Origin of the sequence: Oceanobacillus sp. FSL W8-0428 (genome assembly GCF_038004405.1) — a bacterium.
Classification (GTDB): domain Bacteria; phylum Bacillota; class Bacilli; order Bacillales; family Amphibacillaceae; genus Oceanobacillus; species Oceanobacillus sojae.
Window position 1 is genome coordinate 1384112 of record NZ_JBBORB010000001.1, and the last position, 57671, is coordinate 1441782.

Annotated in this window: 55 protein-coding genes, 2 tRNA genes, 1 other RNA gene, 4 pseudogenes and 2 other annotated features (2 of these 64 running past the window's edge); of the genes and pseudogenes, 51 read left to right on the top strand and 11 right to left on the bottom strand. The window is 38.2% G+C overall.

Translation table 11 applies throughout. The annotated features are described in order from the left end of the window. From dnaA to gyrA, 7 genes are all read left to right on the top strand, one after another. Positions 1-944: the 3' portion of a chromosomal replication initiator protein DnaA gene (dnaA, locus tag MKY30_RS06105; protein ID WP_147212581.1), read on the top strand. 400 nt of this gene lie to the left of the window's left edge; only the last 944 of its 1344 coding nucleotides appear in the window; the start codon falls outside the window, past its left edge; the stop codon is at positions 942-944. A 245-nt stretch (positions 945-1189) separates the two neighbouring features. After that, positions 1190-2326 carry a DNA polymerase III subunit beta gene (gene dnaN, locus MKY30_RS06110; protein WP_147212580.1) on the top strand — a complete coding sequence of 379 codons (1137 nt, stop codon included), beginning with the start codon at positions 1190-1192 and terminating at the stop codon, positions 2324-2326. Positions 2327-2907: 581 nt separating this feature from the next. Continuing rightward, positions 2908-3129, top strand: a complete 222-nt coding sequence (yaaA, locus tag MKY30_RS06115; RefSeq protein WP_147212579.1) for a S4 domain-containing protein YaaA — start codon at positions 2908-2910, stop codon at positions 3127-3129. 3 nt (positions 3130-3132) lie between these two features. Continuing rightward, complete coding sequence (gene recF, locus MKY30_RS06120) at positions 3133-4257, top strand: DNA replication/repair protein RecF (protein ID WP_341083124.1); 1125 nt, start codon at positions 3133-3135, stop codon at positions 4255-4257. Between the two features lie 79 nt (positions 4258-4336). Beyond that, a complete protein-coding gene (gene remB / locus MKY30_RS06125; RefSeq protein ID WP_147212577.1) occupies positions 4337-4609 on the top strand; it encodes an extracellular matrix regulator RemB in 273 nt (90 codons plus the stop codon). A gap of 263 nt (positions 4610-4872) precedes the next feature. Next, positions 4873-6798 carry a DNA topoisomerase (ATP-hydrolyzing) subunit B gene (gene gyrB / locus MKY30_RS06130; protein WP_147212608.1) on the top strand — a complete coding sequence of 642 codons (1926 nt, stop codon included), beginning with the start codon at positions 4873-4875 and terminating at the stop codon, positions 6796-6798. A 445-nt stretch (positions 6799-7243) separates the two neighbouring features. Further along, entirely contained in the window at positions 7244-9760 is a 2517-nt protein-coding gene (gene gyrA, locus MKY30_RS06135; protein WP_147212576.1) for a DNA gyrase subunit A, read from the top strand. Positions 9761-9854: 94 nt separating this feature from the next. Here the strand turns inward: gyrA and MKY30_RS06140 are convergent, their stop codons facing one another. Then, positions 9855-10808 (bottom strand): YaaC family protein, encoded by a 954-nt coding sequence (locus MKY30_RS06140; protein ID WP_341083126.1) that lies wholly within the window; start codon positions 10806-10808, stop codon positions 9855-9857. Between the two features lie 252 nt (positions 10809-11060). On the opposite strand from MKY30_RS06140, the gene guaB reads away from it, so the two are divergent. The 4 genes from guaB (at position 11061) to MKY30_RS06160 (ending at position 15980) form a co-directional block, all read left to right on the top strand. Next, on the top strand, positions 11061-12533 hold the full coding sequence (gene guaB / locus MKY30_RS06145) for an IMP dehydrogenase (protein ID WP_147212574.1): 1473 nt from the start codon (positions 11061-11063) through the stop codon (positions 12531-12533). A 271-nt stretch (positions 12534-12804) separates the two neighbouring features. Beyond that, positions 12805-14142: a serine hydrolase gene (locus tag MKY30_RS06150; protein ID WP_147212573.1), complete on the top strand. Its 1338-nt coding sequence runs from the start codon at positions 12805-12807 to the stop codon at positions 14140-14142. Positions 14143-14209: 67 nt separating this feature from the next. Next, positions 14210-14440 (top strand) — a binding site (T-box leader). A 66-nt stretch (positions 14441-14506) separates the two neighbouring features. Next, positions 14507-15784: a serine--tRNA ligase gene (serS, locus tag MKY30_RS06155; protein ID WP_147212607.1), complete on the top strand. Its 1278-nt coding sequence runs from the start codon at positions 14507-14509 to the stop codon at positions 15782-15784. 103 nt (positions 15785-15887) lie between these two features. Beyond that, positions 15888-15980, top strand: a tRNA-Ser gene (locus MKY30_RS06160). An 80-nt stretch (positions 15981-16060) separates the two neighbouring features. On the opposite strand, the gene MKY30_RS06165 is transcribed toward MKY30_RS06160, so the two are convergent. Next, the gene (locus MKY30_RS06165) at positions 16061-16807 is read right to left on the bottom strand and encodes a GTP pyrophosphokinase (protein WP_147212805.1); all 747 of its coding nucleotides are present in this window, start codon (positions 16805-16807) and stop codon (positions 16061-16063) included. A 152-nt stretch (positions 16808-16959) separates the two neighbouring features. Then, positions 16960-17168: a binding site (T-box leader), on the top strand. An 87-nt stretch (positions 17169-17255) separates the two neighbouring features. Here MKY30_RS06165 and proC point away from each other — a divergent pair. The 3 genes from proC (at position 17256) to MKY30_RS06180 (ending at position 18579) form a co-directional block, all read left to right on the top strand. Next, entirely contained in the window at positions 17256-18074 is an 819-nt protein-coding gene (gene proC, locus MKY30_RS06170) for a pyrroline-5-carboxylate reductase (RefSeq protein WP_341083130.1), read from the top strand. Positions 18075-18098: 24 nt separating this feature from the next. Beyond that, positions 18099-18386: a TIGR04104 family putative zinc finger protein gene (locus MKY30_RS06175; protein ID WP_147212803.1), complete on the top strand. Its 288-nt coding sequence runs from the start codon at positions 18099-18101 to the stop codon at positions 18384-18386. 120 nt (positions 18387-18506) lie between these two features. Continuing rightward, positions 18507-18579 (top strand) — tRNA-Arg (locus MKY30_RS06180). Positions 18580-18828: 249 nt separating this feature from the next. Here the strand turns inward: MKY30_RS06180 and MKY30_RS06185 are convergent. After that, positions 18829-20022, bottom strand: a pseudogene (locus MKY30_RS06185) (ISL3 family transposase). Positions 20023-20325: 303 nt separating this feature from the next. Here MKY30_RS06185 and MKY30_RS06190 point away from each other — a divergent pair. Next, positions 20326-20508: a hypothetical protein gene (locus MKY30_RS06190; RefSeq protein ID WP_156988831.1), complete on the top strand. Its 183-nt coding sequence runs from the start codon at positions 20326-20328 to the stop codon at positions 20506-20508. A 146-nt stretch (positions 20509-20654) separates the two neighbouring features. Here the strand turns inward: MKY30_RS06190 and pflA are convergent, their stop codons facing one another. Together pflA and pflB are read right to left on the bottom strand one after the other, a co-directional pair. Further along, positions 20655-21395, bottom strand: a complete 741-nt coding sequence (gene pflA, locus MKY30_RS06195; RefSeq protein WP_156988829.1) for a pyruvate formate-lyase-activating protein — start codon at positions 21393-21395, stop codon at positions 20655-20657. A gap of 95 nt (positions 21396-21490) precedes the next feature. Beyond that, entirely contained in the window at positions 21491-23746 is a 2256-nt protein-coding gene (gene pflB / locus MKY30_RS06200; RefSeq protein ID WP_147212268.1) for a formate C-acetyltransferase, read from the bottom strand. Positions 23747-24056: 310 nt separating this feature from the next. Between pflB and MKY30_RS06205 the strand changes: the two are divergent. Beyond that, positions 24057-24908: pseudogene (locus MKY30_RS06205) on the top strand (RNA-guided endonuclease InsQ/TnpB family protein). Positions 24909-25076: 168 nt separating this feature from the next. Continuing rightward, positions 25077-25994: a DMT family transporter gene (locus MKY30_RS06210; RefSeq protein WP_147212267.1), complete on the top strand. Its 918-nt coding sequence runs from the start codon at positions 25077-25079 to the stop codon at positions 25992-25994. Positions 25995-26078: 84 nt separating this feature from the next. On the opposite strand, the pseudogene MKY30_RS06215 reads toward MKY30_RS06210, so the two are convergent. Then, positions 26079-26336 (bottom strand): annotated as a pseudogene (locus MKY30_RS06215) (ImmA/IrrE family metallo-endopeptidase); the annotation flags it as partial. Between the two features lie 225 nt (positions 26337-26561). Continuing rightward, a complete protein-coding gene (locus MKY30_RS06220; protein ID WP_147212265.1) occupies positions 26562-26936 on the bottom strand; it encodes a helix-turn-helix domain-containing protein in 375 nt (124 codons plus the stop codon). A gap of 155 nt (positions 26937-27091) precedes the next feature. Between MKY30_RS06220 and MKY30_RS06225 the strand changes: the two genes are divergently transcribed. The 6 genes from MKY30_RS06225 (at position 27092) to MKY30_RS06250 (ending at position 32709) form a co-directional block, all read left to right on the top strand. After that, positions 27092-27325, top strand: a complete 234-nt coding sequence (locus MKY30_RS06225) for a helix-turn-helix domain-containing protein (RefSeq protein ID WP_147212264.1) — start codon at positions 27092-27094, stop codon at positions 27323-27325. Between the two features lie 578 nt (positions 27326-27903). Beyond that, positions 27904-29136, top strand: coding sequence for a dicarboxylate/amino acid:cation symporter (locus MKY30_RS06230; RefSeq protein WP_147212263.1), 1233 nt, complete (start codon positions 27904-27906; stop codon positions 29134-29136). A gap of 229 nt (positions 29137-29365) precedes the next feature. Further along, positions 29366-31081, top strand: coding sequence for an acetate--CoA ligase (gene acsA / locus MKY30_RS06235; protein ID WP_156988822.1), 1716 nt, complete (start codon positions 29366-29368; stop codon positions 31079-31081). 343 nt (positions 31082-31424) lie between these two features. Beyond that, positions 31425-31562 carry a lipoprotein gene (locus MKY30_RS06240; RefSeq protein WP_246145255.1) on the top strand — a complete coding sequence of 46 codons (138 nt, stop codon included), beginning with the start codon at positions 31425-31427 and terminating at the stop codon, positions 31560-31562. Between the two features lie 31 nt (positions 31563-31593). Then, entirely contained in the window at positions 31594-32025 is a 432-nt protein-coding gene (locus MKY30_RS06245) for an NDxxF motif lipoprotein (protein WP_341083133.1), read from the top strand. A gap of 168 nt (positions 32026-32193) precedes the next feature. Next, positions 32194-32709 carry a type 1 glutamine amidotransferase domain-containing protein gene (locus MKY30_RS06250; RefSeq protein WP_147212261.1) on the top strand — a complete coding sequence of 172 codons (516 nt, stop codon included), beginning with the start codon at positions 32194-32196 and terminating at the stop codon, positions 32707-32709. A 50-nt stretch (positions 32710-32759) separates the two neighbouring features. Here the strand turns inward: MKY30_RS06250 and MKY30_RS06255 are convergent, their stop codons facing one another. Both MKY30_RS06255 and MKY30_RS06260 read right to left on the bottom strand, forming a co-directional pair. Next, a complete protein-coding gene (locus tag MKY30_RS06255; protein ID WP_341083134.1) occupies positions 32760-34052 on the bottom strand; it encodes a glycoside hydrolase family 18 protein in 1293 nt (430 codons plus the stop codon). 63 nt (positions 34053-34115) lie between these two features. Continuing rightward, complete coding sequence (locus tag MKY30_RS06260; protein ID WP_147212259.1) at positions 34116-34643, bottom strand: isochorismatase family cysteine hydrolase; 528 nt, start codon at positions 34641-34643, stop codon at positions 34116-34118. A gap of 91 nt (positions 34644-34734) precedes the next feature. On the opposite strand from MKY30_RS06260, the gene tadA reads away from it, so the two are divergent. From tadA to MKY30_RS06275, 3 genes are all read left to right on the top strand, one after another. Then, positions 34735-35238 (top strand): tRNA adenosine(34) deaminase TadA, encoded by a 504-nt coding sequence (gene tadA / locus MKY30_RS06265; RefSeq protein ID WP_198048769.1) that lies wholly within the window; start codon positions 34735-34737, stop codon positions 35236-35238. A 65-nt stretch (positions 35239-35303) separates the two neighbouring features. Then, positions 35304-35569: signal recognition particle sRNA large type (gene ffs, locus MKY30_RS06270), an RNA gene on the top strand. 187 nt (positions 35570-35756) lie between these two features. Next, a complete protein-coding gene (locus MKY30_RS06275; protein WP_341083135.1) occupies positions 35757-36782 on the top strand; it encodes an NADH:flavin oxidoreductase/NADH oxidase in 1026 nt (341 codons plus the stop codon). A gap of 426 nt (positions 36783-37208) precedes the next feature. Here the strand turns inward: MKY30_RS06275 and MKY30_RS06280 are convergent, their stop codons facing one another. After that, positions 37209-37298 carry a putative holin-like toxin gene (locus MKY30_RS06280; RefSeq protein ID WP_222595752.1) on the bottom strand — a complete coding sequence of 30 codons (90 nt, stop codon included), beginning with the start codon at positions 37296-37298 and terminating at the stop codon, positions 37209-37211. Positions 37299-37566: 268 nt separating this feature from the next. Between MKY30_RS06280 and dnaX the strand changes: the two genes are divergently transcribed. From dnaX to rsmI, 17 genes and pseudogenes are all read left to right on the top strand, one after another. Further along, complete coding sequence (dnaX, locus tag MKY30_RS06285) at positions 37567-39276, top strand: DNA polymerase III subunit gamma/tau (protein WP_341083136.1); 1710 nt, start codon at positions 37567-37569, stop codon at positions 39274-39276. Positions 39277-39303: 27 nt separating this feature from the next. Next, on the top strand, positions 39304-39618 hold the full coding sequence (locus MKY30_RS06290) for a YbaB/EbfC family nucleoid-associated protein (RefSeq protein WP_147212256.1): 315 nt from the start codon (positions 39304-39306) through the stop codon (positions 39616-39618). A gap of 95 nt (positions 39619-39713) precedes the next feature. Continuing rightward, positions 39714-40310 (top strand): recombination mediator RecR, encoded by a 597-nt coding sequence (gene recR, locus MKY30_RS06295; protein WP_147212255.1) that lies wholly within the window; start codon positions 39714-39716, stop codon positions 40308-40310. An 85-nt stretch (positions 40311-40395) separates the two neighbouring features. Further along, complete coding sequence (locus MKY30_RS06300) at positions 40396-40608, top strand: YaaL family protein (RefSeq protein WP_147212254.1); 213 nt, start codon at positions 40396-40398, stop codon at positions 40606-40608. 207 nt (positions 40609-40815) lie between these two features. Next, positions 40816-41079 carry a pro-sigmaK processing inhibitor BofA family protein gene (locus MKY30_RS06305; protein WP_147212253.1) on the top strand — a complete coding sequence of 88 codons (264 nt, stop codon included), beginning with the start codon at positions 40816-40818 and terminating at the stop codon, positions 41077-41079. A 115-nt stretch (positions 41080-41194) separates the two neighbouring features. After that, on the top strand, positions 41195-41392 hold the full coding sequence (locus MKY30_RS06310) for a sigma factor G inhibitor Gin (protein ID WP_077602824.1): 198 nt from the start codon (positions 41195-41197) through the stop codon (positions 41390-41392). A 98-nt stretch (positions 41393-41490) separates the two neighbouring features. Beyond that, complete coding sequence (locus MKY30_RS06315; RefSeq protein WP_186813717.1) at positions 41491-41631, top strand: hypothetical protein; 141 nt, start codon at positions 41491-41493, stop codon at positions 41629-41631. Between the two features lie 269 nt (positions 41632-41900). Next, the gene (locus MKY30_RS06320; protein WP_341083138.1) at positions 41901-43322 is read left to right on the top strand and encodes an aminotransferase class I/II-fold pyridoxal phosphate-dependent enzyme; all 1422 of its coding nucleotides are present in this window, start codon (positions 41901-41903) and stop codon (positions 43320-43322) included. Continuing rightward, positions 43322-44007 (top strand): annotated as a pseudogene (gene tmk, locus MKY30_RS06325) (dTMP kinase). The gene MKY30_RS06320 and the pseudogene tmk overlap by 1 nt, the downstream one beginning before the upstream one ends. Beyond that, the gene (locus MKY30_RS06330; protein ID WP_040977662.1) at positions 43976-44305 is read left to right on the top strand and encodes a cyclic-di-AMP receptor; all 330 of its coding nucleotides are present in this window, start codon (positions 43976-43978) and stop codon (positions 44303-44305) included. The pseudogene tmk and the gene MKY30_RS06330 overlap by 32 nt, the downstream one beginning before the upstream one ends. A gap of 35 nt (positions 44306-44340) precedes the next feature. Then, positions 44341-44772 (top strand): YaaR family protein, encoded by a 432-nt coding sequence (locus tag MKY30_RS06335; RefSeq protein ID WP_147212251.1) that lies wholly within the window; start codon positions 44341-44343, stop codon positions 44770-44772. A gap of 89 nt (positions 44773-44861) precedes the next feature. After that, positions 44862-45851 (top strand): DNA polymerase III subunit delta', encoded by a 990-nt coding sequence (holB, locus tag MKY30_RS06340; RefSeq protein ID WP_156988835.1) that lies wholly within the window; start codon positions 44862-44864, stop codon positions 45849-45851. A gap of 4 nt (positions 45852-45855) precedes the next feature. Next, on the top strand, positions 45856-46680 hold the full coding sequence (locus tag MKY30_RS06345; protein ID WP_147212250.1) for a PSP1 domain-containing protein: 825 nt from the start codon (positions 45856-45858) through the stop codon (positions 46678-46680). Positions 46681-46692: 12 nt separating this feature from the next. After that, entirely contained in the window at positions 46693-47055 is a 363-nt protein-coding gene (yabA, locus tag MKY30_RS06350) for a DNA replication initiation control protein YabA (protein ID WP_147212249.1), read from the top strand. Positions 47056-47391: 336 nt separating this feature from the next. After that, a complete protein-coding gene (locus MKY30_RS06355; protein ID WP_341083147.1) occupies positions 47392-48132 on the top strand; it encodes a tRNA1(Val) (adenine(37)-N6)-methyltransferase in 741 nt (246 codons plus the stop codon). Next, positions 48125-48400: a GIY-YIG nuclease family protein gene (locus tag MKY30_RS06360; RefSeq protein ID WP_147212247.1), complete on the top strand. Its 276-nt coding sequence runs from the start codon at positions 48125-48127 to the stop codon at positions 48398-48400. Before MKY30_RS06355 ends, MKY30_RS06360 begins: the two co-directional genes overlap by 8 nt. Continuing rightward, complete coding sequence (rsmI, locus tag MKY30_RS06365; protein WP_341083148.1) at positions 48397-49278, top strand: 16S rRNA (cytidine(1402)-2'-O)-methyltransferase; 882 nt, start codon at positions 48397-48399, stop codon at positions 49276-49278. The genes MKY30_RS06360 and rsmI overlap by 4 nt, the downstream gene beginning before the upstream one ends. Positions 49279-49376: 98 nt before the next feature. Here the strand turns inward: rsmI and MKY30_RS06370 are convergent, their stop codons facing one another. Continuing rightward, positions 49377-49652: an AbrB/MazE/SpoVT family DNA-binding domain-containing protein gene (locus tag MKY30_RS06370; protein WP_077602833.1), complete on the bottom strand. Its 276-nt coding sequence runs from the start codon at positions 49650-49652 to the stop codon at positions 49377-49379. A 579-nt stretch (positions 49653-50231) separates the two neighbouring features. On the opposite strand from MKY30_RS06370, the gene metG reads away from it, so the two are divergent. The 8 genes from metG to ispE form a co-directional block, all read left to right on the top strand. Then, entirely contained in the window at positions 50232-52247 is a 2016-nt protein-coding gene (gene metG / locus MKY30_RS06375) for a methionine--tRNA ligase (protein ID WP_147212245.1), read from the top strand. A 351-nt stretch (positions 52248-52598) separates the two neighbouring features. Next, complete coding sequence (locus MKY30_RS06380) at positions 52599-53366, top strand: TatD family hydrolase (protein ID WP_147212244.1); 768 nt, start codon at positions 52599-52601, stop codon at positions 53364-53366. A gap of 36 nt (positions 53367-53402) precedes the next feature. After that, the gene (rnmV, locus tag MKY30_RS06385) at positions 53403-53969 is read left to right on the top strand and encodes a ribonuclease M5 (RefSeq protein ID WP_341083153.1); all 567 of its coding nucleotides are present in this window, start codon (positions 53403-53405) and stop codon (positions 53967-53969) included. Continuing rightward, on the top strand, positions 53962-54846 hold the full coding sequence (gene rsmA / locus MKY30_RS06390; protein ID WP_341083154.1) for a 16S rRNA (adenine(1518)-N(6)/adenine(1519)-N(6))-dimethyltransferase RsmA: 885 nt from the start codon (positions 53962-53964) through the stop codon (positions 54844-54846). Before rnmV ends, rsmA begins: the two co-directional genes overlap by 8 nt. Before the next feature lie 206 nt (positions 54847-55052). Continuing rightward, positions 55053-55928 (top strand): sporulation peptidase YabG, encoded by an 876-nt coding sequence (gene yabG / locus MKY30_RS06395; protein ID WP_341083156.1) that lies wholly within the window; start codon positions 55053-55055, stop codon positions 55926-55928. A gap of 310 nt (positions 55929-56238) precedes the next feature. After that, the gene (gene veg / locus MKY30_RS06400; RefSeq protein WP_147212240.1) at positions 56239-56502 is read left to right on the top strand and encodes a biofilm formation stimulator Veg; all 264 of its coding nucleotides are present in this window, start codon (positions 56239-56241) and stop codon (positions 56500-56502) included. Positions 56503-56651: 149 nt separating this feature from the next. Continuing rightward, the gene (locus tag MKY30_RS06405) at positions 56652-56828 is read left to right on the top strand and encodes a small, acid-soluble spore protein, alpha/beta type (RefSeq protein WP_077602839.1); all 177 of its coding nucleotides are present in this window, start codon (positions 56652-56654) and stop codon (positions 56826-56828) included. 382 nt (positions 56829-57210) lie between these two features. Beyond that, positions 57211-57671 carry the 5' portion of a 4-(cytidine 5'-diphospho)-2-C-methyl-D-erythritol kinase gene (gene ispE, locus MKY30_RS06410; RefSeq protein ID WP_147212239.1) on the top strand. Its footprint extends 397 nt past the window's final position, so 461 of the gene's 858 nt are visible here — the first part of the coding sequence; it begins with the start codon at positions 57211-57213; the stop codon falls past the right edge of the window.

The window sequence follows — 57671 nt, forward strand, 5'->3', positions numbered from 1 at the left end:
CTGTTGCCGAAGCTCCTGCCAAAGCATACAATCCATTATTCATTTACGGAGGAGTTGGTTTAGGGAAAACACATTTAATGCATGCAATCGGTCATTATGTAAGAGAGCATAATAAAAATGCCAAAGTGGTTTACCTGACCTCTGAAAAATTTACGAATGAATTTATTAATGCCATTATGGATAACAAATCGAATCATTTCCGCAATAAATACCGCAATATTGATGTCCTTCTTATTGATGATATTCAATTTATTGCTGGAAAAGAATCAACTCAGGAGGAATTTTTCCATACTTTTAATGCGCTGCATGAGGAAAGTAAGCAAATTATTATTTCCAGTGACCGGCCGCCAAAAGAAATTCCTACATTAGAGGATCGCTTGCGTTCACGCTTTGAATGGGGACTGATTACGGATATTACACCTCCTGATTTAGAAACGAGAATTGCTATTTTAAATAAAAAAGCAAAAGCAGAGGGATTAGATATTCCAAATGAAGTCATGCTGTATATTGCTAATCAGATTAATACAAATATCCGTGAGCTGGAGGGTGCGCTGATTCGTGTTGTTGCTTACTCTTCTTTAGTAAACCAGGACATCGATGCTTCTTTAGCGGCAAATGCTTTGAAGGATATTATTCCTAGTAATAAGCCAAAAGAAATTACTATTCCAGCTATCCAAGAGGTTGTAGCGGATAGATATCATATCCGGCTGGAGGATTTTCCTGCTAAAAAGCGTACCAAGTCTATTGCATTCCCAAGGCAGATTGCTATGTATTTATCAAGAGAGCTGACGGATGCTTCTTTGCCTAAAATTGGCCAGGAATTTGGCGGGAGAGACCATACAACAGTGATTCACGCACACGAAAAAATTTCAAAGCTGCTTGAAACGGATACAGAATTAGATCGGGATATTGAAGAATTAAAAGAAAAGCTTAAATCCTTATAAGCTGCACGGCTGTGTATGTTGTGTAAAGATGGAACAACATATAAACAGGTTATACACATGTGGAAAACTTTGATATTTTTAACTTGATTCTACTTATCCACAGTAACCACAGCCCTTATTACTATTATTACTGTTTTTTATATTATAATTAATAAATATATAGAACCCTTTTTCATGAATTTAGGAACGAATTTAAGAAACAGCTGCTGCAAAGCTTTTCTTTAAAAATCAAGGAGGATAAATACATGCGTTTTACAATACAAAGAGATAAATTGATTGCTGGTGTTCAGGATGTAATGAAAGCAATCTCTGCCAGAACTGTTATTCCGATATTAACTGGAATGAAAATTGAAGTGAAGCAACATGGAGTCACTTTAACGGGTAGTGATTCTGATATTTCGATTGAATCTTATATTCCAGCTGAAGATGAAGACAAAGTATATATTGAAAATATTGAAGAAGGAAGTATTGTGTTGCAGGCTAAATACTTTCCTGAAATTGTCCGGAAGCTTCCTGAATCACAGGTTGATATTGTAGTTGACGATCAATTTAATGTAAAAATTACTTCAGGGAAATCAGAGTTTAATTTAAATGGCCAAAGTGCGGATGAATATCCGATGCTTCCTAAGCTGCAAACAGAAAACAGCTTTGAAATGCCAATTGATTTATTAAAAAGCATGATTAAGCAAACTGTTTTTGCTGTATCTACGATGGAAACAAGACCGATTCTAACCGGAGTAAATATTAAGTTAGAAGATCAAAAGCTTGTATTTACTGCAACAGACAGCCATCGTCTGGCAAAAAGAGATGTGCCGGTAACAGGTACAAATGTGACTATTGAACAGGTAGTTGTACCTGGAAAAAGCTTGAACGAACTATATAAAATTTTAAATGATTCTGAGGAAACTGTGGAAATCAGTGTAACGAACAACCAGATTCTTTTCCGTACGAAGCATTTGAATTTCTTATCCAGATTATTAGATGGAAATTATCCCGAAACCTCGAGATTAATTCCAGATCATAGTAAAACTACTATTCAAATTAAAACAACACCACTTTTAAGATCAATTGAACGTGCTTCTTTATTGGCAAAAGAAGAAAGAAATAATGTTGTTAAGTTTACAAGCAATGATAATGCTTTGATTGAGATCTCAAGTAATTCTCCGGAAATTGGAAATGTAGAAGAAGAAGTAACTGCTGATAAGATTGATGGGGAAAATCTAAAAATATCCTTCAGTTCAAAATATATGATCGATGCATTAAAGGCGATTGAATATGACGAAGTAGTGATCGAATTTACTGGAGCTATGCGTCCATTTGTCATTCGTCCAGTAGAAAACGATTCTATTCTTCAACTGATTTTACCAGTAAGAACATACTAGGAGATATTTATCTTTTTACGCACAACGCGTAAAAAATGTATCAAGTTCAGGGGATAAGTAAAAGTTATACTTTGTAAACTAAAAGGCTCTTTTAATAAAAAAGGGCTTTTTAGTTTTTTTAGAGTAAAAGAAGCAGATAAAACATATTTAATTTTAAAAGCAGGTAAGGGAAATCAACTTAACGGGGACAGAAAGCTCCATTGAAGAATGATCGAGCATACAGCCTTTTAGGAAAATCGCAGTATTCAGCTTTAAAATCCAAAATTTAGAGCGGATACGACTGAAAAATGGCCAGTTTCAACACAGATATATTTAAATCCATCCCTATATTATTTTATTTTTTACAATCCCTTTTAAAAAACAACATAAAACGCGCTCTAAGAAGAGAAGAGAGAAATAAGAATGCCCCCATTAAAAAAGTCTAAAAAACGCTAAGACATATCTTTTTGTAATTATTTGAGGCCTTTCCTTCCTTTTTTAATCAATTTTTAGTAAAATAGAAAATAGAAGAAATAATATACGTGTCTGTTTTCACTTTTTTATAAGGCAGACAAAACAAATAGAAAGTATTTGGTGATATCATGCATGAGCAGATAAAAATAGATACGGAATATATTACGCTTGGCCAATGTGTCAAGCTGCTTAATTTTTTGGATTCTGGTGGAATGGTCAAAGCATATCTTCAAGATATAGGTGCTGTGGTAAATGGAGAACGTGAACATCGCCGCGGAAGAAAATTATATCCGGAAGATGTCCTTGAAATAGATGAGATAGGATCCTTTGTCATTTTCAAAGAGGAATAAAGAATGCATATTGAACAATTGAAATTAACCAATTACCGCAATTATGAAGCGTTGGATATTACATTTGATGATAAGGTTAATGTCATCATTGGAGAAAATGCTCAAGGAAAAACCAATCTGATGGAAGCTATTTATGTGCTCTCATTTACCCGTTCTCATCGGACGATGCGGGAAAAAGAGCTCATACGCTGGGATTCAGATTATGCTACAATAGAGGGCAGGATTACGAAAAGGAATCAGTCCATCCCCCTGCAAATCTCCATTTCATCTAAAGGAAAAAAAGCAAAAATAAATCATTTGGAGCAGCACCGGTTAAGTGACTATATTGGTGCGGTTAATGTGGTTATGTTTGCGCCGGAGGATTTGACCATTGTAAAAGGAGCTCCGCAGATTCGCCGTCGTTTTATGGATATGGAATTAGGTCAAATCCAGCCAACCTATATCTACCATTTATCTCAATATCAAAAAATACTGAAGCAAAGAAACCATTTATTAAAGCAGCTGCAACGTCAGAGCAGTGCTGATGAAACTATGTTGGATGTATTGACTGACCAACTGGTTGAGCATGCTTCTTTTTTGCTGGAGAGACGATTTGTTTACCTTGATCTGCTGAGGAAATGGGCAGGACCTATTCACGAAGGGATCAGTCGTAATCTAGAAAACTTAGAAATTCAATATGATGCGACAATAAAGGTATCAGAAGGCGCAAATAAGGAAAAAATAACTACTAACTATGAAAATTCCTTTAAGGAGGTCCGTAAAAAAGAAATTGAACGCGGTACAACATTGATTGGTCCGCACAGAGATGACCTTATTTTTTTCGTGAATGGCAAAGATGTCCAAACGTATGGCTCGCAAGGACAGCAAAGAACGACTGCATTGTCCGTTAAATTGGCTGAGATAGAACTGATCTATCAGGAGGTGGGTGAATATCCGATTCTTTTACTTGATGATGTATTAAGTGAACTGGATGATTACCGCCAGTCTCACCTTTTAAATACGATTCAGGGAAAAGTACAGACATTTGTTTCAACAACGAATGTAGATGGTATTCATCATGAAACTTTGAAAAATGCAGAGTTATTTTATGTTCAAGAAGGTATCGCAACAAATAATAAAGAGTCGTAATCTGCTGCTTTTTTTAAGGTAAATGAGCAGCGTAAGAATGGAAGAAGTCTGATTAAACGAAGAAAGGAAGCGATTGATCGTGTTCATCCACATTGGCAATGATAATGTTATCCGGTCCCGGGAGGTCATTGCGATAATTGATTACGATTTATATGCAAATGCATCAGGAATGTATCAGATGATACAGGAATGGAAGCAGAAGGATAGAGTTTCCGGTCCCGAAAAAAAGGCAAAATCCATTATGATTACAGAAAATCGTATTTTTTTCAGTACCTTATCGGTGGCTACTTTAAGAAAGCGGTCAGGTATTTTAACAACAATCAGTAATTTAGAAGATTATTATGAAGAATGAGTCTGAAAAGCGCAGCCGTATCTGTAAATCAGCTTATTAAAAAATTAGAGCCGGAGATAGCTGTTTTTCTATAAATAATTATCTCTGCACAGACAAACTAATAATATTCTAAACAGCAAAAAATCAAGAGATTCCAGCTGCACAATAATGCAGAATACTCTCTTTTTAAATATAAAAAGAAACTTCATTCAGTGGGAGTTTTACAGACGGTTATCCGTGATAAATTGATGAAGCGTAATTCATATAGAAATGAGTGTGAGAAGATGTCAATGGAAGACAAAGTAACAGAAAACCAAGCCTATGATGCTGACCAGATACAAGTACTCGAAGGTCTTGAAGCCGTTCGTAAAAGACCAGGAATGTACATCGGTTCCACCAGTGAAAAAGGATTACACCACCTTGTTTGGGAGATTGTCGATAACAGTATCGATGAAGCACTGGCAGGTTATTGTGATCATATTGAAGTCATTATCGAAGAAGATAACAGTATTACTGTAAAAGATAATGGCCGGGGAATTCCTGTTGGTATCCAAAAGAAAACAGGCCGCCCAGCTTTAGAAGTTATTATGACAGTGCTTCACGCCGGCGGTAAATTTGGCGGCGGCGGATATAAAGTTTCCGGTGGACTTCATGGTGTAGGTGCGTCTGTTGTAAATGCTCTTTCCAGTAAATTAGAGGTAACTGTTCACCTCGATGGAAAAATTCATTACCTTTCTTTTCATAAAGGGGTTCCTGATGGAGAAATTGAGATTATCGGTGATACAGATATTACAGGAACAGTAACACACTTTATACCAGATCCAGAAATTTTCACAGAAACTACCGAGTACGATTATGGAACATTAGAACAACGTCTGAGAGAGCTTGCTTTCTTAAACAAAGGATTGCGTATATCCATTGAAGATAAGCGTACGGAGAAAGAGCCGGCAACGTATTATTATGAGGGCGGAATCAGTTCTTATGTAGAATTCATTAATAAAAATAAAGAAGTATTGCACGAACCATTCTATGCTGAAGGTGAAGATCAGGGAATAGCTGTTGAAATTGCTATCCAATATAACGATGGGTTTGCAACCAGCTTATATTCTTTTGCTAATAATATTCATACCTATGAGGGTGGAACACATGAAGTTGGTTTCCGTTCAGGGTTGACGCGTGCAATCAATGATTATGCGAAAAAGAACAGCTTATTGAAAGATAATGAATCGAACCTGTCTGGAGAGGACGTCCGGGAAGGTTTGACAGCAATTGTTTCCGTGAAGCATCCAGATCCACAATTTGAAGGGCAGACGAAAACAAAACTGGGAAACAGCGAAGTACGTGCAATTACAGATGGCGTATTTTCAGAGACCTTCTCTAAATTTCTTTATGAAAATCCAACGATTGCTAAAATTATTGTTGAAAAAGGGTTAATGGCGTCCAGAGCACGTTTGGCTGCTAAAAAAGCAAGAGAGCTGACACGTCGTAAAAGTGCGCTTGATGTAACAAGTCTGCCAGGAAAATTAGCTGATTGTTCTTCAAAAGACGCATCAAAAAGTGAGCTGTACATTGTAGAGGGTGACTCTGCCGGCGGTTCTGCAAAATCAGGAAGAGACCGTCACTACCAGGCAATTCTTCCTTTACGGGGGAAAATCTTAAATGTCGAAAAAGCACGTCTGGATCGAATTTTATCAAATAATGAAGTACGTGCCATGATTACGGCGTTAGGAACTGGTATTGCTGAAGATTTTGATATATCTAAGGCACGCTATCATAAGGTTGTTATTATGACAGATGCTGATGTGGATGGAGCTCATATCAGAACGTTATTATTAACGTTTTTCTACCGATATATGCGTCCATTAATTGAGCATGGCTATATTTATATTGCACAGCCGCCGCTTTATCAAATCAAGCAGGGCAAAGCGGTCCATTATGTTTATTCCGATAAAGGTCTGGATGCACTCCTTGCTGAGCTTCCAAAAGCACCAAAACCAGGTATTCAGCGCTATAAAGGACTGGGAGAAATGAACGCGGACCAGCTTTGGGATACAACAATGAACCCAGACTCACGTACACTGCTGCAGGTTGAGCTTAACGATGCAATTGATGCAGACCAGGTTTTTGATATGTTAATGGGCGATAAAGTAGAACCACGACGCAACTTTATCGAAGAAAACGCCCAGTACGTACAAAACTTAGATATTTAATTGTTACATCATTTTGATAAAGGCAATTAAGCGGATAGAAAATCTCTATTCCTTTGTGTCAGGTGTTAAAAATATAATAGTTATATAAGTTTAATTATTAATATACATGCTTCCGTTTTCTTTATTAATAAGAATGAATAGTGATAGTACTCTACAACTAGCGGAAGAAATACACGTAGACTCCCGTGGGAAAGCGCAAATGTCTTCGGTGGGGCGAGTAATCGCAGTCCCAGTAGGAAGACCCCGCAGAAAAAGCGATCTTCTTTTTCGCGGAGGCTGAGCGCAAGCCCACAGGAAAGCGTAGTGTATTTCTGGAGCGGCCATTCTAAAGGCTATTCTTAGACTCCATGTATATTCAAAAAGCTCAAATATTATAATCCAGCTTATCCAATGGAAAGATTCGAGGAAATCACTGAAATAATAGTGATTGGGAGGTTATTAGACTATGGCAGAGGAAAATCGTCCGAGTGTCCAGGAAATAAATATAAGTAAAGAGATGCGCACATCCTTCTTGGATTATGCGATGAGCGTAATTGTAGCAAGGGCATTACCAGATGTCCGAGATGGAATGAAGCCCGTACATCGCCGTATTCTTTATGCAATGAATGATCTGGGAATGCACTCTGACAAAGCATTTAAAAAATCGGCACGTATCGTTGGAGAGGTTATTGGTAAGTACCATCCACATGGTGATTCGGCTGTTTATGAAACAATGGTAAGAATGGCGCAGGATTTCAGTTATCGATATATGCTCGTGGACGGGCATGGGAACTTCGGTTCTGTCGATGGTGATTCGGCAGCGGCAATGCGTTATACAGAAGCACGTATGTCTAAGATTTCCATGGAGCTTCTTCGTGACATTAATAAAGACACAATTGACTATCAGGATAACTATGACGGCGCTGAACGTGAACCAATCGTGTTCCCGGCTCGATTCCCTAATTTACTTGTTAATGGAACATCAGGGATTGCTGTCGGGATGGCAACGAATATTCCGCCGCATCATTTGGGAGAAACAATTGATGCTGTACTTGCAGTAAGTAAAAATCCGGATATAACAGTAGATGAAATTATGGAAAGCTATCTTCCAGGTCCAGACTTCCCTACAGCTGGTCAAATCTTAGGAAGAAGCGGTATCCGCAAAGCCTATGAAACAGGAAAAGGATCTATTACGATCCGTGCAAAAAGCAATATTGAGCAGGGGAAAAATGATAAAGAAACAATTATTGTGACAGAGCTTCCTTATCAGGTGAACAAAGCTAAGCTTATTGAGAAAATAGCTGAACTTGTCCGTGATAAAAAAATTGATGGTATCACAGATCTTCGTGATGAATCTGACCGTAATGGGATGAGGATTGTAATCGAGCTCAGAAGAGATGCAAATGCGAATGTTGTATTGAATAATTTATATAAGCATACTTCTTTGCAGACAACTTTTGGTATTAATATGCTTGCCCTTGTTGACGGGCGTCCAAAAGTATTAACTATTAAACAATGCTTAGAATATTATTTAGAGCATCAAAAAGAAATTATCAAGCGCCGTACAGCTTTTGAGTTAAATAAAGCAGAAGCACGCGCACATATTTTAGAAGGCTTGCGTATTGCACTTGATCACTTGGATGAGGTTATTTCCTTAATCCGTAACTCCAAAACGGCCGATATAGCAAGAGAAGGCTTAATCGAACGTTTCCAACTGTCTGAAAAACAAGCTCAGGCAATTCTTGATATGCGTCTGCAGCGTTTAACAGGCTTGGAACGTGAAAAGATTGAAGAAGAATATAAAGAGCTGCAGGCATTAATTGCTGAATTAAAAGCAATTTTAGCTGACGAAGAAAAAGTATTAGAAATCATTCGTGAAGAGCTGATTGAAATCAAAGAGAAGTTCCGTGATGACCGCCGTACAGAAATTGTTGCCGGCGGAGCAGGTTTCTTTGAGGATGAAGATCTTATCCCGGAAGAAAATATTGTTATCACGCTGACACATCAGGGTTATATTAAACGATTACCGGCGTCTACGTACCGTACACAGCGCCGCGGCGGCCGTGGTATCCAGGGAATGGGCACGAACGAGGATGACTTTGTAGAGCATCTTGTATCAACTTCAACACATGATACAGTTCTATTCTTTACGAACAAAGGGAAGGTTTATAAAACCAAAGGATACGAAGTTCCTGAGTTTAGCCGTACTGCCAAAGGAATCCCAATCATTAATTTGCTTCAGGTGGAAAAAGGGGAATGGGTCAATGCAGTTATTTCTGTATCTGAGTTTGATGAAGACCACTTCTTGTTCTTTACAACGAAGTATGGGGTTGCGAAACGTACCTCCCTTGAAAAATTTAAAAATATCCGCAAAGGCGGCCTCATTGCTGTAAATCTGCGGGAAGAGGACGAATTAATTTCTGTCCGTATGACCGATGGCGAAAAAGAAATTATGATTGCTACGAAAAATGGCTATTTAATCCGTTTTGAGGAAGAGCAGATGCGTCCAATGGGAAGAACAGCAGCAGGAGTAAAAGGAATTTCCCTGCGCGAGGACGATGAAGTAGTTTCGATGGAAATCATGGAAGAAGGTTCTAAAATTCTCCATGTAACAAGTAAAGGATTTGGAAAGCAGACACCAGAAGATGAATATCGCCGTATTAACCGTGGCGGTAAAGGTGTATTTACCTGTAAGCTTGATGAAAAAACAGGACATGTTGTTGCTGTGAAGGCTATCCATGGTGATGAAGATTTAATGGTTATCACTGTTGGCGGTGTGCTTATTCGTATTCAAGTATCCGATATTTCTCAAACTGGCAGAAATACTAAAGGAGTGCACTTGATTCGTCTGCAGGATGATGAAGAAGTTGCAACTGTAGCCCGAATTGAGAAAGAAGAAGAGGTAGTGGAAGAAGAAGCAGAACAAGCTGAGCAAACGGAAGTGTCTGAGAAGAATAACGAAGCGGATGATAACAACGAGTAACAGATAAGATTTTTTAGTTCGTATTGTTATCCAATGATAATATTAAGAAAATCAGCTGCCTGGCTATGGGAAATACAGCTTGGCGGCTGATTTTTTATTTAGTTTCACCCTGAAAATTTTGCAATAAACACTGGCTGATAAGGGCTGGTGTTTTTTGCTGTGTTATTTTTAAAAATTGTTGAATCAGCGGATATTCCCGATCTGTCTTCATTTGGATAAGCTCTCCCCACCATTCTGTTTCATACCTGCAAATCATGCTTAAATTAAACAGAAGCAGATAATGCACCAGGATCTCAGAATAAGGGAAATAATCTGCTCTTGCTGCCGGAAAATAAATACATTCATTATACAGATGATAACGGAAAGGTCCATTCCAATCTGTGACGGATCCTGTCAGATAAAGCTCTAATCCTCCTTCTTTCTGCTGAATATCCTCGATTGGGGGAAGAAAGGGACGAATTCGCTCTACAAATGTAGTTTCTTTTAAATGAAATCCATCTAAAATACTGTCTGGAAAGTAAAGCTGTTTACTTCCTTTTTCTCCAATAATAACCATCGGATTTTCTTTGTTAAAATTCCAGATAGTACTTAATTCTGGAATAGAACGCAGCAGCAGCTGCATCGAAACACGATTTAAAGGGAAGGGATGGTGAGAAAATAAATAACGGCTGACATATGGAAATAAACCCTGCTGCTGAATTTTGACTTCATCCTCAATAAAACGATAATCTTTGCGTTTTCTTTTCCGGGCTGTCAAACCGTGTGCAAGTACAGCTGTTGTTTCAGGATAATCAGGGCGTTTTGTTAACAGCCAGCCTTTTAAAAGATGCATCATCCCATAAAAAGACAAAACAGGCTGAACCAGAATATTGCTGCTTTGGCTGGATTCCATAAAACTGATTCCATTATTTATATAGTGTATAAACGAGGAACTATTTTGATAGCTTTTTGTTTTCGTATCATCCTGAGATTGATAACTTTTTTCTAAATATTTTTGCGCATTTTCTTCTGCAGTTAAAAACGAGTAGATATCTTCATAAGGAATCATCACTCCAGCTCCATAACTATTTAAATATTTTGAATCTATCCTCTATTTGTACTTATATGTAGGGTGCTTGAAAAAGCTTAAAAGATAGAGTAATGTAAGTAAAAATAGATATTTGCTACTACTTTCACAAAGGCGGTATTTTTTAAGCAGTTTCTCCGATATCGTATGAAGATATACCTTGAAAACTGTATAGCATCTGCAAAATGAAGTGAAACTATGTTGTAAATTCAATGATTGGAGGATGAGCTAGCAATGAGAGAAGACAAATTTGCAAAAGAAGGTTTAACGTTTGATGATGTACTACTTGTTCCGGCTGAATCAGAGGTTTTACCAAATCAGGTGGATTTAAGTGTTGATTTAACATCAAACTTAAAGTTGAAATCACCTTTTATCAGTGCTGGAATGGATACAGTAACAGAAGCAGAAATGGCAATTGCTATGGCAAGACAGGGCGGATTTGGTGTTATTCATAAGAATATGTCTATTGAACAGCAGGCAGAGGAAGTAGACCGTGTAAAACGCTCTGAAAGTGGAGTTATCACGAACCCTTTCTTCTTGACTCCTGAGCATCAGGTATACGATGCGGAGCATTTAATGGGGAAATACCGCATTTCAGGAGTTCCAATTGTTAATAATATTGAGGAACAAAAGCTTGTCGGTATTTTAACCAATCGTGATTTACGCTTTATTGAGGATTATTCAATTCTGATTTCAGAAGTGATGACAACTGAGGAATTGGTAACAGCGCCAGTTGGCACAACATTGGATGAAGCAGAAAAGCTTCTGCAGAAATATAAAATTGAAAAGCTGCCTCTCGTTGACGATCAAGGGATTCTAAAAGGGCTGATTACGATTAAAGATATTGAAAAGGTCATTGAATTTCCGAATGCAGCAAAGGATTCACAAGGACGGTTAATTGTAGCGGCTGCTGTCGGTGTTACTGGCGATGCGATGAAGCGGATTGAAAAATTAGTTGATGCTGGAGTAGATGGTATTGTTATTGATACTGCACATGGCCACTCTAAAGGTGTTCTTGATCAATTAAAATATATTCGTGAGGCCTATCCCGATTTAGCGATTATTGCAGGAAACGTAGCAACAGAAGATGGGACAAGGGCTTTAATTGAAGCAGGAGCTTCTGTTGTAAAAGTAGGTATTGGACCAGGATCAATCTGTACAACTCGTGTTGTTGCAGGTGTTGGTGTACCGCAAATCACCGCTGTTTATGATTGTGCCCGGGCAGCAAAGGAGTATGGTGTTCCTGTCATTGCAGACGGCGGCATTAAATACTCTGGTGACATTGTAAAAGCTTTAGCAGCAGGTGCACATGCAGTAATGCTGGGAAGTATTTTTGCAGGGACATCGGAAAGTCCGGGGGAAACAGAAATTTTCCAGGGACGCCAATATAAAGTATATCGTGGTATGGGATCTGTCGGAGCGATGCAGGCGGGATCCAAAGATCGTTATTTCCAAAGTGATTCAGAGAATAAGAAACTCGTGCCAGAAGGTATTGAAGGACGTATTGCTTATAAAGGATCACTTGGAGATACCTTCCATCAGCTGGCAGGCGGTCTGCGCTCTGGTATGGGTTATTGTGGTACAAAAACATTAGAGAGCCTAAGAAATGACTCTCGATTTATCCGCATTACAGGTGCCGGATTAAAGGAAAGTCATCCACATGATGTACAAATTACGAAAGAAGCTCCAAACTATTTTGTGCAGTAATGAAATGAATTTTATATGATGACAAATTTGTGTCATACGGTCGTAAAAAAAATAGATAGAGGATGTTGCTCTATCTATTTTTTTATGAATTTTTATGGTAAAATGTGAAGCGTGCTTAGCAGAATACATAGAACTTATCACAGTGCTGCGCTTTTGGGTGAAACAGGTAATTTACAAGCCCTATTTAGTGGAAAAAGAGCGAAAAAAATGTCACTGAATGAAGTTTCGTTTTATGTAAACAAGCTATATTATTAAACGGAGGTACGGAAATGTGAGAAAGTCTATGAATAAATTATTTCTTTTGGTGGCTGCAGCAGCGCTTGTCTTAACATCTTTAGGAACACCAGCCATGTCTGTTTATGCAGATGAATTAGAATTAGAGGCAGAATCGGTTATTTTAGTGGATGCAGAAACGGGTAAAATTTTATATGCGAAAGACCCGGACGTGGCATTGCCTCCTGCTAGCATGACGAAAATAATGACAGAATATCTTGTTTGGGAAGCAATTGAAAATGGGGATATTTCTTGGGATACAACAACACAGATTAGTGATTATGCATATAGTATATCCGCAAATGGCGATTTTTCAGGTGTTGGATTAACACAGCAAAAAGACTATACAGTAAAAGAATTATATGAAGCAATGGCAATCAACTCAGATAATGCTACATCCATTGCATTGGCTGAATTAATTGCAGGATCTGAAAGTGAATTTGTTAAATTGATGAATGAGAAGGGCGAAGAATTAGGTCTTCAGGAATATAAATTTGTCAATTCAACGGGATTAGATAACGAGAGTTTAGGAGATAATTATCCTGAAGGGACCAGCCCTAATGATACAAACTTATTATCATCCCGTGCAGCTGCAATTCTGGCGACAGCTTTGGTGAATGACTACCCGGAAGCTTTGGAAATATCAAGTATACCGAGTACAGAATTTGATGGACAGGAAATTGACAACTGGAATTACATGCTCGATCATGATTCAGTGAACTTAGAACAATACTATTATGAAGGTGTAGACGGCTTGAAAACAGGTCATACTGATCTTGCCGGTTATGCTTTTACAGGAACAGCAGAACGTGATGGAAAACGGCTTATCACGGTTGTTATGAAAACACCGAGTATGGAAAAACGCTTTGAAGAAACGGCAAAGCTGTTAGATTATGGATTTGACCAGTTTGAAACAAAAGAATTGTTTCCTGCAGGATATCAAGAAGAAGGCGAAGAAACAATTCCTGTCGCAAAAGGAAAAGACAAAGAAGTAAATATTGGTATTAATAATGCTATTCAGGTTCCTGTGAAATCAGGTGAGGAAGAGCTTTATCATTTAGAATATACGTTAGATGAAGATAAATTAAATAGTAACGGTGAGCTGGAAGCTCCAATAGAAGCGGATGAAGTAATTGGAACAGTTAACGTTGTCTATGATGGGGAAGAAGAAGATTATGGCTATATTTCAGATGAAGCAAGCCAGGAAAGTTACGAATTAGTTGCTATGGACTCTGTTGAAAAGGCTAATTGGTTTATGCTCACTTTACAATCTATAGGTGATTTCTTCGTAAATATGTTCCAGGGAGCATACAACTGGGTTAAAGGACTTTTTTAATTAATTTCTCCAGAAACCTTGCAACCTGATATGAAATAGCTTATGATATACAATAATTCAAAAAAAACATAATGTGTTGATAGGAACTAGTAGCTGTTTTTCTATCTGTAGAGAGCTAATGGCTGGTGTAAATTAGCGTTAGAATACAGTGAATCCATCCTGGAGCATGCTTATCGAAGTGAGTCAGTCATTGTAAGTAAGCACGGAGATACGACGTTATTCGTATACAAAGCCGAAAGAGTCCATTTGGATTTTTTAACTAGGGTGGCAACGCGGGAAATATACTCTCGTCCCTTTCTATATAAGGGACGGGAGTTTTTTAATGGTTTAAAGAGGAAGTCAAATATACAAGGAGGTAACAATGATGTTAGATATGAAGTATGTACGAAATAACTTTGATGAGGTAAAGAGAAGGCTCGCGCACCGTGGAGAAGATCTCAGTGAATTAGATAAATTTGGTGAGCTGGATGTAAGAAGACGTGAATTAATCGCAGAGACGGAACAGTTAAAGGCAAAGCGTAATGAAGTGTCTAAGGAGATTTCTGTTCTAAAGCGTGAAAAGAAGGATGCTGAAGCAGCTATTGCTTCCATGCGTGAAGTTGGAGATGAAATATCTAAGCTTGATAAAGAATTAAAAGAAATTGAAGAAACCTTAGACCAGATCATGCTTTCTATTCCTAATCTGCCGCATGCGAGCGTTCCTGTCGGAGAAGATGAAGATGATAACGTAGAAGCACGTAAATGGGGCACTGTTCCAGAATTTTCATTTGAAGCACAGCCGCACTGGGATGTTGCTACAAATTTAGATATTTTAGACTTTGAGCGCGCTGCAAAGGTAACAGGAAGCCGTTTTGTTTTCTATAAAGGGTTAGGAGCGAGATTAGAGCGTGCATTATTGAACTTTATGATGGATCTGCATGCGGATAAGCATGGATATCAGGAAATGCTTCCTCCATATATTGTGAACCGGATGAGCATGACCGGCACCGGACAGCTTCCTAAGTTTGAAGAGGACGCATTTAAGCTGGAGGGCTGGGATTATTTTCTGGTACCGACAGCTGAAGTTCCTGTAACGAACTATCATCGTGATGAAATTTTAACAGTAGATGATCTGCCGAAAAAATATGTCGCATTCAGTGCCAGCTTCCGTTCTGAAGCAGGTTCTGCCGGAAGAGATACACGCGGTTTAATCCGTCAGCATCAATTTAATAAAGTCGAGCTCGTGAATTTTGTAAAACCGGAAGATTCTTATGAAACATTAGAAAAGCTGACTGGTGAAGCAGAGAAGGTGTTACAGCTGTTAGAATTACCTTACCGCGTAATGAGTATGTGTACAGGTGATTTAGGCTTTACAGCAGCGAAAAAATACGATATTGAAGTATGGATCCCAAGCCAGGATACGTATCGTGAGATCTCTTCCTGCTCTAATTTTGAAGATTTCCAGGCGCGCCGTGCCGGTATCAGATTCCGCCGTGAAGCAAACGGGAAACCTGAATTTGTTCATACTTTAAATGGTTCTGGTCTTGCATTAGGACGTACAGTAGCAGCAATTTTAGAGAATTATCAACAGGAAGATGGAAGTGTTGTTGTACCGGAAGTACTACGTGCCTATATGGGCGGCGTAGAAGTGATTGGCAAGTAATATTCAAGTGAAAGACACTCTAATTTCGGAGTGACTTTCACTTTTTTTTTGAAAAATGTTGACAAGTAATATTGGTGGGTGGTATAGTAGTTTTTGTGTTCACGGAGGTATACCCAAGTCTGGCTGAAGGGATCGGTCTTGAAAACCGACAGGCGGGTCAAACCGCGCGGGGGTTCGAATCCCTCTACCTCCTCCATTTATAACAAAAATAAATAATGATAAATAAAAACCCGTGGCTTTCGAGCTGCGGGTTTTCTGATATATTCCTACATAGATTTACTCTTTATCTCTTCTCTCCATCAATGATTCCAATAACTGCTTTGGCAGCGGAAAGCGTTTGTTATCCAGCGGCAGAAAGTTGAGCTTGCTCTCTGCATGTTTATCTTCTTTAGCCTCGTTCATTTCCGAATGAAGAAACTCCATCTTCTCATCTAGCTGATTTGCAATATTTGCGCTGGTTGTTAATTCTGCCACCAGGTGTTCCGGTACTTCTCCATCATATTTATAATAAATTTTATGCTCTAAGCTCGCCCAGAAATCCATGGCAACAGTGCGAATCTGTATTTCGATAAATACCTCTTCCTGACGGTCAGAGAAAAAGACAGGAATCGATAAAATCAAATGAAGGCTTTTGTATCCATTTGGTTTTGGATTCTTAATATAATCTTTTATTTCAATAACTTTTATATCCTGCTGACCTTGTATCATTTCACTGATTTTATAAATATCAGAGATAAAGGAGCAGACAATACGGATCCCTGCAATATCCTTGATATAGTTCTTAATCGACCCTTGCGTAATTGGAATATTTTTGCGCTGGCATTTTTGTAAAATACTTTCAGGTGATTTAATGCGTGATTTTAAATGTTCAATCGGATTGTAATCATGAATATGCTCAAATTCTTCCTGAAGGATGTTAAGCTTTGTATTTATTTCATCCAGTCCAAATTTGTAGCTGAGCATAAAACGTGTAAGTTCTTTTCGTACAGCTGTTAACTGGTTTATTTGTTTTGATTCATCCATTGATAAAATTCCTTTCTGGCTTTCATTCAGATACAATATAAGTATAGCAAAAATTGTTTTTTATATCAGATTATAAGGTGTCTTATTTTGTCCTTGCAGATGTACTCTTGACAAAAGCGTGACAAGCCCTTATAGTACAATTCAACATAATAAAAAATACGTTGAACGGACCAGTAATTTATGTGCATTTACGAAAGAGAGGAAATCCTGTGGCTGTGAGATTTCTGTAAATGCCTTTATGAACCTATCCGTGAGTAAGTTGGCGGATGCTGACTGCAGCATGCTGCATTATCAAAGAGAGTGGATAAGCTTTTATCAAAAAAGGTGGTACCGCGGAAATAATACTGATTCCGTCCTTTATATAGGATGTGTAATCAGTTTTTTTATTGTCAGCAAGGTACAGATGATATATATCAAATGAATCAAGATAACTACAGGAGGAAAATACATGGATAAGACAATTGCATTTTTTGGAGCAGGAAATTTAGCAGAGGCGATTATTGCCGGAATAACGAGAAGCAATATTGTTTCTAATGAACAGGTACTTGTTACCAATCGCAGTGATAATACACGTCTAGATTTACTTTCCGAAAAATATGGGGTGCAATGTAATCGGAATAAGGAAGAAATGATACAGGAAGCAAATATTATTATTTTGGCTATGAAGCCTAAGGATGCGGGTAACTATTTAAATTGGCTTAAAGATCATATAAAGCCGCATCACGTGGTTATTTCTGTGATCGCAGGGTTATCCATCGAACAGATGGAAAAAACGCTTGGAGAAGGTATTCCTGTTATTCGGACGATGCCAAATACATCTGCATTAATCGGCCAGTCAGCTACTGCTATTTCCAAGGGATCTTACGTCCAGCTTAGTCAGCTTTATCTGGCAGAAGAGCTTTTCCAGACAGTAGGCACAACAAAAATTGTCGATGAGAGGGATATGCACACAATTACAGCTATTGCTGGAAGCGGTCCGGCGTTTTTCTATTATATGGTAGAATCAATGGAGAAGGCAGCGGTAGAGGCAGGACTGGACCAGGAGACAGCATTAGAATTGTTAACACAGACCGTTATTGGTGCAGGGAAAATGCTTGAATCATCCGGAGAAAATCCAGAACAGCTGCGCATTAATATTACCAGTCCGTCCGGAACAACAGAGGCTGGCTTAAATCAGTTAATGGCGAATGAATTTGATAAGGCTGTTAAAGCATGTGTAAATGGAGCGAGAGAGCGTTCTATCGAAATAACAAATGCACAGAAATAACTTTGAAGAGAAGAGGGGAAGTATATGCATACACCGGACTGCAGCTATTGCGGGAAGAGATGGAGTTATGGGCAGACCTTTAAACAGGTATTTAAGATTAAAATGATCTGTCCGCATTGCGGTAAAGAAAATTTTTATGATGCAAGTAAAAAAGGCGGCTGGCTCCCTTTATTAGCAATTCCCATTTTTTTAGGGCTGGCAATTCTATTAAAACTTTCTTCTGCCGGAATTATTCTGGTAGGCTGTTTATTAATGATTCTTCATGTCCTGTCTATCCCTTATCGCACAAGTTTACAGAAAGCAGGTAAATGAACGAAACAACCTGCTTTTCAAAATAGATAAGGTTTAGTATAATACGATTGTTCGTTTATTTTTTGAAGGGCGGACAATGAAATATAATTAGGCGAATACAATCGCTTGATTATACCAATAGCCCCAGTAGCTCAGGGGATAGAGCATCGGTTTCCTAAACCGTGTGCCGCAGGTTCGAATCCTGCCTGGGGCGTAAGTAATAGTGTGTGTGAAAAAGCAACTGGAAACATCGGAGATTTCCAGTTGCATTATTTTTGGAAAAGGTTTGTACTTAAAAATTTAAATAAACCATTAAACGTCATTTTTCGTTTTCTTGTTTGTCTTATAACAAGAGTTTAGAAGGATGGCGTTTTAAATTTTATTGCGTTATTAACTATAAATAATTGGTTCTATGTCAAATGTGGTGGTGGAATAATCATTCCCCACCTCTTTTTTTATGAGCTTATTTTAATACAAGCTTTACCTCTTGTTGCCATAGAATTTTCTTTCTCATTCGCTCAAAATTTTTAATTCCATAAGATAGTCTCTTTAATACTTTAATGGTGTTATTTACTCCTTCTATGTAGCCATTATTATAAGGGTACATAAAAGATTGAAGGATCTCTTGACGCCATCTTTTAAATGTAGCCGCGACACGATGAAATCCATCTAATGTGGATGCTTTCAACTTTTTTAAGCATGCTTCTAAACCTGCAGCTACGCTATATTCGTCACTTTCCTTAAACCACATATCCAATGCATGCTTTAAATCATAGGCTTCCTTTAAGCGCGTATCTATTTCTAATAATTGTTGGATTTTCTTCTTCTGGTTATCAGAGCACGTTATCCATGATTTCCAAAGAAGCTTCTTGGAGCGTTTCATTCGAATCCGATCTTTCTTGGGCAGTCCTTTTTGAACTTCACGACGTACTTCATCAAAAGCCCAATAGACCTGTCGCATAAAGTGAAAACGATCTGCGATAATAAGAGGATCTCCCAACGCTTTTCAAATAGCTTGTTTAAAACTTCGGGATAAATCCATCACGACAATCTCTACCTTTCCTGTATCACAAGACTTCAGGTACTCCTCCATTGTTTCTACTTTTCGATCCGGCAAGATATCGATAATTCTTCGATTCTCCACATCTACTACATTCAATTGAAACCTTTTGCCATCCGCATCTCCTTTAAACTCATCAATCGCAATAACACGCGGCAATACCTTCCTAGATGTTAGCTCCTTCTGGTCAAACCATCGTAAAACGCGACTTTCCGTCACTCCAGTTACGAGCGCTGCCGTTCGAAAGGAACTTATCGCTGCATGCATCATCGCTGTCGTCTGAACGCTCGCCATACACCGTTGATACCGTTGAATCATTTGTAAACGTTCATAAAATGTGTGATGGCATGACGTACAAATATAACGTCTCTTTCGCAGGGAAATATGAATTTCTTTGGTCGTAAACGCTGGTCCTTGAACGCTTTGCCAGCGATAGCCATGCATCCGCTTGGTCCTCTCTCCGCAAAAAGGACACTTCTGCTTGCGCTGTTTCGTGAACAATTCCGCAATAAAATAATTTTCTTCTTCTCTGATATCCCACACATCCACATGCGTATCTTTAATTCCTAACAACTCTGTGATAAAATGATGGTGCACTCTTTTCCTCTCCCATTCCTTTTGTCTCGACAACTCAAGGGTAACAGAGAGAGGAAACTGAGTGTATTTTTTCTATACCGTTTATTCTGGTAAGTTGCAGTGAAAAGAAAGAAGAGTCTGATCTAATTACAGAACATCCAACACGCTTACATACTATAGGCGAATTTTATAAGATATAAAGAAGCTAATGATATCGGCACATATGAAACAGGACCGGTTACAATTATAATCGACTCTGCTGAAACAGTGAATGGATCATTATCAGATACATTTAAAGTACCTGATGATGAAAGAGAGATGGAAATGTTAAAATGTACCCGTAGTCAAGAAAGAGCTCCTTTCCTGCGTCAATTCCCATTTATTTTAGAAGAATCCACTGCGCAAGAAGTTGAACAATCAACCCTGCTGATAGATGCACCACTAGATAACGAGGGAAACGCGGCTGGAGAGGATTTAGAGATAGAAATTTATTTCTTAAAAGATTAATTTCTATTTTAGCAATTTTTTTGGCTGCAGCATCGATAAGGTATTGATTTATAAAAAAATATATAGTGAAAGGAGCCGCTTTTTTTTGTGTGAACGGCTCCTTTCATCTATATAAAGAGCAATATCGAGCAAGGAAGTTCCCGCTGTTATATCACTTTCACCCGATTCAAAATATCCTCCGCATTTTTCACGCGATCCTCTGTCGGTGGCTCCACACCCTCGAGCGGATAATCTAATCCAAGATTTTCCCATTTATAAACACCTAATTTATGATAAGGCAAGACTTCTATTTTTTCGACATTATTTAATGTAGCAATAAAGTCTGATAGTTCTTGCAAGTATTCATCGTTATCACTGCCGCCAGGTACCAGTACGTGCCGGATCCAGACGGGAACGTTTTTTTGGTCTAAATAATTGGCCATATCCAGAATGTGTTCATTTGAAAGACCTGTGAGTTCTTTGTGCTCTACAGAATTAATATGCTTTAAATCTAATAATACTAAATCGGTTAATTCTAGTACTTTATCTAAATTCTCTATAAAGTGAGGAGAGCGGTTAAAGCACCCGGCAGAAGTATCAATGGTTGTGTGTACGCCTAATTTTTTCAGTTCGGTAAATAGTTCGAGTAAAAATTCAACCTGAAGCAAAGGCTCTCCGCCGCTTACAGTCACTCCTCCATTCGTAGCCTGGAAAAATGGAAGATAATCTTTAATGTCTTTTACAAGCTCTTGTACAGACATTTTCTTTCCTGCCCCCATTTTCCAAGTATCGGGATTGTGACAAAATTTGCAGCGTAATAGGCAGCCCTGGGTAAATATAACGTACCGCAGCCCCGGCCCATCTACCGTTCCACACGTTTCGATTGAGTGAATTCTTCCTTCTTTCATGATGCTCTTCCTCCCCGCTTTATTGCTTAAAATAATTCTTCATCAACCGCTCTGATAATTTTATGAGCGCTTGATAATCATTTTCTTACAGGACCTTACAGGCTTTCATGGAAGGTCCGATTTATCACATCAATTTGTTGCTCTCTTGTCAGTTTAATAAAGTTTACCGCATATCCCGAGACACGAATGGTCAGCTGCGGATATTCTTCCGGGTGCTCCATCGCATCTAATAAGGTTTCACGATCAAATACATTGATGTTTAGATGATGCCCCTGTTTTTCTGCGTAACCGTCAAGAATGCCGGCTAAGTTTGTTGTTCTTGTTTCTTCATCTTTACCTAATGCTTTCGGTACGATGGAGAATGTGTTGGAGATACCATCCATCGCATACTTATATGGTAATTTTGCAACAGAGCTTAAAGAAGCTAAGGAGCCGTTTTTATCGCGGCCATGTAATGGATTTGCTCCTGGTGCAAAAGGTTCTCCTGCTTTTCGTCCATCTGGTGTATTTCCTGTTTTCTTCCCGTAAACAACATTGGAAGTAATAGTCAGAATAGACTGCGTTGGTACAGCATTGCGATACATATGATGTTTTTTAATTTTATTCATAAAGTTCTTCACTAAATTGACTGCAATCTCATCGACGCGTTCATCATTATTACCGTATTTAGGATAATCTCCTTCAATTTCATAATCAACGACAAGGCCATCTTCATCGCGAATAGTTTTTACTTTGGCATATTTAATGGCACTTAAGGAGTCGGCAATCACAGACAATCCTGCAACACCGCAGGCCATTGTCCGTAATACTTCATGGTCATGCAGTGCCATTTCCAGACGTTCATAGCTGTATTTGTCATGCATATAATGGATAACGTTTAATGCGTTGACATATAACCCGGATAACCAGTCTAAGAGTGTATCATATTTTTCTATCACCTCGTCATAATCCAGATATTCTGACGTAATTGGTGCATAGTTTGGAGCTACCTGCATTTTCAGATTTTCATCGACCCCGCCATTGATTGCATAAAGAAGTGCTTTCGCTAAGTTGGCCCGGGCACCGAAGAATTGCATTTGTTTACCGATGCGCATGGCAGATACACAGCAGGCAATCCCATAATCATCTCCGTAAATCGGACGCATGATATCGTCATTTTCATATTGAATGGAGCTTGTTTTAATGGACATTTTAGCACAATATTTTTTATAGTTTTCAGGCAATTTTTTTGACCATAGAACTGTTAAGTTTGGTTCAGGTGCTGGTCCTAAATTATCTAGCGTATGCAGAAAACGGTAGGAACTCTTTGTTACAAGTGGACGTCCATCTTCTGCTATCCCTGCCAATGATTCTGTTACCCAAGTTGGGTCTCCGCTGAATAATTCGTTGTAATCTGGTGTTCTTGCGAATTTAACGAGACGCAGCTTCATCACAAAATGATCGACAAGTTCTTGTGCTTCTTCCTCTGTCATAACCCCATTTTTAATATCTCTATCTATATAAATATCTAAGAATGTAGAAACACGGCCAAGGCTCATTGCTGCACCGTTTTGTTCTTTAATTGCAGCTAAATATGCTAAATAGAGCCATTGGAAGGCTTCCTGAGCAGTTGCTGCAGGCTTTGAAAGGTCAAATTCATATTTTTCTCCGAGTTTTTTCAAGTCCTGCAGTGAACGAATTTGTTCTGAAGTTTCTTCGCGGTCACGAATAACATCCTCTGTCATTGTTCCATTACCGATCAGGCTAAGATCTTTTTTCTTTTCTTCGATTAAACGATCAACACCATATAAGGCAACTCTGCGGTAATCTCCAATAATACGCCCGCGACCATATGCATCCGGGAGACCGGTGATAATTCCTGCTTTTCTTGCTTTTAAGATTTCGGGTGTATAGGCGTCAAAGACTCCCTGGTTATGCGTTTTACGATGTTCCGTAAAGGTATGAACAACTTCATCATCCACCTTATATCCATAGGATTCTGCAGCAGCTACTGCCATACGGATACCTCCAAATGGCATTAAAGCACGTTTGAAAGGCTCATCAGTCTGAACACCGACTATTTTTTCAAGTGGCTTATTCAGATAGCCTGCATTATGGGAAGTAATCGTTGATACGATCTTTGTATCTAAATCATAAACGCCGCCATTTTCCCGTTCCTCTTTGGTTAATTGCATGACTTGGTCCCACAAATCTTTAGTTGCCTGAGTCGGTCCTGCCAGGAAGGATTCGTTTCCTTCATATAAGCTATAATTCTGTGATATAAAATCACGCACATCGATTTCTTTCTGCCAATTACCATCAAGGAAACCATCCCAAGGAACTCTTTTCACCATTTCATCTGCTACTTTCATAGCAAAACCCCTCCTCTTAATAATTCAACATGTGAAATATTTCACATTATCTTAATTTCATTATAACGCTTTTGAAATATAAAACAAGTGAAATTCTTCACAAACAACGAAAGTTCTTAAAATGTTCAAATTTAACATTTTTCCGAAAGAAGTCCCCTCTTCAAGCGTAAGAAAGGCTTCCATGCAACGATAAGGGGAGATGAATTTCGGTTGGTGATAGCCAAAAAGTTTTTGTTATGGTGTGTTTGGAACAAAAGTTCCGTTAGAGGTAGTTGTTATGCCCAAACAACAAAAAGCATATAAATTTTGAATTTATCCGACAGAGGAACAGGCTTCTTTGGTTCGTAAAACGTTCGGATGTGTACGTTTTGTCTATAATCAAATGTTGGCAGAGCGAATGAATAGCTATGAAACATTCCAGAAAGATAAAGAAGGATCCAAGCGGAGGGAAAACCCCACACCAGCAAAATATAAGAAAGAATTTGAGTGGCTAAAAGAAGTGGATTCTTTAGCTTTAGCAAATGCATAGCTTCATTTAAATATTTCTATTTTGACGGAATATGAAAACGAGATAAAAAGCAAAGAAGTTCACCAGGTTGCAGGATTAGATTTTGCGATGGATGGGCTATTTGTCGATAGCGAAACAGGTAAGAAAGCCAATTATCCACGTTTCTATCGACAAATGCTTGAAAAATTAGCAATCGAACAACGTAAACTCTCTCGTAAAGAGAAAGGTTCCTCTAATTGGAATAAACAGCGTATTCGATTAGCTAAAATCGGGGAGAAAGTCGCCAATCAACGAAAGAATTTTTTGCAGCATAAATCAAAAGTACTTGTAACAAAGTTTGACGCAATAATTATGGAGGACTTAAACATGAAAGGAATGTCACAAGCTCTTCAATTTGGAAAGAGTGTCATGGATAACGGCTGGGGTATGTTCACTTTTTTCTTACAGTACAAACTAAAAGAGCAAGGGAAACAACTGATCAAGATAGATAAATGGTTTCCATCGACAAAGATGTGCTCATCATGTAGTTTGGTAAAAGAAATAACCTTATCAGAACGTACTTATCTATGCAGTTGTGGTCTAAATATGGATAGAGATTATAATGCAGCAATCAATATCAAGAACGAAGGCATACATCTATTAGGAATTTCCTAATCTACTATCTATTATCATATAAACTTTTGGGACAAGAGGGTTAGCTTGGTCCATTTCGTCAGTGGTGGGTAGTTCACAAGCTTATCTGAAAAAAGCAGGAATATTGTTTTCCTTGATAACTTTGCTAAAATAAATACATTACGTTTTCTGAGAAAGAAGGTTTCTTTTTTGTACATATTAATCGTCTTAGGGATTATCGCAGGGATGATGATTCCTATGCAGACAGCGGTAAATAACCGCCTGAATTTATTTACCAAAGCTATTTTTCCTACCTCCTTTTACTCTTTTTTATCAGGGAGTATTATTTTATTTATCATTAATTTCATTATGGATCCCGGCAAATTTACGATATCGTTTTTCGCATCACAATCTTTGTCTTACGTCTGGTTTGCCGGCGGTGTGCTTGGGGTAATCTTTCTAACAGGTAATATTATTTTATTACCCAGAATCGGCGCAGCATTAACTGTTATTGCGGCAGTCACTGGACAAATGGTGATTGGAATTTTAATTGATACATTCGGCTGGTTCGGCGCAGAGGTAAAACCATTACATGTTATGCATATTATTGGTGCGGTCCTTTTAATCATCGGAATTATTTATATGAATGCCAAAAAGAAGCCGGGCGGCTCTCAAAACTATTCCCGTTTATGGATCGTGTTCGGTTTATTTACCGGAATGATGCCGCCGATGCAAACAGCTATCAATAGCGAATTACGATATGAAGTAGATTCATTTATTTACGCAGCTTTTATATCCTTTATCGTAGGTACCATTGTGCTATTTATTCTGTCAATAATCCTTAGTAAAGGGGTAAAATTAACACGTACCTCTGGTAATTTTAAATTGAAGCCCTGGCATTTTGCCGGCGGTCTGCTCGGGGCTGCATACATTGCATCGAATATTAGCTTAATGCCTCATCTGGGCGTTACACTGACGATGATGTCTACCATCTTAGGGCAAATAATAATGGGGTTGTTAATTGATCATTTTGGTATGTTTAACCTCCCGAAATATCCAATTGATCAGAGGAGAATTATTGCTGTTATTATGATAATTGGAGGAATTGCGTTATTAAACTTCTTTTAAGAGAGCAGCTCTTGTTTTCTTGTTCAGGAAATAAGGGCTGTTTTTTATTTTAATAAAATTTACTATGGCTTATCGAAACGGAAATTACCCTGCCAGATAATAAGCAGGCGGCTCATACAGAGAAATCTGTTTATTACGGTGCACTCCCAGTTTATGAAGTGCGAAGGGAAAGCTGACTGGGAAATGCTGTTGAATATCATAGACACTTCTAATGAGAAACTGGTTAAGCATAAAGGTTGGAATACAGAAATGATAGCCAAAGTGGTTGGCTTGATTTTCCTGCAATTCAACAAAGAGAGAGTTCATAAAACGCTGATCTCCTTCATTGAAAAAGTAGTGACATAATTCATGACCAAAGCATTGCTATTTGTTTTGGTGGGAATGTATGTTCTTTTTTGGTGTTAAAAATAAAGGTGCAGCAAGTACACCTGTTTTGGCAGATAAGAGAGTATAAGATTTCTTACTAAATAACGTTTTTGATGGTAGTCTCAGGACACAAATAAAACTGGAATGCAATGAGCTTGTGACAATAAAGATTACCCATATACCTTATTGAGAATATAACTACTATTCTTTTTTATCATCATTTCTATTATCCATTTTCTTTTTATATAAAATATATTGTATCACATGTAAAGCTTCTTGTTTCTCGTCTTCTGTCATGCGTTTCCAATTACTGAACATTAGTGTATCCTGTTCAGACATCGGCTCAGGCTGGGAAGTACTTTTCGGTGAGGGATACATAGATTTACCAAGAAGCCAATCTACAGAAACACTATATAATTCAGCCATTTTATGTAAAGTGTCTGTATCAGGATCACGATATTCTCTTTCATAACCAGATAAAGTACCGTTTGAAATTCCCAGAAGCTTAGATGCTTCAATTTGTTTTAATCCAGCTTTTTCTCGTGCTTCTCTTAATCTTTGGGAAAGAATTTTCATTGTATCCACCTCATTATAGAGATAATACCATTTTTAATAAAAATAATAGTATTTTTAAGCGAAATGCAAATTTTACTATATTAATATATTGACTTACGCAAAACGCTTAATTATAATTTAAGTAGAAAGAACTAAATGATGGATGGAGTGATTTAGTGGAAATTCATGAGAAAATTGAGTTTATTAGACAACAAAAACAAGTAACAAAGACACAAATTGCAAAAAAATGCTCTAAGACTCCCGCATGGTATACAAACATTTCTAAAGGGAAAACAAAGATAGATGTAGATACCTTGGAAAAAATAGCGGAGGCACTGGAAATTGATGTGAAAATGTTGTTTGATAAGGAGTTAAATGAGGCATTAAATAAATGCAAAGAGCTTTTATAAAATAAAGCTGGTTAAATAAAAGAAACTATGAAATTAAGAGATTTTATACACCCTAGACAATATCGATACCTCAAAGAGCTTAAATTATAGTTATGTAATAAAGAGCACCGCAAAGCTATTTCCTCAAAGAAAAATCTCTCAATCTGACTGAATTTTTTCCTAATATAATAAGTAATTTAGGTTCTATCTCCTGATAAAAGGGGGTAGTTTTTTATTGGATGAAAATGCGGCAGTGTTTTATAAGATAATAATCGGGGTACATTCTTTAAAACTAGCAGGGACATGGTAAATAATGTATTATTTCAAAAAATACTATTCAAAAACCTGTCATTTATGGTAGAATTTATTCTACCTATTCTACAAATTGAAATAATCCCTGTATAAATGTAGTCGCCTCAACTACAAAGAAAGAAAAATCCAATAAGTCTATGTTTTATATCCAATGAAATTTATGAATTTATTAAGAGTATAAATGACCTTAAATCAAGGTGAATTGCAACATTCGGAAGCCTCAATAAATTTTTATTTTTCAGATGGATATTTTTTTAAGCCTCAACATAGTGAAAGGAAGAAGGTATATGGATTCTAAAAAATTAACGAAAAGAATATTAATTGCTTTAATTGCTGGTGCAGTTGTTGGTATTGCTCTAACATTTGCTCCCGAGAGTTTTTTTGGACCTTTGGATAAATATGTGTTGGATCCAATTGGACAAATATTTTTAAACCTTATTATGATGCTGGTTGTACCGCTGGTGTTTGTTTCTATTGTTTTGGGAACAGCAGGATTAGGCGATCCCGCGAAGTTAGGGAAAATTGGTGTTTTCACGATCACTTTCTTTTTAACAACCACTGCGATTGCTATCAGTATTGGATTAGCGTTAGGTTATGCTGTTAAACCAGGTAAAGCTGGAATTTTTGATACATCGAATGTTGGTGATTATACGCCAGGTGAAGCGCCTCCCATTATGGAGACGCTGATTAATATCATTCCTGAGAATCCAATAGCTGCAATGTCGTCTGGAGATATGCTGCAGATTATTGCATTTGCTGTGTTTATAGGAATTGCTCTGGCGTATTTAAATGATAAAACTAAAGGTATTTATAATTTATTTGAACAGGCAAATGAAATTTTAAACTGGCTCGTCATGTTAGTTATGCGATTTGCTCCTTATGGTGCGTTTGCGTTAATCGTATCAGCAATCGGAGGTGCCGGACTGGATGCAGTCGGTTCGATGCTAAGTTATATGTTAACCGTTATTGGAGCGCTGTTCCTGCATGCTTTAATTATTTATTCACTAGCTATCTGGTTATTGGGACGAGGGAATCCAATTAAATTCTTTAAAGGCTTCTTCCCGGCGATGACAGTTGCTTTCAGTACATCCAGTTCCAATGCGGCACTGCCTGTAGCTATGAAAACAGCCCAGGAGAATCTGGGTGTTAAGAAAGAAATCAGCAGCTTTGTTCAACCGCTGGGAGCAACCATTAATATGGATGGTACAGCGATTATGCAGGCTGTTGCGACTGTGTTTATTTCACAGGTATATGATTTGCCTCTTACGATGGTTGATTTATTAATGGTTGTTCTTGTTGCTACTCTGGCAAGTGTCGGCACAGCAGGTGTGCCAGGTGTCGGCTTAATTATGCTGGCAATGGTTCTAAAGCAAGTTGGTCTGCCTGTTGAAGGTATTGCATTAATTATTGGTATCGACCGAATCCTTGATATGCTGAGAACAGCTCTGAATACTTCAGGAGATGCAGCATGTGCATATATATTATCAGAGAGGGAAAGACGAAAAGAGAAAAAAGCATAACTCATTAAACCGGTAGGATTCGTCTTACCGGTTTTTATTAAAAATTCCTGGAACCCTGCGTCCGAAAGGTGTTTATCACGTGAACATCTCCTTTATTTTGTAAAATTAGAAACAAACTCTTTAAAAATGTCACAGAATGTTCTAAAATAGAATCAGTTAACAAAATATTTGAACCCTTTTTTTAATTCTATTTGTAATCGTTTTCAATTTAATTGGATGAGGTGATTAGATGGATATGCAAGCAATACCGGCCCGTGAAGGGAAGCATAATTTAAAAAACTATGAGGATTTCCGAAATGATTTTTCTTGGGAAGATGTAGAAAAGAACTTTTCCTGGTATGAAACAGGAAAAGTAAATATGGCATATGAGGCTCTTGATAAACATGCTGATAATCCTGATAAGAAGGATAAGATCGCATTGCTATATTCAGATCCCGCCCGCGAAGAAAAGATGAGCTTTGATCAGCTTCGCTTACAGAGTAATCAATTTGCAAACGTACTTAAAAAATACGATGTGCAAAAAGGGGATCGTGTTTTTCTTTTTATGCCAAGAAGTCCCGAGTTCTATACAGCATTTTTTGGTATTTTAAAAATTGGAGCTATTGCAGGACCATTATTTGAGGCATTTATGGAGCAGGCAGTAGGAGACCGGCTGGAAAACAGTGAGGCACGTGTTTTAATTACAACTCCAGATTTGCTCTATCGTATACCTCAGGACAAATTACCGAATTTAGAGAAAATCGTATTAGTCGGTGAGCATGAGGAAGAAGGAGATCAGTATATAGATTTTCATGCAGAAATGAAGAGTGCGTCCACTGATTTTGATATTGTATGGGTGGATAAAGAGGACGGCATGCTGCTCCATTATACATCTGGTTCAACAGGAAAACCAAAAGGGATTCTGCATGTGCATAATGCTATGATCCAGCATTATGCAACAGGAGAATGGGTATTGGATTTAAAAGAGGACGATATATACTGGTGTACTGCAGACCCGGGCTGGGTAACAGGAACGAGCTACGGTATTTTTGCTCCATGGCTGCATGGGGTAACGAATGTTATTCGCGGCGGGCGTTTCTCTCCGGATGACTGGTATAAAACATTACAGGATAATCATGTTACTGTATGGTATACTGCACCGACAGCATTACGTATGCTTGTAAGTTACGGCGAGGAGAAGGTCAGAGAATACGACCTGTCTGCGCTGCGTCATATTTTAAGTGTTGGAGAGCCGCTAAATCCGGAGGTTATTACTTGGGGATTAAAAGCATTTGATTTGCGCATTCATGATACATGGTGGATGACTGAGACAGGTGCCCAGGTTATTGTAAATATCCCGGCATTAGAAATCAGACCAGGCTCCATGGGAAAACCAATCCCTGGCGTAGAGGCCTCTATTGTTGATAACGAAGGAAATGAAATTCCTCCAAATCAAATGGGTAATTTAGCAATTAAAGCAGGCTGGCCATCTATGATGCGTGAGGTTTGGAATAATAAAGGAAAATATGAGAGCTATTTTATTAACGGATGGTATGTATCCGGGGACAGCGCTTATCGGGATGAGGACGGCTATTTCTGGTTCCAGGGCCGTCTGGATGATGTCATTAATACATCTGGTGAACGTGTTGGGCCATTCGAGGTAGAGAGCAAGCTGATTGAGCATCCGGCTGTTGCAGAGGCAGGAGTTATCGGTAAACCGGATCCTGAGCGTGGAGAAATTATTAAAGCGTTTATTACCTTAAATCCAGGCTACGAAAAAAGTGATGAGCTTTTAGAAGAAATCCGTCAATTTGTTAAAAAAGAATTAAGTGCACATGCGGCACCGCGAGAAATTGAAGTGAAAGACTCTATTCCAAAAACACGGAGCGGAAAGATTATGCGCCGTCTGTTAAAATCATGGGAATTAGGGCTACCGACAGGTGATACGTCGACACTAGAGGAATAATGTGCAGTATTTAAAATAAAGTGATAGGTTAAAGATAAATCTTACCTGAAATAAAAAGCGACTTTCCGAATTGTTGTGAGCGGGAAGCCGCTTTTTTATGCCGTAGTAGTTTACTTAAGAATTGTAGCAGATAAAAGAATCTGATGAAGTGAATTAAAGGTGATTCATTTGCTGACTATAGCGGCGATATTTAATATTCTCTACTCTCAAATATGGAAATTTATATAAAAAAATTATTTTATTAATAATTATTTTATATAAAATAATTGACAGATTTAGGAATAGGTATAAGATAAAAATAAAAGTATAATGGAATATCATCTATTAAGAAGGGAAAATTAATATGAGAAAAATCATTTACAGCCTTTTGATTATTTTATTATTAAGTGCATGTTCTCAAGAAGAAAATACGGATATGACAGAGAATGACGTTATTTCAGTGGAAAATATAGAGATTCCTGACACTCATTTTTATCTCTGAAAAAAACAATCACGTAATTGATAAAGAAGAGATGAAACAAAGTATAAAAACATATCTCGATATCAGTGAAGAATTAGAAAATGCCAGCTATCCATTTGAGGAATTAATAGATGATGATCAGGAATTAAATGAAATTGAATTAGAGAAATTTAATAAAATTAACAGCTTGATAAAAGAAAATGATGATAATTTTTCTAATTATATCTTACATAATACTTTGCCAGAAGGTTATCAGGAAGAGTCTGAAAGAATTAGCCAATATATTACAGCCTCTCATCAATATCTTTATAAATTAGATGAAGCACTCAATGACTTGACAGATAATATTAGTGAAGGAAATTTTTCTGATATAGATATGGAATCAATCATTGATGAAAGTGGTACAGTCAATGGAAGAGAACAGAAAAAAATAGAAGAATTCCTTAACCGGGAGAATATTCATACCAAAGCATTCAGAGGATAAATATTAATCGGGATAAGGCAGATTAACCTATATTGTTTGAGACAGAGCTTTATAACAGATAAATCCTAAAGGAAAATTCACGGAATGAATATAAATTCTTTTATGTTTTAAATAAATTCTATTTGGGAAGATATAGGATGTAACCATTATTAAAGGAGTGAATGATTCATGGGTAAAAAAATCGCAACAGTTATTACAGACTTATTTGAAGACGTTGAATATACAAGCCCTAAGAAAGCATTGGAAGAAGCTGGTCATGAGCTGGTTACTATTGAAAAGGAACAAGGAAACACGGTAACCGGTAAATCAGAAGATACAAAAGTAACAATCGATAAAGGTATTGATGATGTGAAACCGGAAGACTTTGATGCTTTGCTTATTCCTGGCGGTTTCTCTCCAGATATATTACGTGCAGACGATCGCTTTGTAGCATTTGCAAAACACTTTATGGATGAGAAAAAGCCGGTTATGGCAATTTGTCATGGACCACAGCTTCTTATTACTGCAAAAACACTTGATGGCCGCGGAGCAACAGGTTTTAAATCTATTCAAGTAGACCTTGTAAACGCAGGTGCGAAGTTCAAAGATGAAGAGGTCGTTGTTTGCCAAAATCAATTAGTAACAAGCCGTACGCCGGATGATCTTCCAGCATTTAATCGTGAATCAGTGAAGGTACTTGGTTAATTAATTATAGAAAAAGGGGGTGCTTCTAAAATTTGAAGCACCCCCTTTTATTATTCATCCAATTTCCGAATATCAAATTCATTATTTAAAAGCAGCCAGTTTTGCGGGAAAGCCAGCCCTAATTTCCAATATGAAATACCTAATAGCTGAAATTCCCTGATTAAATCAAATTTTGCCTGAATAGAACGGGCATCCTCAAACCAAACCTCATGCTCTTGGCCTGATTCATCAGCATACATAAAGTAAGGCGCCTGAGCGGTGGTATCATATTGAATGGCGACATTATTCTCCCAGGCGATATTGACTGCCTGTTGCGGGCTAACCGCTCTAGCAGCTTCTCCGCCTTCCACAAAAGGAAGTGTCCAATCATATCCATATAGATTTTGACCAAGCATAATTTTCTCTGACGGGATTTCTGAGACAGCATATTCAACCACGTCACGGACAGAATTCAAGGGAGAAACAGCCATTGGCGGGCCATAGCTATACCCCCATTCATAGGTCATTAACACCACAAAATCTACAATCTCCCCGTGTGCTCTGTAATCATGTGCTTCATACCATTGTCCAGCCTGCTCTGAACTTGTTTTTGGAGCAAGTGCTGTTGAAATCTGCAGTCCTGCTTGTGAGAGGCGGTCCTTTGCTGTACGTAAAAAAGTATTATAAGCCTCGCGGTCTTCTGGCAATAGAAATTCAAAATCAAAGTGTACATCACGAAAACCTTGTTCTGTAGCGATATTAATAATTTCATCTAATAGTGTATTTTGAACAGCCTGCACCGTTAAAATAATATGTCCGACCTCTGAGCTGAATGCTCCTTCTTCTAGATTGGTCACCACCATCGCAATAGAAGCACCATTATTCCTTGCGGAGGTAATGAGATTTCCTGTTGGTGGAGCTGCAAGTGTACCGTCCCGATTAACCCGATAACTAAATAAACTGAGATATGTTAAAAAAGGCGTATAGTTGCTTGCTGCGGTTTCTAGGGTTTGGGAAACCTCTTCTCCCATTGGTTCGACATAAGCATTTGAGGTAATCGGTTCTTTTGGAGCCGGCGGAATATATAATCGAAATCCGGGATAGATAATCTGATTTGAATTCAAGCCGTTAATCGTTGCCAATTCTTCCACACCGATGTCAAACCGGGCGGCAATGGAGGAAAGCGTATCGCCAGGCTGAACAAAGTAAAATTGACCGACAATCGGAATGACAAGTGCTTGCCCGATAACTAATTGGCTTGGCGCATTTAACTCATTTGCATTGACTATATCTTGAACGGAAGAACCATATGTATCTGCAATTTGCTCCAGTGTATCGCCCTGTTCAACGACGTATATCTGCAAAGTAATACCCCCTTCAGATTGCTTCTTACATACTATACATATGAAGGGGGAAAGAGTTATATGCTAAACTGGTGAGATATCTGCATCCATTACAGACTCCATCAGATAAAGTGCATAATTATTATTTTCATTTTCCTCAGAAGCAATGCAGTTTTTAGGAATCGAAAGACTTAATTTATACATATAGGCATCCTTTGCAGTAAACAGGATGCAAATATCGCCGGCAATGCCTGCTAAAATAATATGCGACCGGTTTAATTCTGTTAAGAGTGCATGTAAAGGTGTTTGAAAAAAAGCGGAGTGTTGTGGTTTAATTAGAAAATAATCGTCATCATCCGGTTTGATTTTTTCAATGATTTCCTCGCTTTTTTCATTTTTACAAAAGTCGATAATTTTATGGAAGTCTGCTTGCCATAAGCCGTAATGGTCATTAACATAGATAACGGGAATAGATTTTTCCTTGGCAAAATTACGGAGCTTTATCAGATTTGGCAGCATGTCTTCTGTATAAGCATGAAGATTATCGCCGCCGTCAAATTTAAAATCATTAATTACGTCAACGAAGACAAGTGCTGTATTTTCAATTTTCATGGTTATTGGATGTCTCCTTTAGAAAGATAGGTTAATTTAGTATTCCCTCTTGCAGCTATAATTAAAACGATAATAAAGTGATGTGATAAAAATGACAGAAGAAATGTCAGTAAGTCAAGATGAATTATATATGGCAGCAGCTATTCAAGAGGCACGCCGGGCCTGGATATTAAACGAAGTACCAATTGGTGCTGTAATTGTCAAGGATGGAGAAATTATTGGAAAAGGATTTAATTTGCGGGAATCAATACAAACAACACTAACCCATGCAGAACTGCTTGCTATTCAGGAAGCTAATCAGGCAGTAGGGAGCTGGAGATTAGAGGATTGTACCTTGTATGTTACCTTAGAGCCATGCCCAATGTGTGCCGGAGCGATTGTACAGTCAAGAATTAAACGTGTGGTCTACGGAGCAAGTGATCCAAAGGCAGGCTGTGCCGGAACATTAATGAATTTATTAAAAGAGCCGCGTTTTAATCATCAGGTTGATGTAACATCAGGAGTTCTTGAACAGCAGTGCAGTATGATCTTAAAAAATTTTTTTAAAGAACTGCGTCAGAAAAAGAATGAGAAGGATTCTGCATCGGAAGAATAATATGGATGCCGATAATGGGACAAATATCGTTGCAATTTCTTCCTGAGGAAGATATAATATTAATTACGTGCTAAGCGGGGAGGTAGCGGTGCCCTGTACTCGCAATCCGCTATAGCGAGGCCGAATCCCTGCTCGAGGTGAAATGACTGTATGGTCTGACTTAAGGGATTGGTGTTGACGTCCTGGTCCTGCGCAACAGGAACCCATGAACCCTGTCAGATCCGGAAGGAAGCAGCAGTAAGTGGTTTTTCTTGTGTGCCGCGGGGAAGCCTGGGCTGAGCCATGAACTTATGTAGCGCATATGGTCATTTCATCGAAAGCAGGTGCACGCTACATATTGAAAAAAAGAACTGTAAAAATGCAGTTCTTTTTTTGTGCAAAAAAAAACGCCTTATCCTGCGAACGTAGAAGTTTTAGCTGCTTTTTAAAATATGGAAGGCAAAACAGATTATTTGCACTAAATAATAACAAAGCATATGCTATGAATTACTTAAAAAATTTATAAGCGAGGTGCAAGAATGGCTCAATTAACACAACCATTTACATTGAAAAATTTAACCTTGAAAAATAAAGTTGTTATGGCGCCAATGTGCCAATACTCCGTTGATGCCAAAGACGGAATTCCAAATGACTGGCATTTTGTACACTACACATCACGGGCAGTAGGAGGAGCCGGTCTAATCTTAGTTGAGATGACGGATGTCGATCCAGATGGACGTATTACAGATAATGATCTTGGCCTGTGGTCAGACGAACAAATTCCAGCCTATAAAAAAATCGTCGATGCTGTTCACAAGAACGGTGCAAAAATAGGTATTCAAATTGCCCATGCGGGAAGAAAGGCAGAGGATGCGAACCCGCCGGTTGCTCCATCTGCAATCCCTGCTACAAAAGACGATAAAATGCCCCGTGCTTTAACTACAGAAGAAGTTCGGGAAACGGTTCAACAATTTCAAGATGCAGCAAAACGAGCGGTCGATGCCGGATTCGATACAATTGAATTACATGGTGCACACGGCTACTTGATTCATCAATTTCATTCTCCAGGTATTAATCAGAGAGAGGACGAATATCAGGAATTATCTTTATTTGGAGCGCAGATTATTCGAGCTGTCAAAGCAGTTATTCCCGAGGATATGCCATTATTAATGCGTATATCTGCTGTTGAATACATGGATGACGGCTATGATATAAATCATGCTTTGGAAATTGCGAAAAAATATAAAGCAGCGGGCATTGATATGTTCCATATTTCCAGTGGCGGGGAGGCTCCTCCAGGAAAACAAAAACCAGCAATACACCCTGGCTATCAGGTTCCATTTGCACGTAGATTTAAGGAAGAGCTGAATATACCTGTCATCGCTGTCGGTATTTTAGAAGATCCTCTATTAGCGGAATCTGTTATCGGAAATGGTGATGCTGATTTAGTTGCAATTGGACGTGGCATGCTAAAAGACCCTTATTGGGCAATCCGGGCAAGTGAGCAGCTGGGAGATACAATAGAACCAGCAAGACAATATAAGCGTGCTTACCCGAAAAAGTAATGATATATGCAGGCTTATATAAGCATCGTTAATTGTACGTTGTTCTTTTTACAGGTTAAATTGTACTAGAAACAGGGTATATGATATAATTTCTTATAGAGGATATTCAAAAAATCCAATAAAGATGACACGGCAATGAGAGGATCTTCTACTAAGAACGCCCACGTCCTGTGGACAACACAGAAGCCACCACATCCTGCGGAAGTCCGTCGGAAAAAGCTAGTCGCCTTGGACTTCTTGGTCCTATTTATCGGACTTTTTGAATACGTACTTATATAAACGCATAGTATATAATATTGAAAAGGGCAGTATGTATGAGCATACTACCCTGACAATACACACAGTTATTTCTCTCCATCAGAGAGGGAAGGCTGTTTTAAAGTGACGAATGAAGCCACCCTATTTGCCGGCAAGCTAAGGGTGGTTTTACTTTTGGTCTTTGTCGTGAAATGAAAGAATGGCAATAATAAGCATGCCAAAGCTGATCATTAAAGACAGGGCGTCAAAAGTAGCCATAGGCATCACCTCCTTCCATATAGGAGATGCTACCTTCCACCGTTAAACTTTTTACTGTGTATATCATAGTGTATTATACCATAATGGGAACGTTAGTTCTATAATTTCGATAAAGCTTCTTTATTCTTTATGAAGGAATTCTCTAAAATTCAATTTTTTTAATAATTATTTAAACATAAATTACTTCCAGATAATCTATTTCTAAGGTTTTCATCCAGGCCACTAATCGGGTATAATAGAAACGAGACACATAAGGGGAATCGAAATCATGAGTTATCAAGCTTTATACCGCGTCTGGCGCCCAAGAACATTTGAAGATGTTGTAGGACAGCAGCATATCACGAGAACATTACAAAATGCCATTACACAAGATAAATTCTCACATGCTTATTTATTCTCTGGTCCAAGAGGGACAGGGAAAACAAGTGCTGCAAAGATTTTTGCACAAACGATTAATTGTGAGCATGCACCCGTAAAAGAGCCATGCAATGAGTGTGCGGCATGCAGAGGTATTCAGGATGGCTCTATTTCCGATGTCATTGAAATTGATGCGGCATCGAATACAAGTGTCGATGATATTCGTGATATCCGGGATAAAGTGAAGTATGCACCGAGCTCTGTACCTTACAAAGTGTATATCATTGATGAAGTGCATATGATATCTGTCAATGCCTTTAACGCGCTTCTGAAAACATTGGAAGAACCGCCGAAACACGTTGTATTTATCCTTGCAACAACTGAACCGCATAAAATACCATTAACGATTATTTCCCGTTGCCAGCGTTTTGATTTTAAACCAATTTCCAATCAGGCAATTGTGGAAAGAATGCAGAAAATCATGAACGCCGAGAATATTTCTGTTACGGATGAAGCTTTAGAGTCCGTTGCATTAGCAGCAGAAGGCGGTATGCGTGATGCATTAAGTATCCTGGATCAGGCTATCTCCTATAGTGAGGAACAGGTAGAGCTGGAGGATGTGCTGGCCGTAACTGGCGGCGTATCTCAAGAGGTTCTCACCAATATCGTACGTGCAATGATACAGCAGGATGTGCAGACTGTACTCAGCGGATTGGATCAGATGATTCAAACAGGAAAAGATCCAGGGAAATTTGTACAGGATTTAATATACTTTATGCGTGATTTACTTTTATATAAAAGCTCGTCAGGATTAGGGGAGCTATTAGAGCGGGCTGTTGTCAATGAAGCCTTTGAAGAATTGGCTAAGCAGATTACAAATAACTGGATTCAACGCTCCATTATTGAATTGAATCAATGTCAGCAGGAAATGAAATGGTCCAACAGCCCAAAGATTTTTATTGAGGTAGCATTGTTATCCATTACAGATCAATTTGGAAAAACGCAAGGAGCGGGGCAGATCCAGTCTGAAGCTGTGGAGCAATCAGATGCTGTTCTAAAGCTTCAGCAAAAATTGCAGGCAATGGAGAAGGATATAGCGAAATTAAAAGAAGCACCGCTGCAGCATCAGGAAGCTGGAGGAAGCGCACCTGCAGCTGAGAGGCGCCGTCCCGCTTCCAGAAATTCACGAAACACATATAAGATTCCATTTGACCGGATTCGTGATACACTAGGAAAAGCAGAGAAAAAAGAGCTGAAGGATGTGCATGCACAGTGGGCAAACTTCTTAAGCCAATTAAAAACAACGAATGCCCCGGCGCATGCAACTATTCAGGACAGTAAGCCTGCCGCAGCATCAGCAGATACACTTATTGTAGCGTTTAAATATGAAATTCATTGTTCTTTATTCCTTGATCATCGGGAAATGGTAGAATCGATATTAGGGAATTTAGATAAGCATCGCACGATTATTCCGATCCCTGAGAAAGAATGGAATGACCTGCGCAGTGAATACATCCAAAAGCAGGAAAAGCCTGATGAACAGAAGGAGCAGGAGGGGGATCCTCTTGTAGACGAGGCACGAAAGCTCTTTGGTGATGATCTTTTAGAAATTCATGATTAACATATACATTTAAAGGAGGTATTTTCCATGAAGGGAAATATGAATAACATGATGAAGCAAATGCAGAAAATGCAGAAGAAAATGATGCAGGCACAGGACGAATTGCATGAAATGTCCTTTGAAGCAACTGCAGGCGGCGGTATGGTAACTGTCCGTGCAAATGGAAAGAAAGAAATTGTTGATGTAGAGATTAAAGAAGAGGTTGTTGATCCAGATGATATCGAAATGCTGCAGGATCTTATTGTAGCAGCAACAAATGATGTCTTAAATCAAATTGATGAAAAAACAAATGCAACAATGGGACAATTTACAAAAGGATTGAATATGCCAGGAATGTTCTAATTCCTTTCTAATTTGAAAAGTAAGGCGTCTGGCTTCTTTGCCAAGGCGCCTTACTTTTCCCTTAAAGTGATGTTTTTATAGGGAGGTAAGAAAATATGTATTATCCAGAGCCGATAACTAAGTTGATGGACAGCTTCTCCAAATTACCAGGAATTGGTCCAAAGACGGCAGCACGTTTGGCCTTTTTTGTTTTAAATATGAAAGATGATGATGTAATGAATTTTGCCAATGCCTTAGTTCATGCAAAACGTGATCTTACCCATTGTTCGGTTTGTGGACATATTACGGATCAGGACCCCTGCGCTATTTGTCAGGATACTAGCCGGGATGGGTCTATTATTTGTGTTGTCCAGGATCCGAAAGATGTTATAGCAATGGAAAAAATGAAAGAATTCCGCGGCAGATATCATGTGCTTCATGGAGCTATTTCTCCGATGGACGGAATTGGACCGGAGGATATCAACGTACCGGATTTGCTTAACCGCCTGAAGGATGAAGAGGTAGAAGAGCTTATCCTGGCAACAAACCCGAATATTGAGGGAGAAGCAACAGCAATGTATATTTCCCGTCTGATAAAACCTTCTGGAATCCGTACAACGCGTATTGCACATGGATTGCCTGTCGGCGGAGATTTAGAATATGCTGATGAAGTGACATTGTCAAAAGCATTAGAAGGAAGAAGAGACGTCTAACTTTTTTTCTAATCATCTATGGAGAGTGAAAAATAAAAGCTTCATAGTATGAAATTTCATTTTATAATAGGGTTTGGTGGAGAGTATGGCAAAGAGATTAAAGAAAAAAGATATGGATCAGGAGCTTCTGAATGCTTTATATCAGGTTGAAGGGGAATGGAGACAGCTTCAGGATTTTGTACGAAAAAGTATCGACCCCTCGCGAAATGGTATGCAGGAGAAACTATTAGCGAAATCTAAATATCTGATGCTATTAAGAGAAGCCCGGATTCGCAATGTAAAAGCTAATCGGTTTTAAAAATAATATATAATTTTTACGAAAGAATCATGTATGTTTTAAACTGCCTGGTTCTTTTTATTGTCCGCTCTTGCTGAATCCAGAAGAAAATCTCCAATGAATCTTAGAAATTCTCAAACGGATTCAGCCACTCTGAAAATCTGTTCTAATCGCTGTTGGACAATCATAGAAATATGTTAAAGCGATGGAAGGAAAGTGGGGAGAGGGATGAGTTCAACACTATTTATTGGGATCATTATCGGATTAATTATTCTTTTATTTATCGTAGGAGCACCGGTGAAGCCTATGAAATATATTGGGAAAGCAACAATCAGGTTAGGTATAGGCGCATTGCTGCTGTTTTTCTTAAATGTGTTCGGAGGAGCTATCGGCCTGCATATTCCCATTAATCTATTTACTGTTCTGGTATCTGGATTTCTTGGTGTATTTGGTGTCGGTTCCCTTGCGGCTATTCATCTATTTATTCTTTGAAATGCTGTTTAGCCATTCTTGTATTTCATTCACTAGTAAAGCTGATATATAATATATTTTTTTATGTATAGCATCCGTTAGATTAGGAGATACTAGTTTTAACGGAGGTGGAGAAATGAAACAGCAAAAAGTTCAAGAATATGAGTATTGTGGAATTTGCGAGGAACCAAAGGAAAACGGTATTCATTTGTATTCCATGTTTCTATGTTCAGATTGTGAGCATAATATGATCCATACAGAGCCAAGGGAAGAAAAGTATCAATACTATCTCTCAAAGTTAAAAAATATTAAACAACCAAAATTACACTCTTAATATAATCCCCTTTTTAACAAGTCTTTGCATGCAAAGGCTTTTTTGTTAGCGTAAAATATTAAAGAGAACATCTTCCATTTGAGAGAAGGTGGACAATAATGACTTGGGATAAGATTTTAGGCGCGATATGGTTATTAATCGGTTTGATAGTTGTAGTAAGCTTAATGAAGATGAATAAGAAAAAAGGGGAGATTTCTGCTTTTTTAGGATATGTCAGTATGGCTGTTCTAGTAGAATAGAGTTTAATTGGATGCTTTCTTTACTATTTTATACTGTTCTATACTATTTAACTTTATTGCCTTAATTTTAGCTATGAAAATAAATAGGTAGTATACAGCTGAACATTCTAATTAGCTCAATGAGGTAGTATGTACCAGGCAAAAATATAATACCATCTGTACTTCTTTTTCCTATTCTGCACCTGGTTGTTATAATAGAGAAAGGTAAACAAATCAATTCCTAAGAATTGGTTTGTTTATTTATATACAAACAGAAATGAGGCAGGAAAATGGATCAACAGCGCATACCATTAGCAGAGCATTTACAAATATTTGCAGACAGCAACCCAATCTCTTTCCACGTTCCAGGTCATAAACATGGACAAATTTTTTCACCTGCATATAAAGCAGATTTCCAGCAGATGCTCCGCTGGGATGTGACAGAAATCACTGGGATGGATGATTTACATGCGCCCACAGGTATCATTGCAGAGGCAGAAAGACTAGCAGCGGATTTTTTTAAGACAGAGCACACCTTCTTTCTTGTTGGCGGGTCGACAGCTGGAAATCTGGCAATGATTCTTGCAACGTGTAAGCAGGGGGAGAAGATCCTTGTACAACGTAACTGCCATAAATCTGTAATGAATGGGTTGGAGTTAGCTGGAGCGAAGCCTGTTTTTCTTGCGCCGAATTGGGACGATAATGTTAAAAGGTATACAAGCCCAAGCTATGAAACCGTGGAAGCAGCAATAGAGCAGCATCCAGATGTGCAGGCGTTAGTACTTACCTATCCGGATTATTTTGGACAGACCTATAATCTAAAAAAAATGATTGATAAAGCACATCAATATAATATCCCTGTGCTAGTCGATGAAGCACATGGGGTTCATTTTGCATTAGGAGATCCCTTCCCAGCTTCAGCAATTCAATTAGGGGCGGATGCGGTTGTTCATTCTGCTCACAAAATGGCTCCGGCAATGACAATGGCTTCTTATTTACATATTGTGACACCGCGTATTGACACCACCCGGATTGCTCATTATTTACAAGCTATCCAGTCGAGCAGTCCTTCGTATATATTAATGGCTTCTTTAGATATGGCTAGACATTTTTTAGCAAATTTTTCAGCAGGAGAACGAATAAAAGTGATAAAAAGTGTCGAATATGTGAAGACTTTATTTTCAGCCTTTCCTTTTTGGGAGGCTGTTCCCTCCGGTGATCCATTAAAGCTGACGTTCCACGTGAAACATTCTTTTTCGACAAGGTCTGTTGTGAACTTGCTCGAAAAAGCAGGGATTTTCCCAGAGCTTGCTACAGAGGAGCAAATTTTATTTATCCATGGACTTGCACCATTTGAGCAAATTGAAATGTTAGAAAAAAGGTTGAAAACAATAGAGCATCCGTTAAAAAAATCAGTAAATCGTGCTACAATAGAGAAGATAAATCTTTTCCCTGATAAGATTCAGGAATTAGATTTGTCTTACCAGGAAATGAACAATTATACAACGTATCTGGTCCCGGTGAAGGAAAGTATTGGAGCAATAGCTGCTGAAGCGATTATACCTTATCCGCCTGGTATTCCTGTCCTTTTAAAAGGAGAAAGGATTAAACAGGCGCATATAGCACATTTAGAAAAATTAGTAGAACAAGGTGTGAGGATTCAGCATAGGGACTCTGGTGTACGCATATATAGGAATAAAGGGGAACGATGATGACAAATGGTTTGTTTATAACATTTGAAGGCGGCGAGGGAGCCGGTAAGACCACAATTCTAAACCAAGTTTATGAAGAGCTGACAGGAAGAGGATTTGAGGTTATCAAGACAAGAGAGCCAGGCGGTATTCGTATCTCTGAAAAGATTAGAGATATTATTCATGACCCTCTTCATCTTGAGATGGAGGAAAGAACAGAAGCATTATTATACGCAGCAGCAAGAAGACAGCATCTCGTAGAAAAGGTTTTCCCTGCGTTAGAAAAGGGGAAAATAGTATTATGTGATCGTTTTGTGGACAGCAGTCTGGTTTACCAGGGATATGCAAGAGGCATCGGCGTAGATGAAGTATTTGCTATTAATCAATTTGTGATTCAGGATTGTATGCCGGATATAACGCTCTTTTTTGATATTGATCCTAAAAAAGGACTGGAGCGCATTTCGGCAAATGCTGAAAGAGAGAAAAATCGTCTGGATTTAGAAACGATTGAATTTCATGAGAAAGTCTATGAAGGCTATCAGTTAATTAAATCTCGTTTCCCGGATCGTTTTCAAACTGTGAATGCTGACCGCTCACGTGAGGCCGTCTATGAAGATGTGCTGGAAAGAATTATTACTTTTTTAAATAAATAAGTCAAAAGGGGCTGATCAATCATGAAATTAATTATAACTGTGATTCAAGATAAGGATTCCAACCGCCTGGTAAACGCATTAGGTGAAAATAAATTTCAAACAACAAAATTAGCTACAACAGGCGGATTTTTAAAAGAAGGTAATACGACACTAATGATTGGTTGTGAAGACGAATATGTGAATGATGCCCTTGAAATCATTCGCGATAACTGCTCACATCGTGAACAGATGGTTGCGCCAATTTCTCCAATGGGAGGAAATGCAGATTCTTATATTCCAAAACCAGTTAAGGTGGAGGTTGGAGGAGCTACTGTGTTTATCCTGCCTATCGAATCCTTTTACCAATTCTAAAAAAACCATTTTAATAAAACGGGAGGGGGAGAACAATGAAAATCTCGAGTGATATATTAACACCAAGAGACGGCAATCTGAAGCGGCCTTCACAAACAAATAATGCTTCTTTTCAAAATCTTGTTCAAACCCAATCGGAACAGCTGAAGACACAGGAATTCACTCAAATGGTGAAGCAGATAACCGAGCAGGGTGATAAGCTGAGCCGGTATCGTTCCTTCCGTGAGTTAGTCAAATTCAAGCGAATGGTAAAGGGATTTCTGGAAAAAGCGACATCAGAAGGCTATCTTCTGGAGAAAAAACAAAGCTTCGGCATGCAGGGAAGCAGACAATTATCTACAGTGAAGATAATTGATGAAAAAATTGCCAAATTGGCGGAGGATTTAATGGATGAAGAAAAGAAAACCATTGATATTCTTGGTTTAATTGGAGAAATTAAAGGTTTGTTAGTTAATATTTATACATGAGCTAAGCTCTTTTGAGGAAGAGCTTAGCCTTTCATAGAGTTGATAGAATAGGCGTTAATAAGCTCATCTTTAAAGGTGGAAGTAAAATGATGAAGACATGGGAAGAGATTGAAAAAATACAGCCTGTAGCAAGTAGGACTATTATTAATAGTATCAAGAAAAATCGTATCTCCCATGCCTATTTATTTCAAGGAGATAGAGGAACCGGCAAAAAGGAAATGGCATTACTTCTGGCAAAATATTTATTTTGCATGAATCGGCAGGGAGTAAATCCATGTAACAGCTGTATCAATTGCCAGCGAATTGACTCTGGTAATCATCCGGATATGCATTGGATTGAACCAGATGGGGCCTCTATTAAAATAGAGCAGGTACGTAATTTGCAGAAGGAATTTACGTATTCAGGACTGGAATCAAACCAGAAAGTTTATATTATTAAGGATGCGGATACATTAACAGTCAATGCGGCTAACAGATTATTAAAATTCTTAGAGGAACCGAGTGTAGAGACAACTGCGATGATGCTCACAGAGAATGGTCATGCGATGCTGTCTACTATCCGGTCACGCTGTCAGATTATTGATCTGCAGCCTCTTTCACCAGGTATATTACAGGAGAGATTGCAGAAAGAGGGCTTAGGCGAGGCAGATGCTAAACTTTTAAGTGTACTGACAAACAGTCTGACAGAAGCACTTGAACTTGCCCAAGATGATTGGTTTGCAGGTGCGAGAAAAATAGTGATACAATGGGTAGAAATGTATACTACACAACCTGAGGATGTTTACACATATATTCATCAAAATTGGATACCTCATTTTAAAGATAGAGACAATCAAGAACGAGGTCTGGACTTATTAATACTAGGATTTAAAGATATCTTACATCAGCATATATACACAGACGCCAATACGATACTGTTATCCAATGATCCATCTAAATTAGAAAAGATGATCATTACTTTTTCTCAAGCCCAGCTGTTAACAATCTTAAATCAGATTTTAATGGCAAAAAGAAAATTAAAGGCAAATGTTCAGCCAACATTGGTTATTGAACAACTAGCGCTTCAAATACAGAGGTGAAAAAATGTTAGAAGTTATTGGCGTACGATTTAAGAAAGCTGGTAAAATCTACTACTTCGATCCAGATTCTTACCCGGTAACCCCAGATAGCTATGTTATTGTGGAGACGGTAAGAGGGATAGAATTTGGAAAAGTAGTCATTACGGAAAAACAGGTTGATGAAGAAGATGTAGTTTTACCTTTAAAGAAAGTAATACGGGTCGCTGGAGAAAAGGATAAGCGAACCGTTGTGGAGAATCAGGAACAGGCAAAAAAAGCCTTTGACGTGTGTACCACAAAAATTAATCAACATAAACTGGATATGAATCTGGTAGATGTAGAATATACTTTTGACCGCAATAAAATTATTTTCTATTTTACAGCTGACGGAAGAGTAGACTTCCGGAATCTTGTAAAGGATCTTGCATCTATGTTCAAAACACGTATTGAACTTAGACAAATTGGAGTCAGGGATGAAGCAAAAATGCTGGGCGGAATTGGCCCGTGTGGGCGTATGCTTTGCTGCTCCACTTTCTTAGGAGACTTTGAGCCGGTGTCTATCAAAATGGCAAAGGATCAAAATCTTTCTTTAAATCCGGCAAAAATATCCGGTTTGTGCGGAAGGTTAATGTGCTGCTTAAAATATGAAAATGATGCGTATGAAACAGCAAAAAGAGATTTACCTGACATTGGAGAAACGCTGCCGACACCTCATGGAAAGGGTAAGGTTGTCGGTTTAAATATATTAGAAAAAATGATTCAAATTGAACTCTTAGATAAAGAACGTGTTGTGGAGTATACATTAGATGAATTAATTGAAGAAGGAATTGTAGCACAAGTCACAGAATAGAGGTGATCATTCGTGGGAAACAGAGAAATATTTGATCAAGTTTCCGATATGGAGAAGCAAATTGGTGAATTATATGAGCAGTTAGGTGATTTAAAAGGAAAGCTAAGTGATTTACTTGAAGAAAATCATCGGTTAGCTCATGAAAATCACCATTTGCGTAATCACCTAGATAAATTTACGGAAGAATCTGTGGAAAACCAGGAAGAAAAAGGTGATTCTAAACAACAAAAGGGCATCTTCCCAGGAGAAGGCTATGATAATTTAGCCCGGCTGTATGAAGAAGGCTTCCATATTTGCAGTTTAGAATTTGGCAGTCCGAGAAGAAATGAAGATTGTATTTTCTGTTTGGATTTCTTTGATAAAACGAAGCTTTAATCATTGGGAGTTTTTGTTCTTTTCCCAATGATTAAAGAACACAAGCTAATGTCTTCGCATCCTGGGACTGGGACTGGGACTGCGATTACTCGCCCCATCGAGGATATTTGCGAAAACGCTTGTGTGACCAACATCGTGTTGGTCCAAGTTAATCAGGAGATGAAGTGACCGTTTTCCCCATGGATGTTTATTATTACTTCTATATCAAATAGGGGGAATTACGTTCACTCATGCTGTGGAAAACGAAAAAAGTGTATCGTATTGGGTGCTGTCTTCCTATGGAGGCAGCTCTTTTTATGATAAGCTTTAATGAGAAGATGAGGATGTGATGAACCAATGATCGATCTATATGATGATGAGCGCCTGGATTATTTGCTTGCAGATGAAACGATGAAAATTATACAAAGTCCGACTGCTTTTGCTTTTTCATTGGATGCGGTCTTATTAGCTCATTTTAGTGCAATCCCTAAAAAAAGAGGAAAGATTCTTGATTTATGTACGGGAAATGGCGTTATTCCTTTACTTCTTTCTAAAAGGACAAGTGCTGAAATTATCGGTGTTGAGATTCAAAAACGAATTTTTCATATGGCTCAACGAAATGTCACTTTAAATGATTTAAATCATCAATTACGAATGATTCATGGAGACCTGAAGGAAATGCAGACAACTCTTGATCAAAGCTCATTTGATATGGTTACAGTTAATCCGCCATATTTTAAAACACCGTCGTCTACGGAGCATAATCAAAATGAATACCTTACTATTGCCAGACATGAACTTTACTGTTCATTGGAGGATGTTGTGAAAGCCTGTAAACTTTATGTCAGACCCGGCGGAAAAGTAGCTATGGTGCATCGCCCTGGACGTTTAGTTGATATCATAGAACAATTTAGAAAATATCGTATTGAGCCGAAGCGTATACAATTTGTTTATCCAAAACAGGGAAAGGAAGCGAATATGCTCTTAGTTGAGGGGATACGCGATGGAAAAGCAGACGTGAAAATTCTGCCGCCATTCTATATTTATGAACAGGACGGTTCTTATACAAAACAGGCAGGGGAAGTTATATATGGCTAGCGGAGAACACTTGGTATATGTTTTAAAATGTCAGGATGGGACATTATATACTGGATATACAAATGATTTAAAACACCGGATTCGTATGCATGAAGAGGGAAAAGGAGCAAAATATACAAGAGGCAGAGGCCCATTCGAAATTATTTATACATATGGATTTGAAAATAAATCAGATGCTATGCGCGAGGAATATAGAATAAAAAAATTATCTCGTCGAGAAAAATTAGAACTGATTCAGACTCATGAGAAAGGAGTGTGTGATGAATGAATATTCAAAACAGCTATCAGCCTGAGGAACATGCAGCATTATACGTTGTCCCGACACCTATCGGAAACCTGGAGGATATGACTTTTCGGGCTATCCGGATTTTAAAGGAATGTAAGCTGATTGCTGCGGAGGACACCAGAAATACGAAAAAGCTGCTTCATTATTTTGAGATTCATACACCTCTTATCAGCTATCATGAACATAATCATCAGGAAAGAGAAAAACAGCTTTTAGATAAGATACGTAATGGTGAATCAATTGCTGTTGTGAGTGATGCCGGAATGCCGGCAATTTCCGATCCTGGCTCAGAGCTGGTTCAGGCAGCTATCAGGGAAGGCCTGGATGTTATTGTTTTACCGGGTGCAAATGCAGCACTTGTTGCACTGGTCGGGTCTGGTTTACCCGCACAACCTTTTACCTTTTACGGTTTTCTTCCCAGGAAGAAAAAAGATAAAAAAGAAGCATTAGAGAAATTGAAAAATTTGAATTCTACTTTAATTTTTTATGAGTCACCTTATCGTATAAAGGATACTTTAGAAACCATGGAGGGTACTTTAGGTAACAGGCAAGCGTCTATAGGTAGAGAAATCTCTAAGAAATTTGAAGAATTTGTTAGAGGAACCATACAAGAACTTTTTTCATGGAGTAAGAAAAATGAACTGCGTGGAGAGTTTGTTATTGTTATAGAAGGACAAATGGAGACATCTTTCGACAAGATTCAACAGGAATTGAGCTGGTGGGAAGCCTTATCCGTGAAAGAACATGTAGAAGCATTGATGAAAAATGATAATTTATCCAGCAAAGAAGCAATTAAGCAGGCGGCAGTAGAACGTAAATTACCAAAAAGAGAAGTCTATCAGAGCTACCATATTGATTAGCCGCTTCCATTAGGCTTTATAATATTAATGAATACGAAAAAGGGATGGCCTCTTCTAGTACAGAGGTCATCCCTTTTTCGCCTTTTAAACAACTATTATTATTTAAAACGGTTTTGAATTTCTTCAAGCAAAATTTTAGCGCCTTCAGGGCTTAGAATAAGGTTTCCATCAGCTAAAGTCTGGTTTTCATCTGTTAACTCTCCAGTAATTTGACAAGTCATGTTTGGACGGTATTTCTTCAATACAATACGGTCGTTATCAACGTAGATTTCCATTGTATCCTTTTCTTTAATATCCAGTGTACGGCGTAATTCGATAGGAATAACCACGCGGCCAAGCTCGTCAACTTTGCGTACAATACCAGTAGATTTCATTTTTTCATTCCCCCAGAAGTAGATTTAGTAGAGTTTTTCCGAATAAACGAACTATGCATTTTTCAAATAATGAGATAACTTGAAAAAAATGTCGCTGTTCGTCGTTGTTAATAACATTAGAATAGCAACAATATTTGGTATTGTCAATACAATTTTACTGTAAAAGGAAAAGTTTTATCTCTTTTTTATAAATATTCAGGTTTTTGTTAAATTTCTATCGCTATTAAGTAAGAAAGTATCATTTTTTGTGAATTAATTTCTAATGAAATGGATATATTTCCTTTGTATGGAAGGAAAGTATATCTGCAAAAAATTCGACATAAATCTAAATTATCCATAAAGAACAAGTGAATAGGTACACAATTTGGCAAATTACGATATAATAGCTACAATGGAAGTTGACATTTTTATATTTACAGTGTGATATCATAAAAAAATATATAAAATAGCCAATCAATAAGAGATAACTTTGAATCTTTTACGGATGAGATGGCAATGCTTGTTTCAAAGCATGTATCATCTTCACAGTATTCCGCTATAAGATTTTTTTAAATAGGAAAAATTTAGGAGGCATAACGAATGGGAAGCAAAAATACTTTTTACATTACAACGCCAATTTATTATCCAAGCGGGAAATTACATATTGGTAATGCGTATACAACAATAGCTTGTGACACGATGGCGAGATACAAGCGCATGCTTGGGTTTGATGTGTTCTATTTAACAGGAAGTGATGAACACGGGCAAAAAATTGAGCAGAAAGCGGCTGAAAAGAATATATCACCTCAGGAATATGTAGATGAGATGGCAGCTGGCATGCAGGATCTGTGGAAGACACTTGAAATAAGTAATGATAAATTTATTCGCACAACAGATGAACAGCATCAGAAGGTTGTGGCGGATATTTTTGAGCGTTTTCTAAAACAAGGTGATATTTATCTTGATGAATATGAAGGATGGTATTCTGTTCCTGATGAAACCTTCTATACAGAAACACAGCTTGTAGATATTGAGAAAGACGAAAACGGAAAAGTTATCGGAGGAAAATCACCGGATAGCGGACATCCAGTTGAATTGATTAAAGAAGAATCTTATTTCTTCCGCATGAGTAAATATTCAGATCAGCTATTGAAGTACTATGAGGAGCATCCTGACTTTATCCAGCCGGAATCCCGTAAAAATGAAATGATTAATAACTTTATTAAACCAGGTCTTGAGGACTTGGCAGTATCCCGCACAACATTCAGCTGGGGAATTAAAGTTCCAAGTAATCCGAAGCATGTTATTTATGTATGGATTGATGCATTAGCTAACTATATTACAGCTTTAGGATATGGTACAGAGGATGATGCTGCTTTCAAAAAATATTGGCCTGCAGATGTACACATGGTTGGAAAGGAAATTGTTCGTTTCCATACTATTTATTGGCCAATCATGTTGATTGCCCTGGACCTGCCGCTTCCTAAAAAAGTTTTTGGACATGGCTGGTTACTGATGAAGGACGGAAAAATGTCGAAGTCCAAAGGAAATGTTGTATATCCGGAAATGCTCGTGGAGCGTTACGGTTTAGATGCTTTGCGCTACTATTTAATGAGAGAAGTTGCTTTCGGCAGTGATGGTGTCTTCACTCCTGAAGATTTTATTTCCAGAGTGAATTATGATTTGGCAAATGATTTAGGAAACTTATTGAACCGTACTGTAGCAATGATTAACAAATATTTTGACGGAAAGGTCCCTGCTATAAATGGTGTCATTAATAAGGAAGATGCTGATTTACAAGAAACAGCAGCATCGGTTATCCAAGCTTACCAGGAAGCCATGGATCAAATGGAATTTAGTGATGCATTGAAAAAAGTATGGACACTGATTTCCAGGGCTAATAAATACATTGATGAAACACAGCCTTGGATTCTTGCTAAAGATGAAGAAAAACGTACAGAATTAGCAAGTGTCATGGCACACCTTGCAGAAACATTACGTGTAGTTGCAACTATGCTGCAGCCTTGTTTGACACATGCACCGAAGAAAATAATTGAGCAGCTTGGTTTAGATGAAGAAAGCGGATTGTCTTGGGAAAAGATTCAATTTGGCAATTTCCCGGAAGGCATTACTGTAGTGAAAAAAGGAAAACCAATTTTCCCACGTTTAGATGTCGAAGAAGAAGTAGAATATATCCGTTCACAAATGGGTGGAGCGGCTGCATCTGACGAGGAAGAAGAAAAAGATTGGGATCCAAATGAAACAGAGCTTGTTTCCACAAAAGAAAAACAAATTAAATATGATGTATTTGATAAAGTAGAGTTGAAGGTAGCAGAAGTGAAAGCTTGCAGTAAAGTTGAAGGTGCAGATAAGCTATTGAAATTCCGCCTCGATGCTGGAGATGAAGCTGATCGGCAAATTTTATCAGGAGTTGCGGAGTACTATCCGGAACCGGAAAAACTGATTGGTAAAAAGGTTGTTATTGTAGCTAATCTGAAGCCGCGGAAAATGCGTGGTGAAATAAGCCAGGGAATGATTCTTTCCGCAGAAAAAGACGGGAAATTAGAAATTGTTCCAGCGCCGGAAAGTGTTCCAAACGGATCACCAATTTCTTAAAATATTGGACGATTTCAAGAAAATATATAGTATAGGAGCTGTCATCATGTCAGCTCCTTCCTTTTCGATATAGGGGAGATCAAAAAGTCCAATAAAAATGACATTTCGAATTTCTGTGTTGGCGTGTTTTTTTCGATGGGACTGCGATTACTCGCCCCACCAAAAGCGTTACTCACGTATCTAATAATATAGAGGATCTTCTGTTAAGACCGTCCACATCCTGTGGACAACACAGAAGTCACCACATCCTGTGGAAACCCGTTCGAAAAAAAACGCCGCCTTGAACTTCTTGGTCCTTTTCATCGCACTTTTTGAATTGCATTATAAGATCAAAAAAAAAGGATGGTTAAGATGTTATTTGACACACATGTTCATTTAAACGCCAGACAGTTTGCTGAAGACAGAGAAGAGACAATCCAGCGGGCAAGAGATGCAGGTGTAGAGTATATGGTTGTTGTCGGCTTTGACCATGAGACTATTCCGCTGGCTATTGAAATTGCAGAACAGAATAAGAATATTTATGCAGCAGTTGGCTGGCATCCTGTTGATGCCATTGATATGACGGATAAAGAGCTGAAATGGATTGAAAATCTGAGCGCACATCCTAAAGTGGTGGCAATTGGTGAAATGGGACTGGATTATCATTGGGATAAATCCCCAAAAGATGTGCAAAAGAAGGTCTTCCGTCAGCAAATAGCGCTTGCTAAAAAAGTGAATATGCCTATTATTATTCATAATCGGGAGGCAACGGAGGATATTATAAATATCCTGCAGGAGGAGAATGCAGAGGAAATCGGCGGTATTATGCATTGTTACAATGATTCTGTCGATTATGTCCAGACCTGTCTGGATATGAATTTTTATATTTCATTAGGCGGTCCGGTAACATTTAAAAATGCTCCATTACCAAAGGAAGTAGCGAAACAGGTGCCTTTAGACCGCCTGCTTATTGAAACGGATGCTCCATTTCTGGCACCTCATCCATATCGCGGAAAGAGAAATGAACCAGCTTATGTCGCGCGTGTAGCAGAGGATATTGCTGCATTACGTGAAATGGGTGTGGATGAGATTGGAAAAATAACAACAGAAAATGCAAAACGATTTTTTAAAATTAAGTGATTTCTAAGGATCTTAGAACAAAGTGGAGGAAATCGATTGAAAATAAAAGAAATGATAGTTGTAGAAGGGCGAGATGACACGACACGCGTTCAGCTTGCTGTAGATGCTGATACAATAGAGACAAATGGTTCAGCAGTTAATAAAACAACCATTGATAAAATCCGTCATGCCAAGGAAAAGCGCGGAGTTATTGTTTTTACCGATCCTGATTATCCAGGTGAGCGGATCAGACACTTAATCAACCAGGCTGTACCTGGCTGTAAGCATGCTTTTTTAAGAAGAGATCAGGCAAAAGCAAAGCATTCTGAAAATAAGAGCCTGGGGATTGAACATGCTTCTGTAGAGGATATCCAAAAGGCGCTCGAGGATGTTTATGAGCTTGCAGATTTTTCGGATAGTGATATTACCAAAGAGGAACTTATCCATTATGGATTAATCGGAGGTGAAATGGCTTCTGGACGCAGGAAACGTCTTGGTGAGCTTTTGCATATTGGTCATACTAATGGAAAGCAGCTTTTAAAGCGCCTTACCCAATTTCAAATCTCCAAGGAACAATTTAAAGAAGCTGTTGAGCGTATAGAGCAGGAGGAGAAAGATGCCTAAAAAATATATTGCAACACCGTCGAGAACAAAAGAACTGCTGAACAAATATGGTTTTGCATTTAAGAAAAGCTTAGGACAAAATTTCTTAATTGATGTCAATGTATTAGAAAATATTATTCATCAAGCAGGAATTACAAAGGAAACAGGGGCAATTGAAATTGGCCCTGGAATGGGTGCTTTAACAGAGCAATTAGCTATTCATGCGGATCGGGTAGTTGCTTTTGAAATTGATCAGCGTCTATTGCCTATTTTAGAAGAGACTTTAGCGGACTACGATAATGTTGAAGTCATTCTTGAGGATATTTTAAAGGCAGATGTAGATGAGGTAATTAGAAAGCATTTCGAGGAAGGCCAGGATATTCATGTGGTTGCAAACCTTCCTTACTACATCACGACGCCAATTCTTATGAAGCTTGTTCGTGACAGGCTTCCGGTTACAAGTCTTACAGTAATGATTCAAAAAGAAGTAGCGGATAGAATGGCAGCTGTACCAAATACAAAAAGCTACGGCTCTCTCAGTATTGCTGTACAATATTATACCGAAGCCAAGGTTGTTTTGAACGTGCCGAAGCAGGTATTCATGCCGCAGCCCAATGTAGATTCAAGTGTTCTGAAGCTCGTTATGCGCAAAGAACCGCCTGTTCAGGTGGATAATGAAGACTTCTTCTTTGAACTTATTCAAGCAAGCTTTGCGCAGAGAAGAAAAACACTCCGGAATAACCTGAACAGATTTTTACAAGAAAAATTAGAAAAGCATCAAGTGGAAGCACTCCTTGAAGAAGCGTCAATTGATGGCGGCAGACGCGGTGAAACATTGACAATAGAGGAATTTGCAGATTTAGCTAATATTGTTTATAAAGAGATTCAAAAAAGCTAATCAGAAGATGACATCTTTTGATTAGCTTTTTATATAGGTTATATAAGGGAGAAAGGAACAGAGCTGCACTTTTTTTCATACAATGAGAAAGAAATAAAGTGAAATTCATTCAGTTGAACCAATCGGGCTTATATTGGCAGTTAATGACTTCATACTTCAAGAATTTACTGCCGGTTAAACTGCGATAAAAGGTGAGAGGTGCAGTGATGGATATACAGAATGGAGCGTTAGTAACAAGGAAATCATATAATCACGACTTATTATTTCGTGTGGCAGAAATAAAAAAAGGAGTGGCTATACTTCATGGTGAAGAGTTAAGGTTAAAAGCGGATGCGTCTCTATCCGACTTAACCTTGGTAGATCAGCGGGAACATAAAAAAAGACTAGACGCAGATAGAGAAAAACAGGAATTTTCCTATCGTTTATTTCGTCAGGACTATCAAATGATGAAAGAAAAAAGGAATTATGAAGCAACAGAAGGCTATACGGATGCTGCTAATTATTTTCAATTGCCTGCAAAAGTGCTTCATATAGATGGAGACCCGTCTTATTTAAGAAAATGTATCCAATTATATCAGCGCATTGGACTTCAGGTACATGGTGTTCATCTGGCGGAAACAGAGATGCCATTTCAAATAAAGGATTTACTGGAGAAAATCCAGCCGGATATCATGGTAATCACTGGCCATGATGCTTATTCACATAATAAAGGAATGAAGCATGATATAAGTGCTTATCGCCATTCAAAATATTTTGTAGAAGCTGTACGAGAAGCGAGAAGTAATTATCCTAATCTGGATCAGCTTGTTATTTTTGCCGGAGCTTGCCAATCACATTTTGAATCATTAATTCGTGCCGGTGCAAATTTTGCCAGTTCGCCATCCAGAGTCAATATTCATGCGCTGGATCCGGTTTATATTGTTGCGAAGGTAGCATATACCTCTTTTATGGAAAGCGTATCTGTCTGGGAAGCACTCCGTAATACATTAACTGGCGAAAAAGGATTAGGAGGCGTACAAACAAGAGGATTATTACGAACAGGCATGCCTTACCTGGCTCATGAAAATGAAGATGAAATATAATATGAAATAATGCTTAAAAAAGGGAGTTGTTGGGCTAATTGGTATGCTTTTATTCCTCCTTCTTTCCACTGAAAATAAATTAATAATTAGATCATTCAGATTAGTTGTTTTTTAATTGTTTTTATAAAATCAGCCCATTATGCATTTTTTTGTGACAATTTATGTATAAAAATAGAGATACGACAAATAATATCAGAAATAGACATAAATAATAGTTGACAAGTAAAAACATATGCTGATATAATTATAATTTTTATTTGACTTTTCATCGGCGTATATGTTAAAATAAGTATATGTGAGGTGGAGTGTAGTGGGCAAAACGTTGATCGAAATTAAGCAAGGTCTAGATGGTCAGGTAGGTAAACGGTTAAAGCTCAGAGCGAATGGTGGAAGACGGAAAACCGTTGAAAGATGCGGTGTTCTTGCGGAGACATATCCCTCTGTTTTCATTGTTGAGCTTGACCAGGACGAGAATGCATTCGAACGTGTTTCATACAGCTATACAGACATATTGACAGAAACGGTAGAGCTGAATTTTGTTGAAGGAAGTTCAGCGATAATTTTTAAACAGTAGACAAGTATCTGGTCTACTGTTTTTTTTATGCAAAAAAAGGGCAGGAAATGGTTTTGCTGGTTAATACTTGTGAGAGTGAAGAAGGTAAAAATACATAAGCTATGATTGCCGATCGAGAAATATATTCATTCGTAAAGGGGAGCTTTTACATGGGTAGACGAGGGATTATGTCAACACAGATGAAAGAAGAAATAGCGAAAGAATTAGGATTTTACGATACGGTACAGCAGGAAGGCTGGGGAGGAATAAAAGCCCGTGATGCCGGAAATATGGTAAAAAGGGCTATAGAGATGGCAGAGGAAAGTATGAGAAAAAGCGAGTCCTAAAAAGGGGCTTGCTTTTTTTCATACCAATAATAAATTATGACCAAAAGTATTTTGCAGATTCCACACCTTTTCATACAAGATTAGCCTCAGTGTTTTGATTATGATACAATAAAATATATTTTTAAGAGGAGGTTCAACAAGTCTGATAAAAATGATACGTCGAATTTCTGTGTTGACTAGCATTTTCCGATGGGACTGCGATTACTCTTCCCACCAAAAGCGTTACTCACGTATTATAAGCATACGCTCCGTTCGGAAAACGCTAGTCGCCTTGAACTTCTTGGTCCTATTTATTGGACTTTTTGAACACGAACTTTAAGGGACGTATATATATGATTTTAAATAGGTGAACGAACGAATTTCCAACGCTTTGAGGATGTGAATGAAGATGCTTGTAATGGAGAAGGCACCTGCTAAGATAAATTTGTCATTAGATGTATTAAATAAGCGGGAAGACGGATATCATGATATTGAGATGGTAATGACGACGATTGACTTAGCAGATCGTTTAGAATTGCGGGAATTACCTGCAGATAAAATTCAATTGTCGTTGGAAAGCCGTTATGTACCAAGCGATGAAAGAAATTTAGCATATCAAGCAGCGGTTTTATTTAAAGAGACGTACAAAATAAAAAAAGGTGTCCATATCCGAATTGATAAATCGATTCCTGTTTCAGCAGGATTAGCCGGAGGCAGTGCGGATGCAGCAGCGGTTTTACGAGGACTCAATAGATTATGGGGCCTGGATATTCCATTAGCTGAATTAGCTGATCTGGGATCTGAGTTAGGAGCGGATATTGCTTTTTGTGTTTACAGTAAAACAGCAATAGCAAAAGGATATGG

Excerpts from the sequence above, each read along its gene's own strand:
- MKY30_RS06165 (WP_147212805.1), bottom strand. The coding sequence starts at position 16,807 with ATGGATGAATCAAAACAAATAAACCAGTTAACAGCTGTACGAAAAGAA.
- holB (WP_156988835.1), top strand. The coding sequence starts at position 44,862 with ATGAAGACATGGGAAGAGATTGAAAAAATACAGCCTGTAGCAAGTAGG.
- MKY30_RS06355 (WP_341083147.1), top strand. The coding sequence starts at position 47,392 with ATGATCGATCTATATGATGATGAGCGCCTGGATTATTTGCTTGCAGAT.
- gyrB (WP_147212608.1), top strand. The coding sequence starts at position 4,873 with ATGTCAATGGAAGACAAAGTAACAGAAAACCAAGCCTATGATGCTGAC.
- MKY30_RS06140 (WP_341083126.1), bottom strand. The coding sequence starts at position 10,808 with ATGATTCCTTATGAAGATATCTACTCGTTTTTAACTGCAGAAGAAAAT.
- MKY30_RS06380 (WP_147212244.1), top strand. The coding sequence starts at position 52,599 with ATGTTATTTGACACACATGTTCATTTAAACGCCAGACAGTTTGCTGAA.
- rsmA (WP_341083154.1), top strand. The coding sequence starts at position 53,962 with ATGCCTAAAAAATATATTGCAACACCGTCGAGAACAAAAGAACTGCTG.
- rsmI (WP_341083148.1), top strand. The coding sequence starts at position 48,397 with ATGAATATTCAAAACAGCTATCAGCCTGAGGAACATGCAGCATTATAC.
- serS (WP_147212607.1), top strand. The coding sequence starts at position 14,507 with ATGTTAGATATGAAGTATGTACGAAATAACTTTGATGAGGTAAAGAGA.
- gyrA (WP_147212576.1), top strand. The coding sequence starts at position 7,244 with ATGGCAGAGGAAAATCGTCCGAGTGTCCAGGAAATAAATATAAGTAAA.
- MKY30_RS06190 (WP_156988831.1), top strand. The coding sequence starts at position 20,326 with ATGTTAAAATGTACCCGTAGTCAAGAAAGAGCTCCTTTCCTGCGTCAA.
- MKY30_RS06175 (WP_147212803.1), top strand. The coding sequence starts at position 18,099 with ATGCATACACCGGACTGCAGCTATTGCGGGAAGAGATGGAGTTATGGG.
- yaaA (WP_147212579.1), top strand. The coding sequence starts at position 2,908 with ATGCATGAGCAGATAAAAATAGATACGGAATATATTACGCTTGGCCAA.
- metG (WP_147212245.1), top strand. The coding sequence starts at position 50,232 with ATGGGAAGCAAAAATACTTTTTACATTACAACGCCAATTTATTATCCA.
- MKY30_RS06405 (WP_077602839.1), top strand. The coding sequence starts at position 56,652 with ATGGGTAGACGAGGGATTATGTCAACACAGATGAAAGAAGAAATAGCG.
- tadA (WP_198048769.1), top strand. The coding sequence starts at position 34,735 with ATGACAGAAGAAATGTCAGTAAGTCAAGATGAATTATATATGGCAGCA.
- MKY30_RS06280 (WP_222595752.1), bottom strand. The coding sequence starts at position 37,298 with ATGGCTACTTTTGACGCCCTGTCTTTAATGATCAGCTTTGGCATGCTT.
- MKY30_RS06245 (WP_341083133.1), top strand. The coding sequence starts at position 31,594 with ATGAAACAAAGTATAAAAACATATCTCGATATCAGTGAAGAATTAGAA.
- MKY30_RS06320 (WP_341083138.1), top strand. The coding sequence starts at position 41,901 with ATGGATCAACAGCGCATACCATTAGCAGAGCATTTACAAATATTTGCA.
- MKY30_RS06250 (WP_147212261.1), top strand. The coding sequence starts at position 32,194 with ATGGGTAAAAAAATCGCAACAGTTATTACAGACTTATTTGAAGACGTT.
- MKY30_RS06370 (WP_077602833.1), bottom strand. The coding sequence starts at position 49,652 with ATGAAATCTACTGGTATTGTACGCAAAGTTGACGAGCTTGGCCGCGTG.
- dnaX (WP_341083136.1), top strand. The coding sequence starts at position 37,567 with ATGAGTTATCAAGCTTTATACCGCGTCTGGCGCCCAAGAACATTTGAA.
- acsA (WP_156988822.1), top strand. The coding sequence starts at position 29,366 with ATGGATATGCAAGCAATACCGGCCCGTGAAGGGAAGCATAATTTAAAA.
- MKY30_RS06305 (WP_147212253.1), top strand. The coding sequence starts at position 40,816 with ATGAGTTCAACACTATTTATTGGGATCATTATCGGATTAATTATTCTT.
- pflB (WP_147212268.1), bottom strand. The coding sequence starts at position 23,746 with ATGAAAGTAGCAGATGAAATGGTGAAAAGAGTTCCTTGGGATGGTTTC.
- MKY30_RS06290 (WP_147212256.1), top strand. The coding sequence starts at position 39,304 with ATGAAGGGAAATATGAATAACATGATGAAGCAAATGCAGAAAATGCAG.
- MKY30_RS06220 (WP_147212265.1), bottom strand. The coding sequence starts at position 26,936 with ATGAAAATTCTTTCCCAAAGATTAAGAGAAGCACGAGAAAAAGCTGGA.
- MKY30_RS06260 (WP_147212259.1), bottom strand. The coding sequence starts at position 34,643 with ATGAAAATTGAAAATACAGCACTTGTCTTCGTTGACGTAATTAATGAT.
- yabG (WP_341083156.1), top strand. The coding sequence starts at position 55,053 with ATGGATATACAGAATGGAGCGTTAGTAACAAGGAAATCATATAATCAC.
- MKY30_RS06230 (WP_147212263.1), top strand. The coding sequence starts at position 27,904 with ATGGATTCTAAAAAATTAACGAAAAGAATATTAATTGCTTTAATTGCT.
- MKY30_RS06360 (WP_147212247.1), top strand. The coding sequence starts at position 48,125 with ATGGCTAGCGGAGAACACTTGGTATATGTTTTAAAATGTCAGGATGGG.
- MKY30_RS06275 (WP_341083135.1), top strand. The coding sequence starts at position 35,757 with ATGGCTCAATTAACACAACCATTTACATTGAAAAATTTAACCTTGAAA.
- MKY30_RS06330 (WP_040977662.1), top strand. The coding sequence starts at position 43,976 with ATGAAATTAATTATAACTGTGATTCAAGATAAGGATTCCAACCGCCTG.
- MKY30_RS06240 (WP_246145255.1), top strand. The coding sequence starts at position 31,425 with ATGAGAAAAATCATTTACAGCCTTTTGATTATTTTATTATTAAGTGCA.
- MKY30_RS06335 (WP_147212251.1), top strand. The coding sequence starts at position 44,341 with ATGAAAATCTCGAGTGATATATTAACACCAAGAGACGGCAATCTGAAG.
- guaB (WP_147212574.1), top strand. The coding sequence starts at position 11,061 with ATGAGAGAAGACAAATTTGCAAAAGAAGGTTTAACGTTTGATGATGTA.
- dnaN (WP_147212580.1), top strand. The coding sequence starts at position 1,190 with ATGCGTTTTACAATACAAAGAGATAAATTGATTGCTGGTGTTCAGGAT.
- recF (WP_341083124.1), top strand. The coding sequence starts at position 3,133 with ATGCATATTGAACAATTGAAATTAACCAATTACCGCAATTATGAAGCG.
- MKY30_RS06345 (WP_147212250.1), top strand. The coding sequence starts at position 45,856 with ATGTTAGAAGTTATTGGCGTACGATTTAAGAAAGCTGGTAAAATCTAC.
- recR (WP_147212255.1), top strand. The coding sequence starts at position 39,714 with ATGTATTATCCAGAGCCGATAACTAAGTTGATGGACAGCTTCTCCAAA.
- MKY30_RS06300 (WP_147212254.1), top strand. The coding sequence starts at position 40,396 with ATGGCAAAGAGATTAAAGAAAAAAGATATGGATCAGGAGCTTCTGAAT.
- proC (WP_341083130.1), top strand. The coding sequence starts at position 17,256 with ATGGATAAGACAATTGCATTTTTTGGAGCAGGAAATTTAGCAGAGGCG.
- pflA (WP_156988829.1), bottom strand. The coding sequence starts at position 21,395 with ATGAAAGAAGGAAGAATTCACTCAATCGAAACGTGTGGAACGGTAGAT.
- MKY30_RS06310 (WP_077602824.1), top strand. The coding sequence starts at position 41,195 with ATGAAACAGCAAAAAGTTCAAGAATATGAGTATTGTGGAATTTGCGAG.
- MKY30_RS06315 (WP_186813717.1), top strand. The coding sequence starts at position 41,491 with ATGACTTGGGATAAGATTTTAGGCGCGATATGGTTATTAATCGGTTTG.